General features: G+C 42.0%; 46 protein-coding genes (1 of these 46 running past the window's edge). 29 read left to right on the plus strand and 17 right to left on the minus strand.

The genetic code is table 11. From position 1 onward, the window contains the following. Positions 1 to 145: 145 nt before the first annotated feature. The 6 genes from serS to lrp form a co-directional block, all read right to left on the minus strand. Positions 146 to 1,432, minus strand: coding sequence for a serine--tRNA ligase (gene serS / locus ACHUGF_RS15985; RefSeq protein ID WP_394132702.1), 1,287 nt, complete (start codon positions 1,430 to 1,432; stop codon positions 146 to 148). A gap of 17 nt (positions 1,433 to 1,449) precedes the next feature. Then, positions 1,450 to 1,824 (minus strand): fluoride efflux transporter CrcB, encoded by a 375-nt coding sequence (gene crcB / locus ACHUGF_RS15990; protein WP_394132703.1) that lies wholly within the window; start codon positions 1,822 to 1,824, stop codon positions 1,450 to 1,452. Next, complete coding sequence (locus tag ACHUGF_RS15995) at positions 1,817 to 3,094, minus strand: replication-associated recombination protein A (protein WP_394132794.1); 1,278 nt, start codon at positions 3,092 to 3,094, stop codon at positions 1,817 to 1,819. Before ACHUGF_RS15995 ends, crcB begins: the two co-directional genes overlap by 8 nt. A 64-nt stretch (positions 3,095 to 3,158) precedes the next feature. After that, a complete protein-coding gene (gene lolA / locus ACHUGF_RS16000) occupies positions 3,159 to 3,803 on the minus strand; it encodes an outer membrane lipoprotein periplasmic chaperone LolA (RefSeq protein WP_394132705.1) in 645 nt (214 codons plus the stop codon). Between the two features lie 10 nt (positions 3,804 to 3,813). Beyond that, a complete protein-coding gene (locus ACHUGF_RS16005) occupies positions 3,814 to 6,537 on the minus strand; it encodes a DNA translocase FtsK (RefSeq protein WP_394132707.1) in 2,724 nt (907 codons plus the stop codon). A gap of 396 nt (positions 6,538 to 6,933) precedes the next feature. Beyond that, positions 6,934 to 7,437 (minus strand): leucine-responsive transcriptional regulator Lrp, encoded by a 504-nt coding sequence (gene lrp / locus ACHUGF_RS16010; protein ID WP_394132708.1) that lies wholly within the window; start codon positions 7,435 to 7,437, stop codon positions 6,934 to 6,936. A gap of 189 nt (positions 7,438 to 7,626) precedes the next feature. Between lrp and ald the strand changes: the two genes are divergently transcribed. Next, positions 7,627 to 8,742, plus strand: a complete 1,116-nt coding sequence (gene ald, locus ACHUGF_RS16015; protein ID WP_394132710.1) for an alanine dehydrogenase — start codon at positions 7,627 to 7,629, stop codon at positions 8,740 to 8,742. Between the two features lie 223 nt (positions 8,743 to 8,965). On the opposite strand, the gene ACHUGF_RS16020 is transcribed toward ald, so the two are convergent. From ACHUGF_RS16020 to ACHUGF_RS16035, 4 genes are all read right to left on the minus strand, one after another. After that, positions 8,966 to 11,215 carry a putative bifunctional diguanylate cyclase/phosphodiesterase gene (locus tag ACHUGF_RS16020; RefSeq protein WP_394132711.1) on the minus strand — a complete coding sequence of 750 codons (2,250 nt, stop codon included), beginning with the start codon at positions 11,213 to 11,215 and terminating at the stop codon, positions 8,966 to 8,968. Between the two features lie 176 nt (positions 11,216 to 11,391). Continuing rightward, positions 11,392 to 12,606 (minus strand): RsmB/NOP family class I SAM-dependent RNA methyltransferase, encoded by a 1,215-nt coding sequence (locus ACHUGF_RS16025; RefSeq protein WP_394132712.1) that lies wholly within the window; start codon positions 12,604 to 12,606, stop codon positions 11,392 to 11,394. Positions 12,607 to 12,738: 132 nt separating this feature from the next. Beyond that, complete coding sequence (locus ACHUGF_RS16030) at positions 12,739 to 14,004, minus strand: sugar MFS transporter (RefSeq protein ID WP_394132713.1); 1,266 nt, start codon at positions 14,002 to 14,004, stop codon at positions 12,739 to 12,741. A gap of 59 nt (positions 14,005 to 14,063) precedes the next feature. Then, a complete protein-coding gene (locus ACHUGF_RS16035; RefSeq protein WP_394132714.1) occupies positions 14,064 to 15,692 on the minus strand; it encodes an alpha-glucosidase family protein in 1,629 nt (542 codons plus the stop codon). Between the two features lie 496 nt (positions 15,693 to 16,188). Here ACHUGF_RS16035 and ACHUGF_RS16040 point away from each other — a divergent pair, with 496 nt between their 5' ends. The 8 genes from ACHUGF_RS16040 to ACHUGF_RS16075 all read left to right on the plus strand — a co-directional run bounded on the left by ACHUGF_RS16040 (position 16,189) and on the right by ACHUGF_RS16075 (position 32,082). Next, entirely contained in the window at positions 16,189 to 18,930 is a 2,742-nt protein-coding gene (locus ACHUGF_RS16040) for a TonB-dependent receptor (RefSeq protein WP_394132715.1), read from the plus strand. A gap of 107 nt (positions 18,931 to 19,037) precedes the next feature. Continuing rightward, a complete protein-coding gene (locus ACHUGF_RS16045) occupies positions 19,038 to 20,522 on the plus strand; it encodes a tryptophan halogenase family protein (protein WP_394132717.1) in 1,485 nt (494 codons plus the stop codon). 41 nt (positions 20,523 to 20,563) lie between these two features. Continuing rightward, positions 20,564 to 22,525, plus strand: a complete 1,962-nt coding sequence (locus ACHUGF_RS16050; protein WP_394132719.1) for a glycoside hydrolase family 13 protein — start codon at positions 20,564 to 20,566, stop codon at positions 22,523 to 22,525. Positions 22,526 to 22,585: 60 nt separating this feature from the next. Beyond that, entirely contained in the window at positions 22,586 to 24,625 is a 2,040-nt protein-coding gene (locus ACHUGF_RS16055) for an alpha-amylase family protein (protein ID WP_394132721.1), read from the plus strand. Between the two features lie 220 nt (positions 24,626 to 24,845). After that, the gene (locus ACHUGF_RS16060) at positions 24,846 to 26,906 is read left to right on the plus strand and encodes a glycoside hydrolase family 97 protein (protein ID WP_394132723.1); all 2,061 of its coding nucleotides are present in this window, start codon (positions 24,846 to 24,848) and stop codon (positions 26,904 to 26,906) included. 434 nt (positions 26,907 to 27,340) lie between these two features. Beyond that, complete coding sequence (locus ACHUGF_RS16065; RefSeq protein WP_394132725.1) at positions 27,341 to 28,903, plus strand: MFS transporter; 1,563 nt, start codon at positions 27,341 to 27,343, stop codon at positions 28,901 to 28,903. Between the two features lie 18 nt (positions 28,904 to 28,921). After that, positions 28,922 to 31,384 carry a glucan 1,4-alpha-glucosidase gene (locus tag ACHUGF_RS16070; protein ID WP_394132727.1) on the plus strand — a complete coding sequence of 821 codons (2,463 nt, stop codon included), beginning with the start codon at positions 28,922 to 28,924 and terminating at the stop codon, positions 31,382 to 31,384. A 308-nt stretch (positions 31,385 to 31,692) separates the two neighbouring features. Further along, positions 31,693 to 32,082, plus strand: a complete 390-nt coding sequence (locus tag ACHUGF_RS16075) for a DUF805 domain-containing protein (RefSeq protein WP_394132729.1) — start codon at positions 31,693 to 31,695, stop codon at positions 32,080 to 32,082. Positions 32,083 to 32,148: 66 nt separating this feature from the next. On the opposite strand, the gene ACHUGF_RS16080 is transcribed toward ACHUGF_RS16075, so the two are convergent. Together ACHUGF_RS16080 and ACHUGF_RS16085 are read right to left on the minus strand one after the other, a co-directional pair. Next, positions 32,149 to 33,186 carry a LacI family DNA-binding transcriptional regulator gene (locus ACHUGF_RS16080; RefSeq protein ID WP_394132731.1) on the minus strand — a complete coding sequence of 346 codons (1,038 nt, stop codon included), beginning with the start codon at positions 33,184 to 33,186 and terminating at the stop codon, positions 32,149 to 32,151. A 78-nt stretch (positions 33,187 to 33,264) separates the two neighbouring features. Further along, complete coding sequence (locus ACHUGF_RS16085; protein WP_394132795.1) at positions 33,265 to 33,972, minus strand: DUF3334 family protein; 708 nt, start codon at positions 33,970 to 33,972, stop codon at positions 33,265 to 33,267. A gap of 276 nt (positions 33,973 to 34,248) precedes the next feature. Here ACHUGF_RS16085 and ACHUGF_RS16090 point away from each other — a divergent pair, with 276 nt between their 5' ends. The 13 genes from ACHUGF_RS16090 (at position 34,249) to ACHUGF_RS16150 (ending at position 46,332) form a co-directional block, all read left to right on the plus strand. Then, the gene (locus tag ACHUGF_RS16090) at positions 34,249 to 35,844 is read left to right on the plus strand and encodes a methyl-accepting chemotaxis protein (protein ID WP_394132733.1); all 1,596 of its coding nucleotides are present in this window, start codon (positions 34,249 to 34,251) and stop codon (positions 35,842 to 35,844) included. Positions 35,845 to 35,954: 110 nt separating this feature from the next. After that, positions 35,955 to 36,212, plus strand: a complete 258-nt coding sequence (locus ACHUGF_RS16095) for an HPr family phosphocarrier protein (RefSeq protein ID WP_394132735.1) — start codon at positions 35,955 to 35,957, stop codon at positions 36,210 to 36,212. An 11-nt stretch (positions 36,213 to 36,223) separates the two neighbouring features. Then, positions 36,224 to 37,939 carry a phosphoenolpyruvate--protein phosphotransferase gene (gene ptsP, locus ACHUGF_RS16100; RefSeq protein ID WP_394132737.1) on the plus strand — a complete coding sequence of 572 codons (1,716 nt, stop codon included), beginning with the start codon at positions 36,224 to 36,226 and terminating at the stop codon, positions 37,937 to 37,939. Positions 37,940 to 38,024: 85 nt separating this feature from the next. Then, on the plus strand, positions 38,025 to 38,534 hold the full coding sequence (crr, locus tag ACHUGF_RS16105) for a PTS glucose transporter subunit IIA (RefSeq protein WP_394132739.1): 510 nt from the start codon (positions 38,025 to 38,027) through the stop codon (positions 38,532 to 38,534). A 214-nt stretch (positions 38,535 to 38,748) separates the two neighbouring features. Then, the gene (locus tag ACHUGF_RS16110; protein WP_394132741.1) at positions 38,749 to 39,093 is read left to right on the plus strand and encodes an arsenate reductase; all 345 of its coding nucleotides are present in this window, start codon (positions 38,749 to 38,751) and stop codon (positions 39,091 to 39,093) included. Next, entirely contained in the window at positions 39,090 to 40,229 is a 1,140-nt protein-coding gene (gene dapE, locus ACHUGF_RS16115; protein ID WP_394132743.1) for a succinyl-diaminopimelate desuccinylase, read from the plus strand. Before ACHUGF_RS16110 ends, dapE begins: the two co-directional genes overlap by 4 nt. Continuing rightward, positions 40,220 to 40,924: a M15 family metallopeptidase gene (locus ACHUGF_RS16120; protein WP_394132745.1), complete on the plus strand. Its 705-nt coding sequence runs from the start codon at positions 40,220 to 40,222 to the stop codon at positions 40,922 to 40,924. The genes dapE and ACHUGF_RS16120 overlap by 10 nt, the downstream gene beginning before the upstream one ends. A gap of 175 nt (positions 40,925 to 41,099) precedes the next feature. Continuing rightward, the gene (locus ACHUGF_RS16125; protein ID WP_394132746.1) at positions 41,100 to 41,963 is read left to right on the plus strand and encodes an alpha/beta fold hydrolase; all 864 of its coding nucleotides are present in this window, start codon (positions 41,100 to 41,102) and stop codon (positions 41,961 to 41,963) included. Positions 41,964 to 42,085: 122 nt separating this feature from the next. Continuing rightward, positions 42,086 to 42,700: a carbonate dehydratase gene (gene can, locus ACHUGF_RS16130; RefSeq protein WP_394132748.1), complete on the plus strand. Its 615-nt coding sequence runs from the start codon at positions 42,086 to 42,088 to the stop codon at positions 42,698 to 42,700. 170 nt (positions 42,701 to 42,870) lie between these two features. Then, positions 42,871 to 44,055 carry an 8-amino-3,8-dideoxy-alpha-D-manno-octulosonate transaminase KdnA gene (gene kdnA, locus ACHUGF_RS16135; RefSeq protein ID WP_394132750.1) on the plus strand — a complete coding sequence of 395 codons (1,185 nt, stop codon included), beginning with the start codon at positions 42,871 to 42,873 and terminating at the stop codon, positions 44,053 to 44,055. Between the two features lie 73 nt (positions 44,056 to 44,128). Further along, positions 44,129 to 45,199 (plus strand): 3-deoxy-alpha-D-manno-octulosonate 8-oxidase KdnB, encoded by a 1,071-nt coding sequence (gene kdnB, locus ACHUGF_RS16140; protein ID WP_394132752.1) that lies wholly within the window; start codon positions 44,129 to 44,131, stop codon positions 45,197 to 45,199. A 138-nt stretch (positions 45,200 to 45,337) separates the two neighbouring features. Next, positions 45,338 to 46,075 (plus strand): 8-amino-3,8-dideoxy-manno-octulosonate cytidylyltransferase KdsB, encoded by a 738-nt coding sequence (gene kdsB / locus ACHUGF_RS16145; protein WP_394132754.1) that lies wholly within the window; start codon positions 45,338 to 45,340, stop codon positions 46,073 to 46,075. A gap of 29 nt (positions 46,076 to 46,104) precedes the next feature. Continuing rightward, complete coding sequence (locus ACHUGF_RS16150) at positions 46,105 to 46,332, plus strand: DUF2897 family protein (RefSeq protein ID WP_394132756.1); 228 nt, start codon at positions 46,105 to 46,107, stop codon at positions 46,330 to 46,332. A gap of 101 nt (positions 46,333 to 46,433) precedes the next feature. On the opposite strand, the gene ACHUGF_RS16155 is transcribed toward ACHUGF_RS16150, so the two are convergent. Further along, positions 46,434 to 47,519 carry an AI-2E family transporter gene (locus tag ACHUGF_RS16155; RefSeq protein WP_394132758.1) on the minus strand — a complete coding sequence of 362 codons (1,086 nt, stop codon included), beginning with the start codon at positions 47,517 to 47,519 and terminating at the stop codon, positions 46,434 to 46,436. 18 nt (positions 47,520 to 47,537) lie between these two features. Beyond that, positions 47,538 to 47,756, minus strand: a complete 219-nt coding sequence (locus ACHUGF_RS16160) for a sulfurtransferase TusA family protein (RefSeq protein ID WP_394132760.1) — start codon at positions 47,754 to 47,756, stop codon at positions 47,538 to 47,540. A gap of 136 nt (positions 47,757 to 47,892) precedes the next feature. Here ACHUGF_RS16160 and bepA point away from each other — a divergent pair, with 136 nt between their 5' ends. The 4 genes from bepA (at position 47,893) to ACHUGF_RS16180 (ending at position 52,385) form a co-directional block, all read left to right on the plus strand. After that, entirely contained in the window at positions 47,893 to 49,353 is a 1,461-nt protein-coding gene (gene bepA / locus ACHUGF_RS16165; protein ID WP_463602301.1) for a beta-barrel assembly-enhancing protease, read from the plus strand. 98 nt (positions 49,354 to 49,451) lie between these two features. Next, positions 49,452 to 49,802 (plus strand): arsenate reductase (glutaredoxin), encoded by a 351-nt coding sequence (gene arsC / locus ACHUGF_RS16170; protein ID WP_394132762.1) that lies wholly within the window; start codon positions 49,452 to 49,454, stop codon positions 49,800 to 49,802. 39 nt (positions 49,803 to 49,841) lie between these two features. Beyond that, entirely contained in the window at positions 49,842 to 50,216 is a 375-nt protein-coding gene (locus ACHUGF_RS16175; RefSeq protein WP_394132799.1) for a DUF2069 domain-containing protein, read from the plus strand. 174 nt (positions 50,217 to 50,390) lie between these two features. Beyond that, a complete protein-coding gene (locus ACHUGF_RS16180; RefSeq protein ID WP_394132763.1) occupies positions 50,391 to 52,385 on the plus strand; it encodes a hypothetical protein in 1,995 nt (664 codons plus the stop codon). 152 nt (positions 52,386 to 52,537) lie between these two features. Here the strand turns inward: ACHUGF_RS16180 and hda are convergent, their stop codons facing one another. Next, on the minus strand, positions 52,538 to 53,299 hold the full coding sequence (gene hda / locus ACHUGF_RS16185; RefSeq protein WP_394132765.1) for a DnaA inactivator Hda: 762 nt from the start codon (positions 53,297 to 53,299) through the stop codon (positions 52,538 to 52,540). Between the two features lie 34 nt (positions 53,300 to 53,333). After that, positions 53,334 to 54,434: a DUF2066 domain-containing protein gene (locus tag ACHUGF_RS16190; RefSeq protein WP_394132767.1), complete on the minus strand. Its 1,101-nt coding sequence runs from the start codon at positions 54,432 to 54,434 to the stop codon at positions 53,334 to 53,336. 190 nt (positions 54,435 to 54,624) lie between these two features. Here ACHUGF_RS16190 and ACHUGF_RS16195 point away from each other — a divergent pair, with 190 nt between their 5' ends. Next, positions 54,625 to 55,875 (plus strand): uracil-xanthine permease family protein, encoded by a 1,251-nt coding sequence (locus ACHUGF_RS16195; protein ID WP_394132769.1) that lies wholly within the window; start codon positions 54,625 to 54,627, stop codon positions 55,873 to 55,875. Between the two features lie 116 nt (positions 55,876 to 55,991). On the opposite strand, the gene ACHUGF_RS16200 is transcribed toward ACHUGF_RS16195, so the two are convergent. Then, entirely contained in the window at positions 55,992 to 56,333 is a 342-nt protein-coding gene (locus ACHUGF_RS16200; protein ID WP_394132770.1) for a Grx4 family monothiol glutaredoxin, read from the minus strand. Positions 56,334 to 56,595: 262 nt separating this feature from the next. Between ACHUGF_RS16200 and sodB the strand changes: the two genes are divergently transcribed. Next, a complete protein-coding gene (gene sodB, locus ACHUGF_RS16205; RefSeq protein ID WP_394132772.1) occupies positions 56,596 to 57,180 on the plus strand; it encodes a superoxide dismutase [Fe] in 585 nt (194 codons plus the stop codon). Between the two features lie 295 nt (positions 57,181 to 57,475). Next, positions 57,476 to 57,671, plus strand: partial view of a PrkA family serine protein kinase gene (locus tag ACHUGF_RS16210; protein ID WP_394132773.1) — the 5' portion only. The gene runs 1,739 nt beyond the window's last position; 196 of the gene's 1,935 nt are visible here — the first part of the coding sequence; its start codon is at positions 57,476 to 57,478; its stop codon lies beyond the right edge, outside the window.

Raw genomic sequence — 57,671 nt, forward strand, 5'->3', positions numbered from 1 at the left:
ACAAACAAAGATACAGGCAAACCCTAATTGATGATAACCACCTACTGAAGTAGGTGGTTTAGGGCTGAAAACAAAAAGCCTATGCTGTATGCATAGGCTTTTTAATCAATGTTAGCTTTAGAGTTTTAAAACCAAATTGATATTATTAACCGATCGTTTCCAACCCACCCATGTATGGGCGAAGTGCGGTAGGTACTGTAATAGTGCCATCTGCATTTTGGTAATTTTCTAGCACGGCTACTAATGTACGGCCAACTGCTAGGCCTGAGCCATTTAAGGTATGTACTAGTGCAGGCTTGTTATCCGCTTTATTACGGAAACGGGCTTGCATACGACGAGCTTGGAAATCTTGCATGTTTGAGCAAGAAGAAATCTCGCGGTAAGTATTTTGCGCTGGTAGCCACACTTCGATATCAAATGTTTTGCTCGCACCAAAGCCCATATCACCTGTACATAACACAACAGTACGGTATGGCAGTTCTAGTGCTTGCAGTACTTTCTCGGCATGACCCGTTAACTCTTCAAGTGCTTGCATAGATTGTTCAGGATGAACAATTTGCACTAGCTCTACTTTATCAAACTGATGTTGACGAATAAGGCCACGAGTATCACGACCGTATGAACCAGCTTCACTTCTAAAACACGCAGTTAAGGCGGTCATTTTAATAGGAAGTTGGTCTTCATCAATGATTGTATCGCGCACAAGGTTTGTTAGTGGTACTTCAGCCGTAGGGATCAAAGATAGGCTTTGTGCTTCTTCTGTGGCAGGTTTGGTGTGGAATAAGTCTTCACCAAACTTAGGTAATTGACCCGTGCCCAATAGGCTGTCTTCATTCACCATTAAAGGAACATAAGCTTCAGTGTAACCATGCTCTTGCGTGTGCATATCTAACATGAATTGACCTAATGCACGGTTTAAACGGGCAATTTGTCCTTTCATTACAATAAAGCGAGAACCGGTAATTTTAACGGCATTTTTGAAATCTAAGCCATCAATAGCTTCACCAATATCAAGGTGATCTTTTACTTCAAAATCAAAATCCTTTGGCGTGCCCCATGTACGAACTTCTACGTTATCATCTTCGTCAGCACCCTGAGGAACACCTTCTGCGGGCAGATTAGGCATGCTCATGGCAATGCTATTGATCTCAGTTAATAGCTCAGCAAGTTCTGCTTTTTTTGAATCAAGCTTGGCACCTAAGTCACCGACTTGTGCTTTAATTGGTTCAATATCTTCACCGCGTTGCTTAGCTTGACCGATGGACTTGGAAATGGCATTACGTGAAGCTTGTAGCTCTTCTGTTTCAACTTGTAGTGACTTACGCTTTTCTTCAAGCTTAGTCATATTATCTACATCTAAAATAAAGCCACGAGTCGCTAGGCGCTCTGCTGTCGCTTCAAGCTCATTACGTAAAAATTTTGGATCAAGCATGTTCTCAATTCTTATAGTTAAACGCGCGAAAAAACTAACTGTTGCCCTAAGTACACCATAAATAAACAAAGGCATACATTAAGCAACACATTCATAAAACTTTTCAGCCACTCGCCCTCTTGTATTAAAAGTAGCGTCTCATTCGAGAAAGTTGAAAATGTTGTAAGTGCACCTAACAGGCCAACTCCCACTAACGATTTCATTTCTGGGCTGAGGTGGCTCATTTGACCTAGGGCGTAAACCATCCCCATAAAAAATGAACCGACAATATTGACCAACAGTGTACCAAAAGGAAAACTTGTGCCAAACACTTGGATCATAAAAATTGACATCAAATAGCGCATTACTGCACCAATCGATCCTCCAAGGGCAACAAATAGTACATTAGTCATAGCGTTTGTGCTCACTTTGTTGATTCAGTTGCTCAAGTTGCTGCAATTTATCACTGATACGCTTCTCAAAGCCTCGTTGAGTCGGTTGGTAGAATTGACTGTGCTGAATACTCTCAGGGAAATAATTTTCACCCGCCGCAAATGCCCCTGGCTCGTCATGCGCATAGCGGTACTCATCACCAAACCCTATCTCTTTCATCAGTTGCGTTGGTGCATTACGTAAATGATTTGGCACAGGTTCATGCCCTGTTTCGCGTGCAAGCTGCCTTGCTTGTTTAAATGCGGTATAAACGGCATTACTTTTTGGTGCACTGGCGAGGTAAATAATGGCCTGAGCAATAGCGCGTTCACCTTCTGCAGGGCCAATACGGTGAAAACATTCCCATGCGTTGATGGCAACGGTCATTGCTTGAGGGTCTGCATTACCAATATCTTCTGATGCAATTGCTAACAAACGCCTCGCCACATAAAGTGGATCACCGCCACCTTCTAGAATACGGCAATACCAATATAATGCAGCATCTGGCGCACTGCCTCGTACAGACTTATGTACCGCTGAGATTAAATCATAAAATTGATCGCCGTTTTTATCATAACCTGCTGTTTGATGGCCGGCGACTTGAGTCAACATTTGCGCCGTAAAGCGCTCGCCATCAGCTACCAAGTCACTCATTAGTTCTAACAAATTAAGCGATTTTCGGGCATCACCATCACTTAACTGAGCCAATTGTTCGGCAACGTCATCAGGTAGCTTGAGTTGTCTTTTCCCTAAACCACGCTCGTCATCTGCCATGGCTTGCTGTACCACGAGCTTGATTTCTTCCTGAGAAAGTTTATGGATCAAATATACTCGGGCACGTGAAAGCAATGCATTATTAACTTCAAACGAGGGGTTTTCGGTTGTTGCGCCAATGAAGATGACGGTGCCATCTTCAATAAAGGGCAAAAAGGCATCCTGCTGGCTCTTGTTAAAACGATGTACCTCATCCACAAATAATAAGGTACGTTGCCCGCGGCTTTGGGCGATGGCTTTGGCCTGTTCAATAGCAGCGCGAATTTCTTTAACCCCAGATGTCACCGCAGAGATCCGCTCTACATGTGCATTGGCATAGTGCGCGACGAGTTCTGCTAATGTGGTTTTACCTGTACCAGGTGGTCCCCACAGCAGCATGGAGTGAGCACGATTTGCGAGTAAAGCTTGTCGAAGCGGTTTGCCCTCGCCCAATAAATGTTGCTGACCAATATATTCGTCCACCACACGCGGGCGCATTCTTGCTGCAAGCGGTCTAAAATCCGGGGCGAAATCGAAACCTAAATTAGCCACGTTGAGTCACTTATTGCGGCTGCTTTAAACGTTGATCATCGATATCAACATTGTCTGGTAACGCAAATGAAAAAATGCTGTATTCTTCTTGCGTAACGCTGCGTTGTTGCGTTAATGCAAATTCACTCAAGTTGCCCTGACCATCAAGTAAAGAAAACTGGGTTAATATATCTTGCGCAAAACACACAGATACTTTAACTACATTGGCATCTAGATCTTTTGGGTTGATATCAAAACATTGTAATGCAGGTTCAGGATTAACAGATTGGGTCACATTGTACTGTGACCATGTTTGCTCATCTTTATGAACAAGTAGTGCCATTGGCGATGCGTCAATGGCTTGCGCAATGTCCATCACAGTGACTTCTTCAGCAAATGGGTTATAAATCCATAAGTTGGTTCCATCAGCTACAATTAGCGACTCATCAGGCTCAGTTAAATGCCAATAAAATTGATTAGGCTGCGCTAAGGCAAAGACCCCATTACCTGATTGAATTACACGGTCGTTTATATCAGTCACTTGCTGAGTAAACGTTGCATGCAAACTATCGATATTCGCTAACTTGGTACGTAATGCATCTGAATCTTGTGCGAATGTCGGTGCCGAAAGCAACACGCTTGTCGACAGTAGCAAACTACTTACTAATTTATACATAGGTTTCCTATTAATGCTTTGGTGGCGGTGGCGCCAATACTTCTCGGTTACCATTATGACCTTGTGGGCTGACTATCCCTTGCGCTTCCATAGACTCAATAATTCGCGCCGCACGGTTGTAACCGATTTTAAATTTACGTTGCACACTGGAAATCGAACCTCGACGGGTTTCGGTGACAAAAGCAACCGCTTCATCATAAAGCGCATCCAGTTCATCTTCAGATTCTGATGCCTCCCCCGGTAGCAATACTTGCTCACCTTCGCTGACACCATTTAAAATTTCATCGACATATTGTGGCTTACCTCTGGCATGCCAATCCGCAACGACTTTGTGTACTTCATGGTCATCAATAAACGCACCATGAACACGTATCGGCACGCTGGTCCCTGGAGGTAAGTAAAGCATATCCCCCATACCTAACAAGGTCTCTGCACCTTGTTGGTCAAGGATTGTGCGAGAGTCAATACGTGACGAAACTTGGAATGCAATACGTGTCGGAATGTTAGCTTTAATCAAACCGGTAATCACATCAACAGACGGACGCTGAGTCGCGAGAATCAAATGAATGCCAGCGGCACGTGCTTTTTGTGCAATTCGAGCAATTAGCTCTTCTACTTTCTTGCCCACAATCATGATCATGTCGGCAAATTCATCCACTACTACCACAATTGAAGGCAGCTTCTCTAACGCAGGGGCTTCATCTAACATGCTTTCAGACTGCTTCCATAACGGGTCTGGAATAAACTCGCCATTTGCAGCAGCATCTTTAATCTTCTGGTTATAACCTTTTAAATTACGTACACCAAGCGCAGACATCAGCTTATAGCGACGTTCCATCTCTCCGACACACCAACGCAGTGCATTAGCGGCTTCTTTCATGTCAGTTACGACTTCACATAACAGATGCGGGATTCCTTCATACACTGAAAGCTCTAGCATCTTCGGGTCAATCATAATAAACCGGACATCATCAGGACCTGACTTATACAATAAGCTGGTGATCATCACATTCACACCGACTGACTTACCAGAACCTGTAGTACCTGCCACCAATAAATGCGGCATTTTGCCTAAATCAACGACAACAGGGTCGCCGGAAATATCCGCACCTAACACCATAGATAACTGAGACTTACTGTTATTAAAAGCGTCACAGTCCAGCACATCACGCATGAATACGGTTTCACGGAATTTATTGGGCAGCTCTAAGCCAACATAGGCTTTACCAGGAATAACTTCCACCACACGGACATTCTCAGACAACAGTGAGCGTGCTAAGTCTTTAGATAAATTGGTAATTTTTGATGCTTTTACACCTGGCGCTAATTCTAACTCAAAGCGGGTGACCACAGGACCTGGGAACACGCCCACCACCTTAGCCACAATGTTAAAGTCAGCTAACTTAGTTTCTACCAAGCGAGCAACTTGCTGTAGCTCGTCTTCGCTAATTGGGTTTTCAGTGCGATTTGGCACATCAAGCAGCGAGATACTCGGTAATGGGTCTACTGGGCGAGTTAATTGCTCAGATGTTTTACCAGGAATGACCACAATACCATCAACTACCTTGGCTTCTTGTTCAGGGCGTTTTTGTGCCACAAGTTCACCAGCAGTTTGAATCATGTCAGATGCTTGTTCCAAACTGGAAGCATCGATGTCAGCATTGCTTTCGTGATTCAACGCGTTGGCTGCGGCGCTAGATGAGGTACTGGTGGTGACTTCAGGTGTAGTAGCGCTAGTATTGACGGCATATAGTTCGTCCTCATCCAATGCTGAAATCTTAGGTTCGATTCTATCGTCAAAGTCATCATCAAATGGGGTAAATGCTGGTTCTTCTTGTGTAGGATGCTTATTGTCAGCAAATTGCTCAGCAGCAGAATCCGAGCAGCTATCAGCAATGTTACCTTGTTGTTCAAACTCAGTTTTAGGCTTGCGCTTAAAGAACTTACTAATCGAAAAGCCAGTTTGTTTTTCGGCTAACTTCTCATCATCTGATAGGTTGTGTTCTAATTCACTGTCCGAGTCATCATCAATGGTGTTAATTTCAGTCACAGCTTGCTGTTTTTGTTTAAACTTATCGGCCACATTTAAAAAGCCGCGAGTATCTTCACTTTCCTGTCCTGTTTGACGAAAATGCAAAGGTAATGACCAAATTTGCTGAGCCAGCCAAATGGTTGCAAAACCGATTAATTCGATGATGGTTAACCAAGATATGCCTGTCGCCAAGGTAAAGCCCGCACCAACAAAACATAAAAGTAATAATGTTGTACCCAGCGTATTGAAGTACGGTTGCATTGATTGCCATATCACATCTCCTGCCACGCCACCGGCAGAAAATACATAGATGTTGTTGGCATTCATACTGAAAAGTGCTGCCAGTGCTAGCAGCATCAACATAAAGCCAATAATACGTAACCCAACGGAAAAATAATCAACTTCAAGCAAACGATGCGCTCGATTGAAAATAAACCAGCCAGTAGCAGCAATGATAATGGGGATTAGAAAGGCAATAAAACCAAAGAAATAGAGTAAAACATCAGCTACCCAAGCACCCACGGCGCCGGTCCAATTATATATTTCGCCTCGAGAATGCGATTGACTCCAACCTGGGTCATTTTGGTTAAAGCTGGTCAATGCCAACAACACATAGGTTGCTAGCATGCAACAGATGATCAACCCACCTTCTAATAATCTTTGTACACCGCTGAGTGTTTTGAGGCTTTTTCCCTGAGTCAAACTTATGCGTCCATAGTCAAAAATGAGATCTAAACATATCAGAAAATCACTGAATTTGCAGTGATTATCTACATTGGTAAATAAGACTGCAAGCCTTTATAAAGGTGAATTAATACATTTTTGCATTAGAGGAATAACTGTTGAATATATGGTCATTAAATGCCATTTAAAATGACATAATTGACATGTAAAAACGGGATAAGAAAAACTGGGTAGTATTATGAAACGTACGAGTCAAACCTGTAATACGACACACTGGCTTTCACAGATAAAAAAATAAAGGGCTAAGCCCTTTATTTTTTTAAACCCGTATTTGTCGCTCTGTCATAAGATGAATTGATGTTTAATCAACTCATGTATTAAAGAAGCACACAAACCTTTCGAAACAAGCACAAATTAAATGTCACTGAGATTATGCAGCGCAACCTTATTTGTTTGCTTCACTTCTTCCATAACGACATAAGTGCGCGTATCGGAAACCGAAGGCAACTTTAACAATGTCTCACCGAGCAGTCGTCGATAAGCAGACATGTCAGAAACACGAGTTTTGAGAAGATAATCAAAATCACCAGAAACTAAATGGCATTCTTGAATATCATCGAGTGCTTGAACCGCAGTGTTAAATCGGTCGAAAATATCAGGTGTATCACGATTTAACGTTATTTCAACGAACACCAACAGTGAAGCCCCTAAAAAATGCGGGTTTACTAATGCCGTATAGCCATTAATAAAGCCTTGCTTCTCAAGGCGCTTTACCCTTTCTAAACAAGGAGTTGGACTCAAGCCAACCCGTTTAGAAAGTTCAACATTTGATATCCTTCCGTCTAGTTGAAGTTCATTCAAAATATTACGATCAATGCGGTCTAAATCTTTCACAGAGTTATTCTTATTGTTTGCCATATTTTTAACCACGTTTTATCAAATATACAACATTATTATCTTTTTATTACTCAAGTTCAGCAGCATAAACTGCTTAACTAGCACTATACTAGACTTCCCTGAAATGTGCACGTTCAGGAAACATAATAAAATAACTATTTGCCCGTAAATTCAACAAAAACGGGCTTTTTTAGACAGTTGAGGCTCAAAATGATTATTGGTATTCCTACAGAAATCAAAAACCATGAATATCGTGTTGGTATGGTTCCATCAAGTGTTCGCGAGTTAACAATCAAAGGACATGAGGTTTATGTACAGTCTGATGCAGGTATTGGCATTGGCTTTACTAACCAAGATTTTATTGATGCTGGTGCTAAGATCCTTGAAACTGCTGAAGAAATTTTTGCTACGGCAGAAATGATCGTGAAAGTGAAAGAGCCGCAAGCTGTCGAGCGTGCAATGCTACGTCACGACCAAATCCTATTTACATATCTTCATTTAGCACCTGATTTACCACAAACAGAAGATCTTATTAAGAGCGGCGCAGTATGTATTGCATATGAAACCGTCACTGATGACCGAGGTGGTTTACCGCTGCTTGCACCTATGTCAGAAGTTGCTGGCCGTATGTCTATTCAGGCTGGTGCCCGTGCCCTTGAAAAATCACTACAAGGTCGCGGTATGCTTCTAGGCGGCGTGCCGGGTGTTGAACCCGCTAAAGTTGTCATTATTGGTGGTGGTATGGTTGGCTCAAATGCGGCGCAAATGGCTGTAGGTATGGGCGCAGATGTCACTATCCTTGACCGTAGCATCGATGTATTACGTCGTCTAAATGTACAATTTGGTTCAACGGTTAAAGCAGTTTACTCAACAGCTGATGCGATTGAACGTCACGTGTTAGAAGCTGATCTTGTCATTGGTGGTGTATTAGTCCCAGGTGCTGCTGCACCTAAGCTAGTGACTAAAGAGCATATCAAGCAAATGAAGCCAGGTAGTGCGATTGTGGACGTTGCGATTGACCAAGGTGGTTGTGTAGAAACATCTTACGCTACGACTCACCAAGACCCGACCTACATAGTTGATGATGTTGTGCATTACTGTGTAGCAAACATGCCAGGTGCCGTTGCTCGTACTTCAACATTTGCACTAAACAATGCAACGCTACCTTACATTATTAAGTTAGCAGAGCAAGGTTACCAGCAAGCACTGAACAATGATAAGCATCTAATGAATGGCCTAAACGTTATTCACGGCAAACTGGTTTGCCAAGAGGTTGCTGAAGCATTAAACCTAGAATATACAGCCCCTGCACCTCTACTCAGTTAATCTATCCAAATTAACGACAAAAAATGCCGCGATAATCGCGGCATTTTTATATGTACTTTAGAGAAGAACCTCTGGTTAAATTCACTTACCATTAACAGAATATTGTTCCGTATAATAACCAAGTGAGCAGAGTATATGACTTTCGAGTTAACTGGAAAATCTGCTAACAATTGACGACTAACTGTACAGTTATTTCACAAGAAATGTCTATTTTATAAGCAGGTTATGCTTTGTCGCGTTGAGCCATTAATAGCTTAAAAAACGCTTGTTTTGGCATAGGCTTATAAAAGAAGTAACCTTGGATAGCTGACACATCATGCTGCTTGATAAAGTTAAACTCTTGTTCGGTTTCAACTCCTTCCACTACAACAGATAGATCCAGCGATAAACTCATGTTAATAATTGCTTCAACTAGTGAACGATTCTTTGGGCCATCTGACAGTTTTTCGATAAAACTTTTATCAATTTTAATTTGATCAACAGGAAAATTAACCAAATAAGCTAACGAAGAGTAACCGGTACCAAAATCATCGACAGCAATGCACAAACCGCTCTTACGTAAGCTCTTAAGCAAGTCACTAAAGTTATTCTGCTGCTGCATCAACAATGACTCTGTTATTTCAAGGGTGATAGGTGGCGTACGGCCGTGCAGCAAATGGATTTCAGCAAAATATTGGTCAAAGAAGTCTAAAAACTGTTGTTGTAATGAACTTGACCAAAATTCCAGCGGCGATACATTGACTGATAAAGGCACACTTAAATTGGCTTGCATCAGTTCAACTGCACATTTTAGTGCTTGTTTTCGCACCCACTCGCCAATTGGAACGATCAAATTAGACTCTTCTGCAATGGGAATAAATTCATCTGGAGAAATGAATTGGCCATCATGTTGCCAGCGAAGTAGCACTTCAGCCTTGGTAATATTCCCTGTTTGAGGCGATACCATCGGTTGAAAATACAATTCAAACTCTTCATTTTTAATGGCACACTTTAAATCTTGTGTCAGTTCAGCTGTTCGTTGCGCCTTATTTTGCAATGATTTATCAAAAAATCGAAAGTTATTACGACCGCGTTTTTTAGCTTCAAACATGGCCTGATTAGCAAACTGCATCAAAAAACTAATATTATCAGAATCCTGAGGGTAGCTAGAAATGCCGATACTCATCGAGAGCTGTAAGTTTTGCTCAGCCACATTAATGGGATTAGTCATCACATTATTCAATTTGGCTGCAATCTCTGATAGTGAATCATTATCTGACACATTGGGTAATAAAATACCAAATTCATCAGCACCAATTCTAGCGACTAACGTATCTTCAGGAATATGGCGACAGATCCTATATGCCACTTTTTGCAATAGCTTATCACCATTGGCATGGCCTAAAGTGTCATTGACTTGTTTGAAATGGTCAATATCCATCACTAATACACTGAATTGTTTAATATCAGTGTTGTGCTGCAAGATATCTTTGAGGTAATTGACAAAATAAAGTCGATTTGCGAGACCTGTTAATTGATCATTATGTTTTTGAAAGTTAATTAACTTATCTGCATGTTTCTTAGCGGTAATATCACTTATCAGCCAAGCGAAACAGTTTTGCTGAGTAAATGAGTCGCGAATAACAGTAATAGTCACATCAATATCTATGGTTTGATTTTGACGTTGAATTCCGACAAGCTCGCCCTGCCATGAATGGCCGCGAGAAATAGATTCATTTATTTCAGCGATCAGTCGAGGATCCACCTGACTTAAAAAGCGACTCTTATCAAAGGTGTTATTGACCTCGTTATAACAGGAGGTTAGATGCTTAAAACAGGGATTTGAATTGAGTACTGTGCCTTCTTCATTCAATACAACTAAAGCCACAGGCAAGTTTCTGAAGATTTTACTACTTAAACGCTCAATATGCATTGCGCGACTTCGTTCAATAGCCAAACTGGCTAATTTTGATGCTTCAAGCAGTAACGAAATATCTAAATCTGTAGGGGATTTAATGGTGTCATAGTACATGGCAAATGTTCCTATGACCTCACGGTTACTATCAAAAATAGGCTCAGACCAACACGCCTTTAGCCCTGCTTGCAGAGGTAGGTGTTTAAATGCCTGCCAATTTGGGTGAGTCTCAATATCTTCGACAATGACACGTTGACCGGTGAAAGCACTCGCACCACAAGAGCCAATATGCTCACCAATCTCAATACCGTGTATGGCTTGATTGTATTCCTCAGGTAAATTTGGAGCAGCACCTGAAAGTAACCGTTGCTTATCATCACTTAACAATAATACGGAAGCACGCGTCCCTATTTTTAACGCTTCAATGCTTAGTACCAAAGAATTAAGAATCTCGCCTAAAGGAAGCCCTTCAAGTACTTTGTCAAAAACTGTACTGTATCTCTCAAGAGAAGATTCACGGAAGTCCATTTTCTTTGCACCCAGCAAATATTGTTGCAGTGAATGACTCGATTCCATCATGTATTAATCTGACCTTTACTAATCAATAGCATGTTATGCAATTATGATTAACAACAGTATGCTGATTAAGGTCTTTTTTCAACATCCCATCCTATTAAAACAGAGGGAAAGCTGTAAAAAATTGCATCACTTCAGGTTAATTAGCTGACTAATATAGTATTTACATAAGTAGCGACTTACTCCGCTGTGCGGCGCATTCTGGCTAGATAAAAACCATCAAACCCATGTTCAGCAACCAAGATGGTTTCATCATCCATAAATTCAAAATGAGAGTTCTCTGCAAGGAATTCATCAACTTGCTGACGATTTTCTTGCGGCATAATTGAGCACGTGGCGTAAATAAGTATGCCATCAACTTTAACCATACGACTGTAGCTTTGCAGAATATGCTTTTGTAATTCGACTAATACAGGGAGGCGTTCAGCGGTATCTCGCCACTTTGCATCTGGGTTTCGCTTTAGTACCCCTAATCCTGAACACGGTACGTCTAGCAGCACTCGGTCTGCCGTTAATTTTAAGCGCTTAATGGTTTTGGAACTTTTAATAATGCGAGTTTCTACATTATGAGCTGCAGCGCGTTTAGCACGCGTTTTTAAATTATCTAACTTCCACTGCTCAACATCCATAGCGAGCAAACGCCCTTTCCCTTGCATTTGCGCCGCTATGTGGAGAGTTTTGCCACCTGCTCCTGCACAAGCATCCACAACACGCATACCGGGTTTCGCCCCAACGGCTTCTGCCACTTTTTGTGAACCCGCATCTTGTTGCTCAAACCAACCTTGCTTAAATGCTTCTGTTCTAAATAAAGCTGAATTAGATGTCACTTCAACCGCACTATCAACCCCAGCTACAGCAATAGCCGTAACGCTTTCTTTAGCTAATTGAGCTATCAATTGCTCACGGTCGCCTTTAAGCTCATTAACGCGTAAAAAGCGTTTAGGCGCCATAGCTAATGCAGCTCGTTCAGCTGACCATTTTTCACCTAGTTGTTTGCTGCCAATTTCATCTAACCATTCAGGGCAGCCATCCCACAAAGGTAAATTAGCTTTTGCTTGCTCTATGCGTTGGTCAACTTCGGATTCATTAATCTGCAATGAATATTGCATTTTAGGTCGTTCAAGACCATGAAAATGGTGCCATGCGTTTAACAGTTTTGAACCTTCACGCTCAAATTTCTCTGGCTCGATATCAGAGATAAAGCAATACAAATTAAGTCGACGTAAAATATCACCTACAACAGTGGTCACTCTAGCTTGTTCTTCAGGCGCAAGCTTTAAACCAGAAAAGTTAAGTGAATAAGCACGATCTAGAGGCTTACCGTCATTGAGAACTAACGTTAATACGTTAAGGGTTAAATCACAGGCATGGCCAGAGAGAGGGTAAGTCAGCATAGCGGTCTCGTAAATCGTCAATCAAGGTGAATGGTTAGCATAAGCTAAAGCGGGCAGATCATAGGTATTTATAGTATCGATAGCAATAAAAAAGCGACTCAATGAGTCGCTTTATTTAAATTAGCAGCTATTTTACATTTTCGCGCCTTTAGCACCGTAAAATAGAATATATGCATAACAAATCACCGGTAGGATAAATGCTGGCTGTAATCCCATGCTATCAGCCATCACACCTTGCACTAATGGGATAATGGCACCGCCAACAATCGCTAAACACAAAATACCGCTGCCTTGTGAAGTATGTGGGCCTAAATCTCGCAAGGCCAAACTGAAGATAGTTGGGAACATAATGGAGTTAAACAGCCCCACAGCAAGAATTGACCACATGGCCAATGCGCCGCTACTGTTCATCGCCACCAACACTAACACAGCCGCGATTGTGGCATTAAATGCCAGCACCTTACCCGCAGCAATTTTTTGCATCACAGCTGAGCCGATGAAACGACCGACCATTGCACCGCCCCAGTAATAGGCTATATAGTTAGCGGCTTGGGCTTCTTCCATGCCACCAATATGAGACTCACCGAGGAAATTCACTAAAAAACTGCCAATAGCGACTTCTGCGCCGACATAGACAAAGATCCCCAATGCACCTAATACTAAGTGGGCACTTTGCCATGCACTGGTTTTACCATTATGGGTAACTTGCTCATTTGACTGGGTTTGTGTGTGCTCAACAATGGTTGGTAACTTCAACATAGAGAAAATCACTGCTAATACAGCTAGCGTACCCGCCAGCAATAAGTATGGCAGCTTAACGACGTCAGCTTCATATTGTGCGCTTCCCACTTCACCTACCGCACCTGTCGCGACTGATAAAATGAGCACTGAACCAAAGAAAGGTGCAACAGTGGTACCTAATGCATTAAATGCTTGAGTAAGATTTAAGCGGCTTGAGGCTGTTTCTTCGCTACCTAACGCGTTTACATATGGATTAGCTGCAACCTGTAAGATAGTGATCCCCGATGCTAAGACAAACAAGGCACCTAAAAATAAGTTGTAAGTAGCAAAAGCTGCTGCTGGGTAAAACAATGCACACCCTAAACTGGCAATCACTAACCCTGTTACTATGCCCTTTTGATAGCCCAGTTTCTTAACCAACTTGCCTGCGGGTAATGACACTAAAAAATAGGCACCGAAGAAACAAAATTGAATGAGCATTGCTTCTGTATAACTCAGTGAAAATACAGCTTTAAGGTGCGGAATTAAAATATCATTCAAACATGTGATGAATCCCCACATAAAGAACAGTGAAGTCAGTGATACGAGTGCAAATCTGTAGTTACCACCCGTTTGGTTAACAGCACTGTGTTGTCCTGTTTGTATTGTTGAGGCCATAATCTAATCTCTTATTATTGTCGATGCATTAAATGAGCAATCACTGCTCACACGTCAAATTATTTAATAGCCGCAAAAAAACTGTCATAAGCAGCAAGTTGAATACTATGAGTACTTAACTGATAGTCACCACAGTTAACGCCCTGAGCACATAGTTGCTCTACTAATGTTATGTCACCAAGCTCAAATTCAACAGCTTCATCTGACAAGTTAAACAACACCAATAAGACTTGCCCGTTATGCCTTCTTTCAAAGGCAAGAATTGATTCGTGGGCATCGATAAACTTGATGTCTCCTTGCACTAATGCAGGAAACTCGCGTCGCCATTGTAGAAATTGACGGTAACCGTTCAGCACTGAATCGGTGTCAACTTCCTGTTGATTAACCGATAGCAAATTGTGCTCACCATGCACAGGCAACCAAGGTTGACCAACAGAAAAGCCAGCATTAGCTTTATTTGAATCCCAAGGCATAGGCGTTCGACACCCATCACGGCCTTTGAATTGAGGCCAGAAAGCAATTCCAAATGGGTCCTGTAGTTGATGATACTCAATAGGCGCTTCGGTTAAGCCTAGCTCTTCACCTTGGTAACTACATACACTACCTCTAAGTGAAAACAGCATGGCATTGAGCATCTTCAAAAAGGCAGGATTGTTACTGTTATTCGCCCAACGGGTCGCGACACGTTGCACATCATGATTACCAATCGCCCAACACGGCCAGCCATCACCAATACTCGCTTCTAGCTCTTCTACTGTTTGACGAATATAGGCTGCGCTAAAATCGTCAGTGAGTAATTCAAAGCTGTAGGCCATATGCAATCTATCATTGCCTTGAGTGTATTCAGCCATGGTGGCTAAGGAATCTTCAGATGACACCTCTCCGAGCGTGACGGCTCCTGGGTAGCGATTAATAAGTTGTCTTAACTCTTCAATAAAGCTGACTGTTTGTGGTCGGGTATTATTGTAATAGTGGTATTGATAGGCGTAAGGGTTGTCTTCACTAAAGCCGCGACCTTGGCGTTTATCTTCTGGCTTTGCAGGGTTATCTCGTAACTGTTCATCGTGATAACAAAAAGTAATGGCATCTAAACGAAAGCCATCTACGCCTTTTTTCAGCCAAAATTCAACATTATCGAGTACGGCTTGGCGCACATCAGGGTTATGGAAGTTTAAATCAGGCTGACTTTTTAAGAAGTTATGTAAGTAGTATTGCTTCCGACGAGGCTCCCACTCCCAAGCGCAGCCGCCAAAAATAGCTAACCAGTTATTAGGGGCTGTACCATCGGCTTGGGGATCTGCCCACACATACCAATCAGATTTTTCGTTTTGCGTACTTTGTCTACTTTGTTCAAACCACATATGTTGATCTGATGTATGACTTAGCACCTGATCAATTACCACTTTAATATTACGCTCATGCGCCTTAGCAATGAGCTCATCGAAATCAGCCATCGAACCAAACATAGGGTCAACAGCACGATAATCACTAATGTCGTAGCCAAAGTCCTTCATTGGAGATTTGAAAAACGGCGATATCCATATCGCGTCAACATTCAAGCTAGCAATATAGTCAAGTTTAGCGATTATACCTTGTAGGTCGCCTACGCCATCGCCATTGGAATCCATTAGGCTTCGGGGATACACCTGATATATCACTCCACCTTTCCACCAATTAACCTGCTCCATTGCTTCCCCTTTTATCCGCTACTAACTCGCCTTGAAAACACACGCAAGTTAAAATCTTGTTGTGACTTAGTAACGTGTCACTTTATTTTTCAATTGCATCGAGGATACGTGAATTAGGAAATCAGGTTCAATATCTCTGCATACGTATGCATAGATACAAAACAATAAACCAATATTTTCAATCCAAATAAAAGCAATAATAACCAACAACTTATATAGAAATTATGTTATATTTCACCTGTTGCAGTTTGGTTAAAAAGAACGCTTGGATTGCCCAATAAACTTTTGAATACGTATGCATAGCATTGTCGGCAATTCAAACCTAGGAGTAGTATCGCAACTGTTCCACAACAATTTGGTCATAACCTCAACACTTATGCAGTCAATTAAGCTAGTTGAGGCAAAAACAATATAAAGACTGTAACCAAAATCTAAACGGATGCTAGCAACTTGACCTGGACAGCAAGGTGCTAACATCTACAAAGGGGAAAGATGAATGTCGCTTTTTAAACCAAGCCTACTGACATTAGCTTTAGCCGCTGCAAGTGCGAGCATGGTCGCTCAAGCCGCAGAAGCTGATGCAAATGAAACCACAGCACAAGACGAAAATATCGAAGTTATTCAAGTAACGGGTATTCGTCGCAGCCTACAAGAATCTCAAGCAGTAAAAATGTCTTCTTCATCTGTTGTTGAAGCAATTTCTGCAGAAGACATCGGTAAACTACCTGATGTATCGATTGCTGAGTCACTCGCTCGCCTACCTGGTATTGCAGCCCAGCGTCTAGATGGACGTGCTAACGTAGTGTCTATTCGTGGTCTTGGCCCAGATTTCTCACTTGCGACATTAAATGGTCGTGAACAAGCGTCAATCAACGACAACCGTGGCGTTGAATTTGACCAGTACCCTTCTGAATTATTAAATTCTGTCGTTGTATACAAAACACCTGACGCCTCGTTAATGACACAGGCAATTGCAGGTACAGTTGATATGCAAACGATCAGCCCACTTCGTCATGGCGAGCGTACATTCGCAGTTAGTTTACGTGGTGAGTACAACGATTTAGGCGCATTAAATGCTGGTTCTACTGATAAAGGTTATCGCGGTAGCATTTCTTATATTGACCAATTTGCTGACGATACAATTGGTATTGCGCTTGGTTACTCTCGTATGCAATCACCAAACCAAGAAGAACGTTGGCAAGCTTGGGGTTACCCAGAAGATGCAAACGGCGATGCTATTTTAGGTGGCGCAAAGCCTTACGTACGTTCTTCTGAGCTAGAACGTGATGGTTTTATGGGCGTGATTGAATTTGAACCAAACGAGCAATTCCGAAGCGTAGTTGACGTTTTCTACACCAAATTCTTTGATGAACAAATCCTACGTGGTATCGAAATCCCAGGTCAATGGGGTGGCGGATGGGCCAACAGCGGAAGTACATCGACTACAGTTGAAGACGGCCTTGTGACCGAAGGTTCATTCCAAGACGCAATGGTACTAGTACGTAACGATACTAACACTCGTGATGCTGACTCAATCTCAGTTGGTTGGAACACAGAATACATTCTTAATGACAACTGGACAGTAGAAGCTGATCTAGCGATGTCAAAAGTTGAACGTACTGACATTGGTATAGAAACCTATGCAGGTACTGGTCGCGGTAATGGTGTCGGTGCGGTTGAACCAAACCTAGGCTTTAAGTTTACTGGTGACGGTCGTTACTTATTCGATCCATCACTTGACTACTCTGATCCTGAATTAATCAAATTGGGCGGCGCTTTCAGCTGGGGCCCTTCAATTGACGGCAACATGCAAGATGGCTTCATCAACAAACCAGAAGTCGAAGATGAACTATCATCACTGCGTCTAGGTACAACCTATACCTTTGACGAAGGTTTCATGCGTAGCGTTGAGTTTGGTATTAACTATACCAACCGTGAAAAGTCTAAAGTTGATAACGGTGAATACTTAACACTAAAAGGCTACGAAATCGGTAGCGGCGATAACTACATGTTAACCGTGCCAGATGAGTATTTATTAAGCCCAACGTCTCTTGCTTTCTTCGGTATGGGTAACATGCTGTCTTATGATGCATTAGCCTTATATAACGCTGGATTTTATAACTCTTTAGATGCCGCAGAAGTACAGCCAGAACGTTCAACCAATACATGGCAAGTTGAAGAGAAAGTCACCACTTTCTATGTAAAAGCTGATTTCGAAACTGATATTGGCGACATGCCATTAACGGGTAACTTTGGTGTCCAAGCGGTACAAACAGAACAAAGCTCTAATGGTAAAGCAGTTCAAACTGTTGACGACCAATTAGAAGTTGTCGACAGCTATGGTGAAGATGATTATATCGAGTGGTTACCTAGCATGAACCTATCGCTTGGTTTAACTGATAACCAACGTTTAGTTTTCGCTGCAGCACGTACCATGAGCCGCGCCCGTATGGATAAGATGCACGCATCTGCAAGCTTTAACTATGATCCAAATGGTGCTGAAGGTATCTACTACTCTGGTAATTCAGGCAACCCTGAGCTTCGCCCATGGATGTCAAACCAAGTTGATTTAAGTTATGAAAACTACTTCAGTGACCAAGGTTACTTTGCCATTGCTGCTTACTATAAGAAGCTTGAAAACACAGTTTATACCGACACCATCTTTATGGATTTTGAAGGTGTGATTCCAGGTGTTGAACCAGGAAAAGGCCAAGGTCGATTTGATGTACCTGTCAATGGTGAGGGTGGTCATATTTCAGGTATTGAAGCATCAGTATCGCTAGATTTTGGTTACTTTGCTGATGCACTAGAAGGATTCGGTACTATTCTGAACGGTTCTTACAATGATTCAGAAGTAAAAGAAACGCCAGATAGCGATCCAATAGCATTAGCCGGTTTATCTGAAAAAACCTTCAATGCAACGGTTTACTATGAAAACTCTGGTTTTGAAGCGCGTATTAGCTCTCGTTACCGTTCTGACTTCCTAGGTGAAGTGACAGCAATTAGTTTAAGCCGCGTAAATGTTAACGTGAAAGGTGAAACGGTTGTTGATGCACAAGTAGGTTATGACTTTGGTCAAGGTGGATTTACATCACTTGATGGTTTATCAGTTATGTTCCAGGTGAACAACTTAACAGATGAGCCATTTACAACTTACACAGGTGATGATGCTCGTCATGTACGTGACTACCAAAGTTACGGTCGTAACTTCATGTTAGGTGCTAACTACAAGTTCTAATGTGATATCAATGATAAAGCCTCTGTTTCACAGAGGCTTTTTTATATCAACAATCTTAAACTGTTTCGTAAGTGATATTAGTTTAACGATACAAGTAAGGGATCATGATGAACAACAAGATTAAAAAAATCGTTATTCTTGGCGGTGGTTCTTCAGGTTGGATGACTGCAGCCCTACTTTGCCGTTTGTATAAGCAACAGCTCGACATTTGCTTAATTGAATCACCCAACATTGGCACAATTGGTGTCGGTGAAGCCACCATTCCACCGCTTAAAATTTTCAATGATGTTTTAGGGCTAAATGAAAAAGACTTCATTGCAAAGACACAAGCCAGTATCAAGCTGGGGATCCAGTTTGAACATTGGGGCAAACAAGGTGATGCTTACATGCACGCTTTTGGTGAGCTCGGAAAAAATATAGGTTATTGCGCATTCCACCATTACTGGCTTGCAAACCAACCCAAGAGTTCAACAAGCTTGTGGGATTACTCGTTTAATTATCAAGCAGCAATCAAGAATAAATTTGATGCCGTACCGCGTATTCACAATAACCAACTTGCTGGCATCACCCATGCCTATCACTTTGATGCAGGTTTATACGCGCAATTATTAACTGAATATGCCACTCAACGCGGCGTAAAACACATACAAGCCACGGTAATACGTACTAATCTCACCGAAGATGATGCTATTGCATCGCTGACATTAGATGATGGCCAAACAATTGAGGGCGACTTGTTTATCGATTGCTCTGGTCTACGCGCACACCTTATCGAGCAAGCGTTAAATGTTGGCTATGAAAGCTATCAAGATTGGCTTGTATGCGACAGTGCATGGGCAGTGCCTTGTGAAAAGGTTGAACCGATTATTCCTTATACGCGCTCTATCGCCCATTCATTTGGATGGCAATGGCGTATTCCACTGCAGCACCGCACCGGAAATGGCATTGTATTCTCAAGCCGTTATGCCAGCGATGAACAAGCTAAACAGGTATTAATGGAAAACCTTGATGCGCCTGCATTAGCTGAGCCTAAGTTAATTCGTTTTACACCTGGCCGCCGAGAAAAACAGTGGCATAAAAACTGTGTCGCCATAGGTTTATCTTCTGGTTTTTTAGAGCCATTAGAATCCACTAGCTTACATTTAGTGCAAACAGCGGTGATCCGTTTAACCAAATTAATGCCTAATTTAACCATCAAGCCAAGTTTAGTTGAAGAATATAATCGCCAATCTAAGCTGGAATTCGAGCAAATTCGCGACTTTATTATCCTGCACTATCACCTAAACCAGCGACAAGGCAATAACGATAATTTGTGGCAATATTGCCGTGATATGGCTATCCCAGCAAGCTTACAACGCAAAATCGCCCTATTCGCTGAAACAGGCAATCTACAACGTTTTCAAGATGAATTATTTACCAATGAAGCATGGCTACAGGTCATGGTTGGCCAAGGTGTTTTGCCGCAAGAATATAATCCATTGGCAGATACATTATCACGACAGGATAACCAAGATTTTTTAGATAACCTCAAAGCAGTTTATCAACACTATCTAGCGCAGTTACCAAGCCATCAAGCGTTTTTAAACAAATAGACGAAACGTTACTGCTAAATAGCATATACAAAGGGAATTTTATGACTCAGTTTACTTTCAATCTAAAGATGTTAAAGACGAGCAAGTTAACTTATCTCAGTATTAATAGACTTAGGCACTGGCTAGTCACGTTATTAGGCGTTATTGCTATTTGCTCACCAGCCATTAGCTTTGCAAATAATCAGTCGAGTGAACTTCGCATCGAGCCTGAATTTTGGTGGGCCGATATGCATAATTCAGAGTTACAACTGCTTATATATAGCCCTGATATTGTCAATAACACTATTGAGTTAACTCGAGCAGAGCAAGTCAAAATCAAACGCATTGTCAAAACAGACAGTCAAAACCATGTATTTGTTTATTTGGATTTACAAAACGCTCAGCCACAAACCTTAACCTTTAGCATCAAGCAAGGGGATAAGCAGGTTAACCGCGTGAATTACAGTATTAAGTCACGCCAAGCAGGCTCTGCCAATAGACAAGGTTTTAGTAATAAAGATGTCATTTATCTCATCACCCCAGATAGATTCGTTAATGGCGATCCTGCCAACGACACTCATCCACAGATGCTAGAAGGCATTAACCGTGAAGATAAAGATGGCAGACATGGCGGTGATATTCGTGGGATCCGTAAGGCATTGCCTTACCTTGCAAACCTTGGTGTCACTCAACTGTGGATCAATCCATTGCTAGAAAATAACCAAGCTAAATATTCCTATCATGGCTATTCAACCACTGACTTCTATCAAATAGACCCACGTTTTGGTTCAAACGAAGAATATGCCGCATTAGTAGCCGAAGCACAGCAGTTTGGTATCGGCATCATCAAAGACATTATTGTTAACCATATCGGCTCTGCACATTACTGGATGAAGGATTTTCCTGATAAAAATTGGGTACATGGGCAAGCGCGCTGGCAAGAGAATCAACAAGATATTACCTATACCAGCCACAGACGAACCACAGTGCAAGACCCATACGCTGCTGACAGTGACAGAGTGGAATTCGAGCAAGGCTGGTTCACAGACACTATGCCTGATTTGAACCAAAACAATCCTCACCTCGCCACTTATTTAATTCAAAATAGTATTTGGTGGGTGGAGTTTGCAGGCTTAAGTGGTATTAGAGAAGATACATACTCCTATGCAGACAAAACGTTCTTAACTCAGTGGTCAACCGCCATCATGAATGAGTACCCACAGTTTAATATTGTTGGTGAAGAGTGGACGAATAACCCAATCACTGTCAGCTATTGGCAAGCGGGCAAACACAATAAAGATGGTTATGTGTCTGCGACTAGAAGCATGATGGATTTCCCGCTTTATGAGACGTTAATTTCATCTCTCACTGAAGATGAAGGCTGGGGAAGCGGCTTAATTAACCTATATGAAGCCCTTGCTAATGATGTGATATATGCCGACCCTACCCAACTAGTGTTATTTGAAGGCAACCACGATACCAACCGCATATATAGTTTAATGGGCCAAGATATTGCCCTGTATAAAATGGCCATGGCCTATGTACTCACCAGTAACCGCATCCCACAAATTTTTTATGGCAGTGAAATATTAATGACCAGTCCGACTGAAGGACGCCATGACGGTGCAGTCAGATCTGATTTTCCAGGCGGCTGGTTAGATGATGATACAAATGTTTTCAATAAACGTAATATCACACCATTACAAGAAGATGCGCTCAATTTCATAACGAAACTAATGCAATTTAGAAAAAATTCATCTTCAATTCAGCATGGGAGTCTAAAACATTACGCGCCTAAAGAGGGGGTATACGTCCAATTTAGACATGCCAGCAATGAATCCTTGATGGTGATATATAACAAAAATAAACAACACGTTGAGCTAGATATGACCCGTTTCAGTGATGATATTCAGCAATTTACGCAAGCTAAAAATATCATTACAGCGCAATGGTCTGAATTTGGCGACAAGCTCATGCTAGAAGGTGCAGGAGTTTACATCATGAAATTAGCCAATGATAAATAGCCAGAGTAAACACTTAAATACTCATCAACAGTCATCAATTCAAAGTACATAGAGATTAAAATGCAAGTTACATGCCCATTAAATTACGCAAATCAATCATACATGCGCAAAGCGTCGATGGTGATTAGTTTAAGTTTAACAGGTCTACTAATAGGCTGTACGCCAACAGATCCTCACCAACTGAACAGTGTCAAAACGCGAGCTGAGTTTGAAACACTTGACACACTTGACACACTTGACACACTTGACACACTTGACACACTTGACACACTCATCGATTCTCATGAGAAAGCCGTAGTTTATCAAGTTTTTACCCGTTTATACGGCAATACCAATACGACTAATCAACCTTGGGGCACATTAGAGCAAAATGGCGTGGGGAAGTTTGCTGACTTCAACGATACCGCCCTTCAAGATATAAAATCATTGGGTGTAACACACGTGTGGTATACCGGTGTGCCACATCATGCTGTCATTAGAGACTACACAGAATATGGCATTAACAATGATGACCCAGACGTAGTTAAAGGCCGCGCAGGATCGCCCTATGCTGTGAAAGACTATTACAATGTCAATCCAGATTTGGCCAGTGATCCAAACCAGCGCCTTGAAGAGTTTGAAGCATTAATAGCAAGAACACATGCAAATGGTATGAAAGTCATTATTGATATCGTGCCCAACCATGTTGCCCGCAATTATCAATCACTGTCAAAGCCCGAAGGTATTGAAGACTTTGGTCAAAGTGACGATACTTCTGTTGAATATGCCAAAAATAACAACTTCTATTACCTCCCAAATCAAGATTTCAAGGTGCCAGAAACCATCGAAGGCTTCGAACCTTTAGGCGGACAAGCTCACCCATTATCAGACGGGCTGTTTATTGAAAAACCCGCGAAATGGACGGGGAATGGTTCGCGTTTAGCACAACCTGATAGCAATGATTGGTATGAAACCGTCAAAGTAAACTATGGTGTCACACCCGATGGGAAGTATGATTTCCCTCGCCTGCCAGCCAGTTATGCCAATAAAAGCGCCGCTCAACACTTTATGTTCTGGAAACGACAAAGCACTGATGCGATACCAGACTCTTGGAAGAAATTTCAACACATTACCCAATATTGGCTGGGTAAAGGCGTCGATGGTTTCAGATATGATATGGCTGAAATGGTACCGGTGGAGTTTTGGAGCTATTTAAATAGTCATGTAAAACACTATGACCCAGATTCATTTTTACTGGCTGAAGTCTATAACCCTTCGCTTTATCGAGACTATATTCACCTCGGAAAAATGGATTTCTTGTATGACAAAGTAGGCTTATACGACACACTAAAAGATATCATTCAAGGTAAATCATCAACTGCTGAAATAGCTAAAGTGCAAGCTAAAGTGTTAGACATTGAATCGCATATGCTGCACTTTTTAGAAAATCATGATGAACAGCGGATCGCCAGCCCTGAATTTGCCGGTGATGCATTCAAAGCTTTACCCGCTATGGTGGTATCGACAACACTCAGCCGCTCACCTACTTTAATTTATTTCGGTCAAGATGTCGGCGAGCCTGGTGCTGAAGATGCTGGGTTTGGTCAACCATCTAGAACCAGCATTTTCGATTATATCGGGGTGCCAGCACATCAGCGTTGGATGAATCATGGTAAGTTCGATGGAGGAAATTCAACAGAGCAGGAAGTCGCGCTACGCGGTTACTATCAGAGGTTATTACAACTCAGTCACACCGCACCAGCACTAAAAGGTCAATACCAAGAACTGGACACGTTACAACGTCAGCTAAGTCAACCTGGCTATGATGAAAGTGTATTTGCTTTCACACGGTTCTCAGATGAGCAGCAGTTAATTATCGTCAGTAATTTTGATGAAACAAACAGTAAGTCATTTGAGCTTCACATCTCCAATGACCTGCTTGAGCAGTGGCAATTACAACATATCTCAAGTGTGCCATTAACCGACCTTTTGACAGATGAACCCTTCAATGCTTCATTAGCACTCGCTCATGACAATAACCAGCCAAGGGGGACTATCTCTATTCAACTGGCCCCACTTCAAAGCCGAGTACTAGCATTAGCACCGCATCAGGAAAATTAACGGTAAAAAATCACTCATAACTTAAGCCCTCTGCAAACATACTTGCAGAGGGCTTTCTCTGGTTTGACAAGTGCTTAAACCCTGCTGAATACGTATGCATCCGATTGCTGGCTTTGATATTCAACCAGTATATTGAGGTGTGCATATCTAAGCGTCTATTGCTTTAGCAAAACATTTACCACTCAAGCAAAACACTTACCACTCAGTTTAAGGACAAGCCATGGGTCAGCCTTTGTTACATCACCTTCAAAAAGTCAGCGCGTTGGGCATCATTATTGCTGCATTGCTTCCTAGCATGGCATCCGCTAAGGCCGTGCAATTGCACTCACCTGATCGACAAATTCATATTCAACTGACAGATGACAACAATCAGGCACATTATCAAGTCAATTTTGACGGTAAAACTGTCATTAACCCCAGTAAACTGGGCATGGTTTTCAAACAATTAGGCAGGATAGATCAGCAACTGCAAATTGTTGATGTGACAACGCACTCCAATGACAGTACCTGGGAGCAACCTTGGGGTGAACGTCAATTTGTACGAGACCATTACAATGCGATGACAGTCAAACTGAAACATAATGAATTAGTGTTTAATGTTGAATTTAAAGCTTTTAATGACGGTATTGGCTTTCGCTATCACTTTCCTAAACAAGCTGCATTAGCGCAATACACAACATTAGACATTATTGAAGAGCTCACAGAATTTAGCTTGCCCGATGCCCATCAAAGTCAAGCGTGGTGGATCCCTGGTCGCGGTTGGAATCGCTATGAATACCTGTATCAACACACCCCCGTCAGCAAGGTTGACCGAGCTCATACCCCTTTTACAGCCAAGTTATCCTCGGGGGTTCACATTAGCATCCACGAGGCTGCACTGACAGATTATGCCGCCATGGTATTAGACCAACGCCGTGACGGAACGTTTAGAGCTGATTTAACGCCTTGGTCTGATGGTATTCGAGTCAAAACCAAACCAGGGTTCACAACACCATGGCGCACTATTCAGATAGCTGATGCAGCCACAGGTTTACTAAACTCAGACTTGATCCTTAACCTGAACGAGCCCAATCAGCTAGGCGATGTATCTTGGGTACAACCGGGTAAATACATTGGTATTTGGTGGGGGATGCACATTAATGAGAACACCTGGGGTTCAGGCCCTAAACATGGTGCAACGACGAGTGAAACCAAACGCTACATGGACTTTGCTGCACAGTACGACTTTGATGGGGTGTTAGTCGAAGGCTGGAACATTGGCTGGGATGGCAGTTGGTTCCATAATGGTGATGTATTTAGTTTTACTCAATCTTATGATGATTTTGATTTACTCAAGGTCACTGAGTATGGCTTGAAACAAGGGGTTAGATTAGTAGGTCATCACGAAACCTCAGGTTCAGTGACTAATTATCGTAATCAGATGCAGGATGCGTATGACTTATATCAACAGCATGGCGTCACTCAAATTAAAACGGGTTATGTTGCCGATGGTGGCGATATAAAACGTGTGGATGAAAACGGTGTTGTCCATCATGAGTGGCATGACGGTCAATTCATGGTGAATGAATATCTGTACAGTATTCAACAAGCGGCAAAACGAGGCATTAGTATTAATACCCATGAGCCAATTAAAGATACGGGCTTAAGGCGCACCTACCCTAACTGGATTGCACGAGAAGGCGCACGAGGCCAAGAGTTCAATGCGTGGGGAACACCGCCAAACAACCCATCGCACACGGCTATTTTACCTTATACACGTATGTTATCAGGACCAATGGATTTTACGCCGGGTATTTTCAATCTCGCTCCAGAAGGCCTCGATGCGGTTAACCGAGTACAAACCACCCTCACTAAGCAGTTAGCCTTGTATGTTGTGTTGTATAGCCCCATCCAAATGGCTGCAGACTTACCACGTAACTATGTTGAGCGATTAGATGCTTTTCAGTTTATTCAAGATGTGCCAACTGACTGGCAACAAAGTATCGCGATATCAGGTGAAATTGGCGAACATGTGGTGTTTGTTAGGCAAAATCGTGCCAATAATGACTGGTACCTTGGTGCACTCACCAATGAAACACCCCGCAGTGTTGACGTGAAATTGGATTTTCTAGACTCTGCGAAAAAGTATCAAGCCCAAATATACCGTGATGGTGATAAAGCGCATTGGTTAACAGAGCCTTATGATTATGTGATTGAAACAAAAGCTGTCACAGCAATCGATACTATTACGCTAAAAATGGCTGCTAGTGGTGGTACTGCAATACGCTTTAAAGCGCTTTAACGCCCCTTCTCCCTAAAGCCTGATGTGCAATCAATTGATTGCCTTCAGGTTTTTCTTTGTTTACATTGCACTGTGTCGAATATCTAAATCTGGATTACCAAGTCAATATGTTACAAAAACGATCGCCTTTAGTTACTGATACTTGATGAATACGTATGTATTCGGTTGTGTCAATTGGACCCACAAGGCTAGTATAAACCTGCTAATTTCACTCTGCTTGTGGAGATGAAAAGGGCTAGGTCGTTACTGGCATCCTTGTGCCAGGTTTGGAGTACCTCCATTAGTTTTGTTATCTGCTTATGGTATACGAAGCTTATTAGGTCTTGGCGAATACCCGTCTTAGGGAGATGAGTATTCGCCATTTTTTTATCACCTGTTTTATCGACCCATTTAGCAAATTTTGCTGTTTACAGCACATGAACATAAGGAACGTCATGTCAGCCAATCGAAATACAACGACTCAACCAGCCGCTGCCATTCAGCCAAAACTGAATTTCTGGCAAATTTTCAATATGTGTTTTGGTTTTCTGGGGATCCAGTTTGGTTTTGCCTTACAAAATGCCAACGTCAGTCGCATATTCCAAACATTAGGTGCTGAAATTGACGCGATTCCAATTTTATGGATTGCTGCACCACTAACCGGATTAATCGTCCAACCGATTATTGGTTACTTAAGTGACAATACATGGAATAGCCTTGGACGTCGTCGCCCTTATTTCTTAATCGGTGCAGTATGTACCACTCTTTCACTATTCATCATGCCGCATTCACCAACATTGTGGATTGCAGCTGGCATGTTGTGGATCATGGATGCATCCATCAATATTGCCATGGAGCCCTTTAGAGCATTCGTGGGTGATAATTTACCGAAAAGCCAACGTACCCAAGGGTACGCAATGCAAAGCTTCTTTATTGGTATTGGTGCAGTCGTTGCCTCAGCTATGCCGTATATGCTTACCAATTATTTAGATGTCGCCAATACCGCACCAGCAGGTCAAATTGCAGATTCAGTTAAATACTCATTCTACTTTGGTGCAGTTGTACTGTTTTTGGCAGTTGGCTGGACCATCATTTCAACCAAAGAATACAGCCCTGAGCAATTAGCCGCTTTTCATGCTGCATCATCAGATAATATTCATGATGATTTCATCGGACGAAAAGCTACTCAATATCAACAAAGCGGCTTTATTTGGATGTTCATTGGCGCGGTGTTTACCAGTGCAATTTTATTGCAAGATTTAGACAAGCAACTGTACATTTTGAGTATCGGAATTTTTGTATTTGGCCCACTACAGCTTTATTGTGCGTTTAAACTCAATTCTGCCAATCAAGTCGCACTTGAACAGCCAAAACAGCTTGGGCTTGTGTTTAATGTGGTCAATGACTTATTCCAAATGCCCAAAGCCATGAAGCAATTAGCAGTGGTGCAATTCTTCGCTTGGTTTGCGCTGTTCGCCATGTGGATTTACAGCACTTCTGCGGTTACCTCATTCCATTACGGCAGCAGTGATGTTCTTAGCCAAGCGTACAATGATGGCGCGGATTGGGTAGGCATATTATTTGCTTCTTACAATGGTTTTGCCGCCATTGCCGCGATGATTATTCCACTATTAGCCAATAAAGTCGGTGTGAAGTTTACCCATACCATCAATATGTCTTTGGGCGGTCTTGGTTTAATCAGCTTCTATTTCATTCAAGACCCAAGCCTATTATGGATCCCTATGATTGGTGTCGGCTTTGCTTGGGCTTCAATTCTTTCTGTGCCTTACGCCATGTTATCAGGCGTGCTACCGCCACACAAAATGGGCGTTTACATGGGAATATTTAACTTTTTCATTGTTATCCCACAATTGATGGCAGCCAGCGTATTAGGGCTACTGTTACGTGTATTTTTCAACAGCGAGCCTATCTACGCCTTAGTTTTAGGCGGTGTATTCATGTTGATTTCAGGGATTGCAGTGCATTTTGTAGAACAAAATCAAACAAATAATAAATAACGCTTTTTGGGGAAGAACATGTTGCAAAAACCATTAAAAATGTCACTTAGCACCGTGGCTAAAACCATCTCAGTTGCAATACTTGGCTTGGGGTTAAGTGCTTGCTCTCAACAATCCACCACGGCCAACACCGAGGCACAAGCACAGACACAATTAAACGTGGCACCAGGCGCGCCAGGTATCGACCCTACTTGGGCATTTTCAGGAAAAACCGGCATAGGCACATCCTATGAACCCTATGTAAATGGTCAATATGCAGGGCTAGAAAATAACCCAGTGAGTAAAGTGTGGTTTTCAGTCGCGCAAGGGATTCTAACCGAAACCATGTTTGGCATGATCCACAATGCGCAACTTAAAGAAATGCAGTTTATTGTGGCCGGTAATGGCTTTGTGGATACTGAAAAAGTCGATACAACAAGCACCATTGAATATTTGCACACTGACGAGCAAGGTCGACCGTTGTCGCTTGCCTATAAAATTACCAATAAAGCAAAAAATGGTAAGTACCAAATCGAAAAGCACATCTTTACCGATCCAAACCGTGATAGCTTGATGATGAAAGTCGAATTTACCGCCTTTGAAGATGGCATCACACCATATTTATATGCTAACCCACACATCGACAATAGTGGTGCTAATGACATTGCATTTGTTGAAGGTAATTCGCTTTTTGCACATACCTCAGAGCAAAACTCATCGTATATGAGTATTACATCAGATGTTGATTTTGTGGCGGCATCTGCTGGCTTTGTAGGCACATCCGATGGCTTAAAAGATATCAAAGCCAATGGCAAGTTAACTCAGCAATATCAAACTACCAGCGCAGATAATAGCACTGCAGGTAATGTCGCGTTGACCGCACAATTACCTACTCTTAAGGCCGATAAAGCCCAAGTGATGAATATCACCATCGGCTTTGCAGACAGCAAACAAGCGAGTTTAGCGAATGCCGAGGCAACACAGCAAGATGGTTATGATTTTGTGCTGAGTGCCTACTTGGGCGATGACAAACACCTAGGCTGGAAAGATTACCTCGCCTCTCTATCGCCAATGCAAGCCATGGCTGCAAATACCACAGACGGCGGTAAACTACTTAATGCCAGTGCATTAGTATTAAAAGCGCAAGAAGATAAAACCCATGCAGGGGCATTAATTGCTTCACTGTCCAACCCTTGGGGTGACACAGTGTCGGCTAAAGTTGGCAGTACAGGTTATAAAGCAGTATGGCCACGTGATTTTTATCAGTGCGCAATGGCATTTTTAGCCATGGGTGACACCGAAACACCTAAAGTCGCATTTGAGTACTTAAAGAAGGTACAAGTTAGTCAACAAACGCCAGGCTTTGTTGGCACGCCAGGCTGGTTTTTACAAAAGACCCACGTTGATGGTCAAATAGAATGGGTTGGCGTGCAGTTAGATCAAACCGCTATGCCTATCATGTTAGGCTGGCAACTGTGGCAAGCAGGTGTATTGACTGATGCAGAGATAAGTCAGTGGTATCAAGAGATGTTAAAACCTGCGGCAGACTTTCTGGTTACGGGTGGTAAAGTGAAGTTAGATTGGAACGACACTGAAATCACCCCACCTAACACGCAGCAAGAACGTTGGGAAGAGCAAGCTGGCTTCTCCCCTTCCACTACCGCCGCGGTAATTTCAGGCCTAATAGCTGCAGCCGACATGGCAAAGCTAATAGGTGAAGAAGACAAAGCCGAGCTCTATAATAGCACTGCTGATGCGCTCACTGCGCAACTGGAAAAAACCACAGTGACCACCAATGGCCAATTAAACAGTAAAATTGATGGCAAACCCTATTATGTTCGCATTAGTCCAAATGGTCAGCCAAACACTGAACAACGCCTGCTGGACAACAATGGCAAGCCTGGGCTGGATCAACGCACCATTTTAGATGGCGGCTTTCTCGAGCTAGTGCGCTATGGTGTTAAGTCTGCAGACGATAGCATCGTACGAAATAGTTTGGCGCTAATTGATGACACCAGCCTTGAGCATAACTTACGTGTTAAGTATGAGTTTAACGCTAAAGATGGCAGTACTGTGCCAGGTTACAGACGCTATGGTAATGATGGTTACGGTGAAGATGTCGACACTGGCAACAGTTATGCTGAGAATGGTAATACCGAAGGCCAGCGTGGTCGTGTATGGCCTTTCTTTACCGGTGAGCGTGGTCATTATGAACTTGCCTATGCGAAAGCCACTAACAGCTTAAATGAACAAACCAAAGCTGAGCTGATTAATACCTATGTACAAGGCATGGAAACCTTTGCTAATGAAGGCTTAATGCTACCCGAGCAAGCGTGGGATGGCGTAGGTAATCCTACCCGCTATAACTATCAATTGGGTGATGGCACTAACTCAGCAACACCGCTGGCTTGGACTCACGCTGAATACGTCAAACTGGTGCGCTCGATGACTGATGAAAAAGTTTGGGACTTTTACCCAATCGTTGCTGACCGCCAAAAATAGGCAGTTTCTGTCTCAACAGTCATAAGTTCTAGTGACAAAAAATGGATTGGTATTAGGCATCATGCCTTACCAATCCATTTTGCTTTTTGTTAGCGTCATAACTCGACGAATACTTAAATCCCCCATGACTTTATCAACCAGGCTTACAGCACCTCATCGATAATTTTGCTGATTTAATGGTCATAGCTGAAGCCATGGAAACAATATAATTTATTCATATAAATCATATTGTTGAATTTATCAAAAGCTGTTATTAATAGTGCAGCAACAAACTCAAAGCATAATTAGTAACATGTAGGAATGACACAATGGATTGGTATTTAAAAGTTTTAAAACAATATTTTGATTTTGGCGGTCGAGCACGCCGTAAAGAATATTGGATGTTCTATTTAATTAACACAATTATCAGTATTGCCATTACGCTAGTCGAAATGGGGATTGGCACATATGATGAAGTATCAGGCTACGGTATTTTCAGCAGCATATATTCTTTGCTGGTTCTTATCCCGAGCATCGCTGTAAGCGTACGCCGTTTACATGATACAGATCATTCAGGTTGGTGGTTATTACTCCTGTTCATTCCAATTCTAGGCTGGTTATTCCTACTTGTCGTTTTTTGCTTTAACAGTAAGGAAGACAATGAATACGGTCCAAACCCAAAATCTGAGCCACAGCTTGAACCTAGCGTGAGCGCATAAAATAAAATCCCCAATGCGATAGTTCATCTCGCATTGGGGATTTTAAAATTTATTCTAAAATCTATTTTAACCCTGCTGACCTTCAGCCCCGCAAGATTGTCTGATGACTAAACTCGTTGGAATTAACTGTGGACTGACTTCCTGACCTCGTATAAGCATCAATAAACTCTCGACAATTTTTTCACCTGCAAGTTTGGTGTTTTGTTTGATAGTCGTTAATGCTGGGTTGGCAAAGCTAGCCACTGGAATATCATCATAACCCACGACACCAATATCCTCAGGGACACTTACACCACGCAGTTTCAGTGCGCGAATAGCCCCAATAGCAATCAGGTCACTGGCGGCAAAAATCGAATCAAATTCAAGTTTACTGTCAAGCAATGCATTCGCCGCCTCAAAGCCTGACTCTTCAGTACTGATAGCATCAAATTGCAACTTGGTGTGAGTAGCAACACCCGCATTATTCATTGCTTCGCAATGGCCTAAATAGCGCGCCATAAACTCTGGGCTATGACTGGAGCTGTCCCCTAAAAAAGCCACGTTGCGAAAGCCACAATCAAGCATATGCTCAGTGGCGATTCTGCCTCCTTGGTGATTATCGCAGCCAATGGTGAGCACAGATTTATTGGTGTCTTCTGCGCCCCAAATTACAAAGTGGGTATTTTGTTCAAGCAGCTTCTCAAGCTTATGGGCGTAATCAACGTAATCACCATAACCTAATAAAATGATTCCATCGGCTTTATTACTATCTTCATAATCGGCATGCCAGTCACTGGATAACTGCTGGAAAGAAACCAGTAAGTCGTATCCTTGCTGTGCAGTCGCACGAGTAATTGAACCCAGCATAGATAAAAAGAAAGGATTGATCATTGAATCATCATTGGTCGGATCTTCACAAATCAATAAGGCTAAAGTATGGCTATTTTGCGTGCGTAAATTACTGGCATTTTTATCTACCTTATAATTTAATTCCTTGGCAATCGCTTGAATCTTTTGTCGAGTTTCAAGATTGACCAGTGGACTGTTTCGCAACGCACGCGATACCGTAGATTGCGAGACACCAGCACGATAAGCAATATCAATTGAAGTCGCTTTTGCAGGCATGAGGCTTCACCCTTATTATTATTGATTGTAGAAAGTGTTCAATTGCTGATACTGAAGATACAAGTTAACTATACGGGTTTACAAGCCTAATTCACTCAATAAGTCATCAGCATCATCAGCTTTGTTACCTGCATCATTTTTCGGGCTTGCCACTTTGGACTCTGCCTTAGCCTTTGCTGGTAAACTACCATGAGTTTCAATCAAAGAGTCTGGATCAAACTCTTCATCCATTTCAAACTCAGCTAATCGAACAAATTCAGTTTTATCCATAGCAAATTCGAGATAAAAAATTTGATTACTCTCTGTTTTAAATGAAACGCGCCTAACAACAGCATTATCCAAATTAGCATCAACAGAAATTGTTAAATCTTTGTTTATAGTTAACATTTTAGGTTGGCTTTGACTAATCGTTGTTTGCAGTTTTTTGGAAACTTGGCTGATAAAATCACCTAAAATCTGATTCATTAACTCGCCCATCACGTTACCAACTTCATCTGAAGTGTGTGAGAAAGCTAACTCTGTTTCAGGCATGCCCATATTGGTCATATATTTGCGATAAATCTCTACAGCAGCGGCGGCTGAAAAATTGATAACTACCAGCCCCGAAAAACCACCATCGAAAATAGAAAAACAACTTAAATCAGGTTTTAACCGTGTTTTAGCAATCGTTTGCACCATTCCTGCGTGGGTCACTTGGCTACCACTGGTACTACTCAGCACGTGGCTTACCGAATGGCACAGCTTTAATAATATGTCATCATTATTTACAATTTGTGAAGGATTCATCATGATTTACTACCTTTTATTATCATTTGACCATAGTGCGTGTTAACGCAATAAAAATCAAAACAAAACAGCTTTCTATCTCGATTTGTCGCCTGATTGGTTAATTCCAAGCCAATGAAAAATTCCAACATTTAAAACTAATGTTTTCATCTGCGTAAAATAACAATTTGTCAGCTTTTGTATTCGTGCTCACAATCTGGCAACACAAACATGAATATTCCCTTTGATTCATTATAATGATTTGCATACATTTTCATGACAAATGCAGGGATATTCATGATACATTTTTTAAGGCAGTTCACCATATTGCAAAGGCTGATTATGATGCTTGCGCTTGCTGCCATCGGAACAGTCGTATTTGCTACTTTCTCAATAAAAGAACAATATAATGCGCTTGCTGTTCAACAATACCACCAGATGGAAGCTGAACTACAAACATTAGACATCGCATGGCAAAGCCAACATGCTCAAGGTGATAAACAAGCGTACATTGAATATATCAGAGCCACTGCAAGGCAGATGGATAAACGCATTTTGTTAGCCGATCAGCGCACGATTGTGGTTGATTCACAGCAGTCGAACTCATCAACATTCCCTGCAAGTCAGTTAGATTCTTCAATTAGCGGTAACCCCTACTCAACCGTTATGAGTCAGGCTACCAACCAAGAGAATAAGGTTAAGTTTACCGATAACAGTCAAAAGCATAGTACTCAGTACGCGGTTGCTGTTGCCAGTCATATTCCAGGCATGGTGATCATCAGCCAAACGAGCTCAGCTTATATAGATGATCAGCTATTGCCCATTATTGGTAAGTTTTTAGTGATCATGCTAATGATTTCAGTGCCAATTTTCCTGTTTTTTGTATTGTTAAATATCTCCATCACGACACCACTTAACACCGCAACGCATGCCATGCGAGATATAGCAAAAGGTGAAGGTGACTTAACCCAGCGCCTAGATGCTCAAGGTAAAGATGAAGTCGCTAAATTTGCTGATGAGTTTAATGCATTTGCGCAAAAGATTGGTCAAGTGGTCGCTCAATTGCAACCGCTTGGACAGCATCTTAAGCAAGATGCTGCTGAGTTAATCAGCCGAGTGGAAGAATCAAACCAAGGTGTAGATTGTATTCACCGCGAAACCCAAAGCGTTGCTGCTGCCATTAATGAGATGGTATGTACCTCTCAAGACATGGCTGTGAACACACAAAAAGCTGCCGACGCAGCCAATGATGTAAGAGATAAAACCGAGCAAAGTCACGGTCATTTAATTGATACCGTTAAGCAAAGTGAATTACTGGTGAGTGATCTGCAACAATCTGCTGAAATTACTCAGAACTTAAGCCGTTCATCTAGCGAAATTGGCAGTATTTTGGATGTGATTAAAGGCATTGCTGAACAAACTAATCTACTGGCGCTTAATGCCGCAATTGAAGCAGCCCGTGCCGGTGAACATGGCCGTGGTTTCGCCGTGGTAGCAGATGAGGTTCGTGCACTGGCAAACCGTACTCAGGATTCCACTAACGAAATAAACAAAATAATTAGTGACATTCAGGTAGGTATTGAGCAGGTAATGGACAGCAACAACCAGAATCAGTCTCAGTCGATAGAATTGCAAAGCCGTGCCAATGATTCAGCACAAGCCATGCAAGCGATTCTAGCCTTGATTGCCCATATCAGTGACATGAATATTCAACTAGCCGGCGCAACTGAACAACAAAGTAGCGTATCAGAAGAAATCAACAAAAACGTGAGTAATATTACTGAACTCACAGAGGTATCTGTCGCTGTAAATGAAAGCAATCAGGATGCGGCTCAGACATTGGATGAAATCAGTCAAAATATGAATCAGTGCCTTGCCCAATTTAAAGTTTAATTACCATTAAACTAGATACAGTTTGATAAAACTTTAGTATGACCGCAAGTTTTGCGGTCATACTCATTTAAGGTTACAATCTTGGCCATCTTTTCAAAGAGTATTAATCGATGTTTCGTCAATCTGTCACCATTACCGCCCCTCATGGAATGCATACCCGCCCAGCCGCACTGTTAGTCAAAGAAGCAAAAAGTTTCGACTGTGACATAATTGTAGAGTGCAACGGTAAGCAGGCGAGCGCCAAAAGTTTATTCAAATTACAAACTCTTGGCTTATATCATGGTGTGACAGTGACAGTCATCGCCTCAGGCAATCAAGCACAAGAGGCTGTTGAGCGAATTGCATCGCTTCTAATCACCTTAAGTTAACAGGAAGTTATATGACGACGGTTGATGGTATTATCGTTTCTGCAGGGATAGCGTTTGGACAAGCCTTAACCATTCGCTCCAATATTCACCCACTCGATCTCTCAGTTATCCCCGCTAATAAGGTTGAGCTTGAAAAAGACAAGCTACTCAGGGCGGTCAATAACCTCATTTCATATTTATTGCGCTGTCAGGGTTGTTTAACTGGCCAATGTGATAATTTTCAGCTTATCGAAGCGGATATTGCATTACTTGAAGATAGCGAAATGCATCAAGAGTTATATCAGCACATTGGTGAGTATCGTGTTTCAGCCAGTGTTGCTGTTGACCGTATCTTTAAAAAGCAAGCCCGTGAAATGGCACAATTAGAAGACCCGTACCTTGCCAACCGAAGTAATGACATACTTGGATTAGCCAAACGCCTCAACAGCGCTCTACATGGTCACTTGCAGTGGGATTTATCTTCACTAGAACATGACACGATACTTTTAGCTGATGATTTGACGCCTGCCGAATTTGCCATTCTGCCATTTGAACATATAAAAGGTATCGTTCTTGAATCTGGTGGTTTAACGAGCCATACCGCCATTTTGGCCCGTACAGCCGGGATCCCTGCACTGTTAAATTGCAGTTTCACAGAGCATGAGCAGGTTAAAGATGGCACTGAAGTCATTCTGGATGCGATTGATGGACGGCTTATCATTGCGCCTACTCCGCACATGCACCAAGCATTAACGAGCAAGCGTGATGAAGAAATTGCTCGTCACCTTGCATTAGAAAAGTTTAAGCCGTTAGCAGCCAAAACCCAAGATGGTCATTGCGTGAAACTCATGGCAAATATTGGCAGCCTCAATGACATCAGTAAAATTAACGATGTCGGTGCACAAGGTGTGGGACTGTTTAGAACCGAGTTCATTTTAATGTATTCCTCATCGATGCCAGATGAAAAGCAGCAATATCAAATCTACTGTGATGCATTGCATGGCATTGATAACCAAGTGCTTACCATCCGTACTTTTGATATTGGTGCTGACAAAGACATTCCATGGCTAGGTTTACAAAATGAAGATAATCCAGCTCTTGGGTTGCGAGGCATACGCTACAGTTTAAGCCAACCAGAATCATTTTTGATTCAAGTGAAAGCGATTTTGCGCGCGGCTAATCACGGCAGTATCAGATTGATGTTCCCTATGGTTTGTCAGGTAGAAGAGCTTGAACAAGTTAATCAACTGATTGAACAAGCGAAAGTACAATTACAACAGCAAGGTAAACCCTTTGGTCAGCTGCAAATTGGTATTGTCGTTGAAACGCCAGCGTCAGTACTCAACCTGCCAAGCATGTTACCTTTAATCGATTTTGTCAGTATTGGTACTAACGATTTAACCCAGTACACACTTGCGGCGGATAGAACAAATCCGCAACTGGCTAAAAACTACCCACCGTTATCGCCAGCAGTCATTCAGCTCATCAGATTAACTATTGAACAATGTAAGTCAGCGGGTATTAGTGTGAGCCTGTGTGGCGAAATTGGCAGTAACCCTGCGATGTTGCCGTTATTGGTTGGCCTTGGGGTAGATGAAATAAGTATAAACCCGACTAATTTGCTGGAAGTTAAAGCAACCTTAGTGCAAGGTAATTATCAAGCGTTTGTTAAACACGCAAAATACGTGTCACAATTATCAAAAATCAATGACGTATCGCGAGCAATTGCATCATACAATAAATATTAACCAAGAGTTATTCTAAGATGTGGGGGCACGTTTGGAATATCACACTGATTTGACCTAATAAAAATAATGAATAGAGGCTTGGTATATGGGATTTTTAAGCCGTATCAGACGACTTATTTCTGGGCAACAACCAATCACAGGTGGCATTGATATCCTTGCGCCAGTATCCGGTGAGATTGTGCCAATTGAAAAAGTACCTGACGTAGTATTTGCAGAAAAAATTGTCGGTGATGGCATTGCTATCGAACCTAAAGGTAAACAAATCCTAGCGCCAATAGATGGCAAGATAGGTAAAATATTTGAAACAAACCATGCTTTTAGCATTGAGTCAGAACAAGGCTTAGAATTATTTGTTCATTTTGGCGTGGGAACAGTTGAATTACGAGGCAATGGCTTCTCTCGTTTAGCTGAAGAAGGCCAACAAGTTAAAGCCGGCGAACCTATATTAGAATTTGATTTAGCATTTTTACAAGATCAAGTTGACAGCCTGCTTACCCCTGTTGTTTTAGCGAATATGGAAGATGTCAGTCATCTAGACAAACTACAAGGTAGTGTCACCGCAGGTAAAGACATCATTTTCACCGTCCAAGTGTAAACGCATTCTAACCTTGTGGCACCACTGACATCATCATGTGGTGCCATTTATGTTTTAGACACAGTTTTTTTCATCCACTACTGCTTTTCACTTGTCCATCGATTTTCCAAGTGCCACAATGTATCCAAAACACCGCTTGCGCTAGACCGTCAGTCAAAATCAACGACTCACGCACAGCCGCAATGCACACATCACCCTATAAATGGAGTTTGCTTTGATTTTATTTGGCATCAAAAATTGCGATACCGTCCGAAAAGCTCACCGTTGGTTAGAAGCCCAAGGCCATCAAATTACCTTTCATGACTTTCGTGTTGATGGGCTTGATAAAGAGCAGGTTCAACAATGGGTCAACGTTCTTGGTTGGGTAAAAGTGTTTAACAAGCGCAGTACCAGTTTCCGAGCATTAGCTGATGAGGTGAAAGCAGGATTAAATGAACAAACCGCAATTGAGCTAATGGTAAAACAACCAACTTTAGTTAAACGTCCTGTGCTGGTTAAGGGTGACGCTGTTATCAATGGATTTAAAGCAGAAGATTATCAAGCGTGGTTAAGCCAATGAGTCAAGATTCAGCCGTACTTGCACTAGCAAAAGACCTCATTTCGCGCCCATCTGTTACCCCATTAGATGAAGGCTGCCAGCCATTAATGGCTGAACGTCTAAACGCTATCGGGTTTGATATCGAGTCACTGGTATTTGAAGATACCACTAACATGTGGGCAAGACGTGGCAGCGACGGGCCAGTATTTTGTTTTGCAGGTCATACTGATGTCGTCCCAACAGGTGATCTCAACCGTTGGCATACTCCGCCATTTACGCCGACAGTCATTGATGACTATCTTCATGGCCGCGGCGCGGCGGATATGAAAGGCTCACTCGCGGCAATGGTTGTCGCCACTGAGCGATTCATAGAAAAACATCCTGATCACCATGGTTCTATTGCTTTTTTGATCACCAGTGATGAAGAAGGGCCATTTATCAATGGCACCACGCGTGTTATTGACACATTAGAGGCCCGTAATGAGAAAATCACTTGGTCTTTAGTGGGTGAGCCATCATCAACTCATAAACTCGGTGATATCGTTAAAAACGGTCGCCGTGGTAGTTTAACGGGTAACCTTGTGGTTAAAGGTATTCAAGGCCATGTTGCCTACCCTCACCTAGCCGACAACCCTGTCCATAAAGCCGCTCCTGCATTAGCTGAGTTGTCACAAATGCATTGGGATCATGGCAACGAGTTCTTCCCTCCAACCAGTTTCCAAATTGCCAATATCAATGGTGGCACAGGTGCATCAAATGTGATCCCTGGCGACCTTAAAGTCATGTTTAACTTCCGCTACTCAACAGAAGTGACCGCTGAAGAATTGATAAAGCGTGTTTTAAACATTCTGGATGCCCACGGTTTGGATTACGACATCGACTGGATTTTCAATGGACTGCCATTTTTAACTGGCGATGGACCGCTGTTAGAAGCCACTAAATCAGCAATTTTTGATGTCACCGGTTATGAGACCGATCCGCAAACATCCGGTGGCACTTCAGATGGCCGATTTATCGCACCAACAGGCGCACAAGTCATTGAGTTAGGCCCTGTTAATGCCACAATCCATAAGGTAAATGAATCAGTTAAAGTGTCTGATTTAGAATTACTCGCGTTATGTTACGAGCGCATTTTGGAAAAGTTGTTGTGCAAATAGATACCACTACGGCACAAGTAAACTCAGGTCATCTTTATGGCCTGAGTCAACAACACTTAGTGCAGTATCAAAGTGTGCTTTTAGAAAAACACACTGCAAAAGCGTTTGAAAAAATGCAACAACAAGCCTCACTTGCTGGTTTTGACATGCAAATTTGCTCGGGCTTTCGCAATTTCGACCGTCAATGTGCCATTTGGAACGCCAAAGCACAAGGCAACAGGCCGTTACTTAACCGTCAAAATCAGCAGCTTGATTTTCAGTCCCTATCTGATACACAGTTAGTTGACACGATTTTAATCTGGTCTGCGCTACCAGGTGCATCTAGACATCATTGGGGCACCGACATCGATATATTTGATGCCAATAACATTGCCAAGGCTGATTTACAATTAATCACTACTGAATACCAACACGATGGGCCTTGTGCAGGCTTGCATCAATGGTTAGCGCAACATGCTGCCAGTTTTGGATTTTACTTCCCGTTCCAAGCTGGTTTAAGTGGTGTCAGCCCTGAGCCTTGGCATTTAAGTTATTTTCCAGTTGCAAAACAGTATTTAACACAGTTCAATACCCAAGATTTACAGCTAGTGTTATTCAATTCCCCAGTGCGACTTAAAGCGGTATTGCTAGCACGTTTGACCGAACTCGTTGAGCAATATGTGCACTTTGTTGCACCACTGCCAAAAACCGATTAAGCGAATTGGCATAGCACTATGTAGCTCAATACACGCTCATTACTGAAGCAAACCTGACCAATAAACCATCATTTAACATTAGATATCACTGAAATGGATTCTACTGGCTTTGCTCAACAGCAAATTGCGGTATCCTTAGCCGTATATCACCACTTGCCAAGTTTCAGACTTAACCATGAGCAGCCAAACTATGACCTGTCAAAGTATGACCAGCCAACACCATAAAATTGCAAAGATTAATCATCAGCCACTGCCTTATATCGATAAAGGCACTGGCCCTGTTTTATTGTTCTGCCATGGCTTATTAATGGATAAAAGCATGTGGCAGCAACAAATTGAGCTGTTATCTCGCGATTACCGTTGTATAGCGATTGATTTGTGGGGCCATGGAGACAGTCACTCAATTCCCGATAGCACGACACAACTGCCCGATATTGCCAAACAATATTTACAATTACTTGAGCTGCTAAGTATTGAGCAATGCACTGTCATTGGTCTAGGTACCGGTGGCGCTATCGCCACAGAGATGGTGTTACAAGCCCCAAAAATGATCGCTGGTTTAGTATTAATCAATGCTTTTGTTGGCTTTGAGCCAGAAGTCAATTGCGCTAAGTACCAAATCTGGATGGACAGTGCCAAAAAGAGCGAGAACTTATCAGCTTTAATTAATGATATTGCGCCACTATTTGCCCCTAAAAATCAGCAAACGACGGAAACTATTGCAACAGCCAAGCTACACTTTGAACAATACAGTTCAATATCACAAACACATAAAAATGCCCTACTCGCGATGTGCCGAATGGGAATTTACAAACGAGACAGTCTAGAAAATGTTGAACAGCTGACACTGCCTTGCTTAGTGATGATTGGCGTACAAAGTCAGTTACGTACCGTATTAGAAAGCTATTTAATGCACGATGCCATTGACGGCAGCGAGTTGGTTCATTTAGTAAATGCAGGCCAGCTTGCACCGCTTGAACAGCCTGTTGATGTCAACCAACACTTACAGTTATTTTTAACAAAAATGCATAAGTCATAACATAGTTGGATTAATGGCTAGACCACATTGAACAGGAATGCTGATATAATCGCCGATTTGTAAGCTGTGAATGTCGTTATTGTAACGACTGGTGTTTAAATAAATAGAATCAACGAGATAAAATGAAACTACTAAAACCTCTGTTTGATAACAATCGCCGCTGGGCAGACCGCATTAATCAAGAAGACCCAACTTTTTTTGAACAACTTGCAAAGCAACAAACGCCTGAATATCTATGGATTGGTTGTGCAGATAGCCGTGTACCATCGAATCAAATTATCGATTTGATGCCGGGCGAAGTCTTCGTACACCGTAATATTGCCAATATGGTTATTCACACTGACTTAAACTGTCTATCGGTATTACAATACGCCGTGGATGTATTAAAAGTTAAGCACATCATGGTTGTTGGCCATTATGGTTGTGGTGGCGTAAAAGCCTCAATGACCAATGAGCGTTTTGGATTAATTGACAACTGGCTAGGTCACTTAAAAGACATTTATCGCTTGCATCAAGCTGATCTTGAAAAACTAGATGATGATGCCCGCTTTAATCGTATGTGCGAACTCAATGTAATTGAGCAAGTCGCTAATGTGACTTCCACCAGCATCATTCAAGAAGCATGGGCTCGTGGGCAAGACATTGCAGTACATGGTTGGATTTACGGCATTGAAAATGGTTTGCTCAACGACTTAGATGTGACAGTTGAAAAAGAACAAGGCTTCATCCAATCTTAATTTGATTATTAAACAATCACTCATATAAAAAAGGCCTGCTTTATACGCAGGTCTTTTTGTTTTTGGGCAATTATTTAATAATAAAATTCGCAGTCCCCCCTATAAGCTAGTTATAATCAATGAGTTTATTAAACGCTAACTGCGTAACTATTTTTTAGGAGATAATTTCCATGCCAGGTTTTGAACTGTTTGGTCCAGAAGAAAAGCAAGAAGTTGCTGACGTGATGGAGAATGGCTTTACTTTTCGTTATAACTTCGACCACATGCGCAATGATCGCTGGAAAACTCGCGAAATGGAGCAACTCCTTTGCGAGAAAATGAATGCTAAGCATGCTCACCTAGTATCAAGTGGTACCGCGGCGCTGCAAACTGCAATGGCAGCGGCAGGCATTGGTGCCGGTGATGAAGTTATCGTGCCACCTTTCACCTTTGTAGCTTCAGTTGAAGCTGTATTTATGGCTGGAGCAGTACCAATTTTTGCAGAAATTGACGAAACCTTATGTTTATCTCCAGAAGGTATCGAAGCCGCCATTACCCCTAAGACCAAAGCGATTAATCTGGTTCACATGTGTGGTTCAATGGCTAAAATGGATGAAATCCTAGCCGTTTGTAAAAAGCACAATCTGATTATTCTTGAAGACGCTTGCCAAGCAATCGGTGGCAGCTACAAAGGTCAAGCACTGGGTACCATTGGTGATGTGGGTTGTTATTCTTTTGACTCAGTAAAAACCATCACTTGTGGTGAAGGTGGCGCTGTCATGACAAACAACAGCGAAATCTATGAGCATGCACATATGTTCTCAGATCACGGCCATGATCATGTTGGTAATGATCGCGGCGCTGAAGGCCACCCTAACATGGGTCTGAACTTCCGAATTTCAGAGATGAACTCGGCAATGGGTTTAGCGCAATTACGTAAGCTTGACAAAATTATTGATATTCAGCGCACCAATAAAAAGCTAATCAAAGATGCAATGGCTGACATCGAAGAAATCACTTTCCGTGAAATCCCTGATGCAGACGGAGATTCAGCTGGTTTCTTAACCTTTATGATGCCAACCGAAGCGCGCACGGTTGAAATTAACAAAAAATTGGCTGAAAACGGCGTTGATGGTTGCTTCTACTGGTATGTAAACAACTGGCATTACCTTAAAAATTGGAAACACATCCAAGAGCTTAAGTCGCCAGCTGCGCTGCCAATCACATTAATTGAAGACCGTCCTGATTATACTAAAGTACAAACGCCTAAATCAGACGCTATCATGAGTCGTACCATTTCAATGCTGATTAAGCTTTCTTGGACTGAAGAAGAAATTGCTCAGCGCATTGAGAATATCAAAAAGGCGTTTGCATAATTAACTAAACCATTGAGCAGTATCCCTGCTCATTGGCGCTTAAAATGTACGAGTTTCAACGGAGAATGTTGTAATGAGTTTTAAAAATTTTAAATGTGTACCTAAGATGATCTTCGGTCGCGGTTCTTTCGCTCAACTTGATGATGTTTTGGCACAAGAGCGCAAAAATAACGATGATTTTGTGGTATTTCTAGTTGACGATGTGCACCAAGACAAACCGCTTGGTGGTCGCGTACCAGCAAAAGCACACGACTTACTTATTTATGTCAACGTAGATGATGAACCAACGACAAAACAAGTTGATGATTTAACTGCGCAAGTGCAAGCATTCAATAGCAATGCCCCAGTGAGTGTTGTGGGTTTAGGTGGTGGTTCTACTCTGGATTTAGCGAAAGCTGTGTCACTGATGCTGACCAATGAAGGTGGCAGTGCTGAGTACCAAGGTTGGGATTTAATTAAAAACCCAGCGATTCACCACATTGGTATTCCTACTGTATCTGGTACAGGTGCAGAAGCATCACGCACCGCAGTATTATGCGGCCCAGTGCGTAAGTTAGGCCTAAATTCTGATTACACGGTATTTGACCAAATCATCATGGATTCAGAATTGATTGCAGGTGTCCCTACAGATCAGTGGTTCTACACAGGAATGGATTGCTACATCCACTGTGTTGAATCATTAGAAGGCACTTACTTAAACGAGTTTGCAAAAGCATTTGCTGAAAAGTCGATGGATTTATGTCGTGAAGTATATCTTGACGATCATGAAGAAAAAGATGACAAACTGATGATGGCATCTTACATGGGCGGTATGAGTATTGCTTACAGCCAAGTAGGTGCATGTCACGCTGTATCATACGGTTTAGGTTATGTTCTCGGTTACCACCACGGTATCGGTAACTGTCTCGCATTTGACGTATTAGAAGAATTCTATCCAGAAGGCGTAGCTGAATTCCGTCAAATGATGAAAAAGCATAACATCACTTTGCCGAAAAACATCTGTAAAGATTTACCTGATGAGACTATCGCTAAGATGGTTGCTGTCACTAAGAGCATGGGACCATTATGGGACAATGTGTACGGTGAAGGTTGGGAAGAAAAAGTCACAGATGAGATGCTAACCAAGTTATTCCGTCGCATCTAATCAATATCGCATTTTATAGACTGTCGTATATAATAGCGACAACAGCTAAAACGCTGCGTCAGCCGATAAAAGCGTGAAAAGCAAGTTAAGGGCTCAATTATGAGCCCTTTTAGTTTGAAATTTGTGTAAAGGTCAATAATGAAAGTTACTTTGTTAATTCCTGCGCGTTATGGTTCTAGCCGCTTTCCTGGAAAGCCACTGGCCCCCATCAACGGTAAGCCGATGATCCAACACGTTTATGAGCGTGCATCACTCGCTAAAGGCCTAGATAATATCTATGTGGCCACCGATGATGAACGCATCCAACAAGCCGTTGAGTCCTTTGGTGGACAGGTAGTGATGACAGATCCACAAGCGGCTTCAGGTACTGACCGGATCAATGATGCCATTGACCAACTTGGTCTCGCCGATGATGACTTAGTGATTAACCTTCAGGGCGATCAACCTTTAATTGACCCAATATCAATTGAGCAGATCATCACCCTATTCAAGCGCCACCCTGGTGAATTTGAAATGGCAACGCTTGGCTTTGAAATTATCGATAAACAAGAACGAGATGATCCACTACACGTCAAAATGGTTTTCGATAACGATTTTTATGCGCTTTATTTTTCTCGCTCTTGTATTCCATTTGGCCGTGATACTGACGACTACCCTGTATATAAGCATTTAGGTGTTTACGCTTACACCAGACGTTTTGTGAACACATTTGCCAAATTACCCCTAGGTAAGCTTGAAGACCTAGAGAAGCTTGAACAGCTGCGTGCGCTAGAACATGGGCACAAGATAAAAGTGGCAATCAGTGCCTTCGACTCACCTGAAGTCGATACGCCTGAAGATATTCGTAAATGTGAGTTACGCTTAGCCGTCGACTAATTTCCCCTATTTAACCGATTGAGGTTTATATGCAACTTGAAGGCTTAGAGGTTTGGCTCATCATCATTCTCGTAGTAGGTGTTATTGCCAGTAATTTAGCCGTATTAAAGTACAGTGCTAAATTTAAAATGCCGCAATTTGGCGACCCTAAAAAACCGGAAGCGAAGCAAGAAGACAGCAGTACTTCCGACACTGAAACATCTGCACAAGATAAGAGCCAACAGACTAAACAGCCAGAAGATTCAGGAAAACCTTAATCAATTAGATTTGATGTAAGTCTGTTTATCAAGCATCTAAATAGGTATAAAAAAAGCGAATGACAATGTCATTCGCTTTTTTGTTTATCATGCCTGAAACATTAACTTTCCTCGGCCACTTCTGCCTTTTCTTCAGGCTCAATGGAAGGCCAAGCATTAATGACCGCTTTAACAAGTGAGGCCAATGGTATAGCAAAAAATACGCCCCAAACACCCCATAAGCCACCAAATACCAGAACCGCGGCAATGATGATAACCGGGTGTAAATCCACCGCATCAGAGAAAAGAATCGGCACTAAAAGGTTACCGTCCAACGCCTGAATAATACCGTAGCCCAGCATTAAATAACCAAATTCAGGACTAATCCCCCACTGGAAAAATGCCACTAATGCAATCGGTAAAGTGACTAACGTTGCCCCAACATATGGGATCAGTACAGATAGGCCCGTTAATACCCCTAATAAAGCAGAATACCGCAGTCCCATAAAGGCAAAGAAGATATAACTGACGACACCAATAATCACGATTTCAATCACTTTACCGCGAATATAGTTGAAAATTTGTTGGTCCATTTCAAACCACACGCTACGAGCCAGTTCACGATTAGATGGGAAAAAACGCTTACTGCCTTTGATTAATTCATCTTTATCTTTTAAAAAGAAGAATACTAATAATGGAACCAAAATCGCGTAGACCATGAGTACTAATAAAGATGCTGAATAACCCAATAATTGTTTACCAAAGTCCAACATATGCTGGGTATCTAGCATCTTTTTCAAACTCACCAACATTTCATCGAGTAAATCGGCACTGACAAACTGCGGATACTTTAACGAAAACTCCTGTAACGCCAACACACCTTTATCTAGCATTGAAGGTAAGTCAGCAATTAAGCTTATCATTTGATTCCATAAACTGGGGATCAATACCACAACAATTAATAGCATCACAGCTAAGAACATCACTAACACAATGGATGCCGCCGCGGTTCTATTTACTCCTAACCGCGCCATTTGTTGTACTGGCCATTCAAGCAAAAAAGCCAAAACCAAAGCCACGATGAGTGGTGCTAATAATGAACCGGCAAAATACAGTGTTAGGCCTAAACCCAAAAGAATAAACACCAAAGTGATAGCTTGAGGATCACTAAATCGAGTTTTGTACCAATTACTTAAATACGCTAGCATCAACGCCCCTATCTATTATTATGATTTACTGATCAGCAAGGCCAACAGCTGGTCATTTTGTTGAGTAATCGCTACCTCATAGCCCATTTTTTTTACGAAAGCGGGAACATCTTGACGGGAACCGGGGTCAGATAAATGTACAAGTATGTTTTCACCTTGTCGCATTTGCTTTAATCTCAGTTTGACCGTCACGAGTGGGTATGGGCACCGATGAGCTGTTAAATCAATAAAATCCATATACAACTTGCTTTATACAATCTAGGCCTATTATCCTAGCTTGCAATTCAAACCACAAGCGAAACAAAATACAGTAAGCTCGTGATTTGATTAATATTCGACATTATAGAATAAATATAGGTTTCAATTGCCAAACATATCATTACGCAACTTTGTAAAATCAGCTTGTTTCAGTGCTTTGACCATGTGCAGCCTTGCCAGTGTCAGCCACAGCTTTGCCAGTAATAACTTACCAGATTTAGGTACTGCTGCGGTGAACACCTTCAGCCTAGAAAAAGAAAGAATTTATGGTGATGCCTATATGCGCGTCATTCGTTCATCTGCACCTATGCTCAATGACCCCGTTCTTAACCAATATCTCACTGAGCTTGGAAATAAGTTGGTCGCACACGCCACTGGTGTAAAAACGCCATTTTACTTCTTTTTATTACAAAATGATGAAATTAACGCATTTGCTTTCTTCGGCGGCCATGTTGGTGTGCATACTGGACTATTTCTCAATGCGAATTCAGAAAGTGAACTGGCTTCCGTACTTGCGCACGAAATCTCTCACGTAACACAACGCCACTTAGCACGATCTTTAGAAGTACAAGAGCGGTATTCGGCCGCAACGATTGCTGGGATGTTAGGTGCAATTTTATTAACCATCGCTGCACCTCAAGCGGGTATGGCAGCACTGGCTACAACACAGGCCTTGGCGACGCAAACCAGTATTAACTATACTCGATTACACGAAAAAGAAGCAGACCGTATAGGTATGCAAATTCTGGCTGATGCTGGCTTTGACCCCAATGGTGCAGCAGACTTTTTCTCTGAGCTGGCTGTACGCTACCGCTTTACCAGCAAGCCACCACAAATGCTGTTAACTCACCCCTTACCAGAATCACGGATCTCGGAAGCTAGACACAGAGCGGCACAATATCCACACAGATATATTCCAGATAACCTCAATTATCATCTTGCCCGTTCACGGGTACAAGTTCGCTTTTCTAGCATGAGTGACGCCGCCGCACTGTATATATTTGAGGATGAATTGAAACGTAATAATTATGTTTTCAAAGACGCCGCACTATATGGTAAAGCGCTTGCTTTATTTAGACTGAAGCGCTTTGAAGAGTCAGAACAAATAATTGACGAGCTTCTGAAAAAAGATCGCAATAACTTATTCTATGTTGATACTAAATCAGATTTACTCGCAGAGAAAAAAGACTATCAACAAGCGATTGAAATGCTTGAAGCACAGCGCGGATTGATGCCAACCTCATCGGTAGTCAACATCAATTTAGCACATATTTATATTGAGGCTAATCAGGCTGAGAAAGCAATACCGCTACTGCAAGATATGCTGTTTCTTGATAAACAGAGCATGCTGCCGTATCAGCTAATGACCAGTGCATACCGTAAAATGGGCAATAAAGCACTTGAACACTATGCTAATGCAGAAATGATGGCATTAGCAGCTAACTACAAAGGCGCAATTGATCAGCTCAATTATGCGTTCCGTTATTCTGAGGATGATAAGTTACAAATGGCGCGTATTGACGCCCGCATTCGCCAGTTCAGGCAAGCAGATAGAGAATTAGAATCACTCAAATAATCAGATAAGTTATTGCGCTGTTCCACTATCAGATGCTTAACAATCTTTGCTACAATCTCGGGCAAGTATTTTACTTGCCCTTTTACATGGAAATTATAATGACAAAAGCCACTATTTTTCATAATCCTCGTTGCTCTAAAAGCCGTGAAACACTGGCACTACTTGAAACAAACCAAGCAGAAATCACGATTGTTGAGTACTTAAAAACACCACCAAGTGCGGCACAAATTAATGAACTTCTGTCGTTATTGAACATAAGCCCACGCCAAATGATGCGCACTAAAGAAACTGAATACAAAGCGCAAAACTTGGCCGACAATAGCTTGACTGACCAACAACTGGTTGCGGCTATGATTAATACACCTAAGTTAATTGAACGCCCTATTGTTTTAGCCAATGGCCAAGCCGCTATTGGTCGCCCGCCTGAAAACATACTCGCTATTTTATAAGAGGCAAACATGGCTACAGCCCCATCAAGCTCAGATAAAATGCCCTCTAGAATGCTATTTCAGCTATGTCGCATTGGCTACATCTCCCTACTCGCACTATTAGCAGGTTGGTTTATTAGGCAAGGGGTGAATGGCACCTACTCTATGGCGTTTAGCGTACTGTGGGTTCTCCCGTTGTTATTACCGCTAAAAGGTATCATTCAAGGCAACCCGTATACCTATGCATGGGCAAGCTTTATTTTATGTTTATACCTATTACATGGATTGACATTACTCTGGGTGAGTAACGCTCATTTTGCTTTTGCAGCAATTGAAACCACACTTTTATGTTTACTATTAATTGGCTTTCCATTTTATGCCCGTAAACGTGGTCGAGAATTAGGTTTAAGCATTAAAAAGAAAAAAGCTGACTAAGACTGCTATTTCAACAAACAATAAAGCGCGTTCAGCGCTTTTTTTGTGTTGAAATATAAAACTGTGAGCAAGCACTCAACCTCATTGATACATAAGGATACAGACTGTCACTTGGTGCAGATTTGACCACATGATATATTCGATAAATAACAATATATTTACTGGAGATTTACCGTGTACAAACCTAGTAATCTAGTCGTAACAAGCTTGGTACTCCTCAGTACAATTACCGCCGGCTGTGGCGGAAGTTCAGGTGGTTCTGATGGCTCAGGTGTAGGCAATAGCCCAATTGCTCATTCAATCCCTTATTGTGAAACAGATGTTCAGTTGATCACACAAACCACTCAATCTGATGTCATTTTTAGCCTTGAATCGAATTATCAAGTCAATCAAACCAGTAGCATCATTGCTCAACTTCCAGATACTGATAGTCACGATTATTCATTCAACTGGACTCAAACTGCAGGCACGTCTCTGAATCTGGCCACCCATAACAGCCCAGTATTAAGTTTTTCACCCACTGAGGTTGGCAATTACCAATTTGAAGTCACCATTAGCAACCCTAGTCAAACTTGGCGCGAAACTGTCGAGATTACTGCCACTGACCATGGCACTACCATCACATCAATCAACCTTGACCATCAGGTAGTGAGTGAAGGTAATGTCAGTTTACGTGTGGCAAGAGTTAATAATACAGCACCTGATAGCATCAGTTGGTGCATCAATCAAAATGAGCTGCCACGTGCGTTAGATATTGATTTGACCAATCCTGAACGCCCACTATTTACCGTCCCATCAGTTAGTCAGGATACATTAGTCTCTTTACGAGCAACGGTAAACTTAGCTGGTGAGCAATATACAGATGATGTGCACTTACTGGTCAGCAACACACCAAAAATTACATCTAAATATTTCGATACTCCAATAGCAAAAGTCCATGCATTTCGCCGCGACTCACCTTATGCTGATTGGCTTAACCGCTGTGTATATAACAATCAATTGACTCAAAGCTGCCCTTCTAACAATGGGTTACCTTTAATTGGTCAACAAACAGATACACCAAGCATTGATGACATCATGGACAGAGTCGTAGTATCCCATGATTGGATGGCAGAAAGTTTCGAACACTTTCTTACCACTCAAGATCAACACGGCGACTTTAAGCGTCTATTGCAATCTGTCACAGCAGTAGTGATCAGTTATGATATTAGACCGTCATTTTACTGGGTGGTTACAGGTGCTATTTACCTTGACCCTAATAACTTATGGATGACGCAATTACAGCGAGACACCATCAATGAAGCGCCAGATTACCGCAGTAGCTTTGGTAACGACCTACAATTTTTAATGCCTTGGCGTTACACCAAAGACAATGCTTACGCCTACCCTTTGTATGAATCCTATGAGCGAACTGATCGCACAATTGATGATTTTGCTCCTAGATTAGCCTCTTTGCTTTATCATGAACTTGCTCATGCAAATGATTTCTTCCCAAGAAGTATTCATGCACAGTTACAAGGTCCAACGCTATTAGATGACTATTACGAACGTAGTGGCGCTAATGCGTTAATCTCTGATCAACTTACCACACGCTACCCACTGCAAAGTGATGAAATGTACGACTTAGCTCAGGTCAGTTTCCAAGGTAAAGCTGCGAGTGCAACTCAAAAAGCTTACATGCCAAGTGATATCGTGCCGTTCTTTTCAACTGATACGGCCATTGACTATTACGCTTATTCAACCAGCCGTGAAGATGCTGCAATGATGTTTGAGGCGGCATTTATGGGGTATCGCTATAACCTTGAGCGGGATATGGCAATTACTGATAACCCTGAGAATGCCACGAGTAGTAGCATTACTGTGGAATGGGGAATGCGTAACCGTATATCAGATCCTAGCCTTCATGAGAGAGCAACATATGTGGTCGAACAAATGATGCCAGAAATAGATAGCGACTTGCTATTTAACCAACTGCCTAAGGTGGTCATGATGACGCCGGGACTAAGCTGGCTAGATAACTTAGCTATTTCTCCAGTTTCAGCAGCACAATTGATGGGACTTCAGTCTGTTGAACACCATGAAAATTCGAGTCACAGCCATCAACCTATGATTGATTATCCACTGCAGTTAAGTGGTGATGAACATAAAACGATATTGATAAAACAATAAAGTAATACCAATTAGCACCAATAAGAATGATCGCTTATTGACCCCAATTGATATAAAACAAATATTAAATAACAAAAAACCACCCGATAAAGGTGGTTTTTTGTTATGAATTTTCACGGGTTTTGATTTCGTTATTAAGTGTAGATAACCGTCTAAAGGCGCAGCATTTCTTTAATAAAAGGAATCGTTAGTTTGCGCTGATGCACCATTGATGCTTTATCTAACTTATCAAGCACATCAAACAAGGTACGAAGATCTCGCGCCATACGGGTTAACAAAAAACGGCCGACATCATCAGGCAGTTGTAGACCTCGCATCGCCGCACGCCGCTGCAACGCAGCTAGTTTTTCATGATCTTCCATCGGCTGTAATTGATATATTAAGCCCCATTGCATGCGGCTCACTAAATCAGGTAATACAAAATCAGCTTCTTGAGGCGAAGCACTTGCACTAACGATTAACTGGCAATCATCTTGCTCAGCAATGCGGTTATATAAATGAAATAACGCTTCTTCCCACACGGGATGACCGGCAATAGCATCAACATCATCAATACAGATTAATTGCATCGATTCTAAATCATCGAATAAAGCAGTCGAAATACTGGCATGAATACCAAGGGGAATGTATAAAGCACGCCTATCACTGTCATTAGCTTGAGCACAAGCTGCGTGCAATAAGTGAGTACGGCCTGACTTTTCAGGACCAAACAAATATAAGCTGTTATCTATACTTTGCTGCGCACTATTTTGAAGTGTTTTAATGAGTTCATCATTACCTGAAGCCGGATAATAACTGTCAAAAGTTTCATCATCAGGCAAATATACCGGCAGTGATAATTGTTTAGGAGAATGTTGGGTCACTAAAGTGCGTCTCAAATTTATTGTCAAGCAAGGCCATGATACCACAGCCATGCTATTGATGCAGTATGGTGTATTGAGCTAACGATTAGTTACGCCACTGATAAATCAGTTCAAAATTTTGTTCGACGCCATCAAGCGGAGCACCTGTTGATGGCGGAATATCTGATAAGGTTTGCACAGGTGTTAACTGATTACTTATATTCAAGAAACGTTCAAAATCTTCTATCTGACTAAACAATTCGACCTGATATGAAACAATATCATGCTGCAGCCTATGAATTGAAAAAGATTTCACCGCGGTAGATTGTGTTAAATAGGCTTCAATCTCCACAACATCTTTCATATTTTCAACCTGAGTAAAACTGACGAGAGTTTTAATATCTTCACCTGAAGAAGCTATCGCATAACGACCGACAAAATATTCAGTTAAGCGATCAACCACCTGCTGACTGGCGTTCTCATAATCTGAAGACATGGCCTGATATGTGACTAAAGGTTGGATGATATTTTGCTGTCCACCCTTTTCGAAAAGGCTAACTTGATAGCGGATTTGCCCCGCTACTTCATCTAAGTTACCTATTGCAAAGTATTCAACATCGTAACGTTCACTCGCCTGCGCAATTGAATTGGCAAATTGACCACGGATATCAGTGACACTTACCTGCATCAGATCATCGAGGTCCATCAAAGGAAACAGTAGCGGAATACCTTTATTTTCAGCATCTTCTGCAACGACTTTCCTGATAGGCTCTGCTGTCATATCTGATAACACTTGGTAACCTGACTCATCAGGCATAGACATCCAAATCAATGTCAGTGGTCGCTGCGCGCCCCATACAGGTAAATCAGCTTGACGCAGTAATTGAATTAACTGCTGATGATCAAACACGGCTTGCAGTACTAGTTCATTTTCCACTTCACGATAAGTGTATTGCGTCAGTAATGCTTCTGGGCGATTAATCTGTTCACTTATCAAAGGGTGCATGACCACTTCTTGATGACCTGAATTCTTAATAAACAAATCTGCCAAAGCTTGTTTCAAAGCATTACTACGCTCGGCCCGCGAGCGGGATTCAACGGTAATATCAGCTTGATCAAGTTTTTCTACTTCAACTGCCAACGCCAAAGGCGCCATAAAGCTAAAGAAAGAGGTTAAAACTATGACATTAAGTAAATTTTTAAACATTAGATCAGATAAACACAACAAATTAAATTAACGAAAGTGTACCATAAGAATATTACAGGGAGTAATGAAGTCTGCTTCATATATGACTGACTTTACTATCGATATAGATAGCATGCTCCTGTGACAAACATTCTAAATAAAAAAACTGTAATAACCTACGATTGATCTGGAAGATCAGATGGAGAAAGACATGAATCGTCTCAGCATACCTCTTCAAGGCGCGCAAATGCTATTTGTCGCCTTTGGAGCATTGGTTCTCATGCCACTCATAACAGGGCTCGATACCAGTGTCGCTCTGTTTACCGCTGGTGTGGGTACTCTACTATTTCAACTGATTACTAAACGCCAAGTTCCCATTTTCCTCGCTTCGTCATTCGCATTCATCGCGCCGATTTTATATGGCGTTCAAACCTGGGGGATCCCTGCCACCATGGGGGGCTTAATGGCCGCTGGCTTTGTGTACGTATTGATGGGGCTAACAGTAAAGCTAAAAGGTACTCAGTTTATCCATAAGCTGCTACCGCCCGTTGTTGTAGGGCCAGTCATTATGATAATTGGTCTGGGTTTAGCGCCACTGGCAGTTAATATGGCTATAGGCAAAACAGGTGATGGCAGCGCCGTATTGGTTAGTTATGACATCGCCATTACGGTGTCATTATGTGCCCTGCTCACTACTATCATCGTGGCTGTATTTGCCAAAGGGCTATTAAAATTAATGCCAATACTTTCAGGTATTCTCGTGGGTTACGGTGCAAGCTTGTACTTTGGCATTGTTGATTTTAACCCCGTCATAGCAGCACCTTGGTTAGCGATGCCAAACTTTGTTGCACCAGAGTTTCATTGGCAAGCCATCTTATTCATGATCCCAGTCGCTATTGCGCCTGCTGTTGAGCACATCGGTGATATTTTGGCGATATCAAATGTTACTGGTAAAGATTACCTCAAGAAACCCGGGCTCCACCGCACGTTAACCGGTGATGGTGTTGCCACAATAGCGGCTTCTGCATTTGGTGGGCCACCAAATACCACATATTCAGAAGTCACTGGCGCCGTGACACTGACGAAAAGTTTTAACCCGAAAATTATGACTTGGACGGCTATCACCGCTATCACTTTAGCCTTTGTCGGCAAGTTAGGTGCATTAATGCAAACCATTCCAGTGCCAGTCATGGGCGGGATCATGTGTCTATTATTCGGTTCTATCGCCGCAGTAGGCTTAAATACCTTAATTCGAAATCAGGTTGACCTCGCAGAGCCGCGAAATCTCAGTATTGTGGCCGTCACACTAGTATTTGGTATTGGTGGCATGGCATTTGGTATAGGCGAGTTCAGCCTAACAGGGATCAGCTTGTGTGGTATTGTAGCTATATTGCTTAACCTTATCCTGCCTCAATCAGAAACTAAGTCAGCACTCAAGCCAGATAACATTGAGCAAGATTAACTTCGTCTGTTAAGCATATGTCGGTTAATCTTGAATTTTGACCACAAAAAAGCCGGTTTAAACCGGCTTTTACTTTTATGACTGTATACACAATCTAATTCACTAGCACCTGTTGCTTATTCAGCGTCTTCTTCTGTGCGGAATTTATCTGCAGTCGCTTTAATAATTGGTTGCAACTCACCTTTTTGGAACATTTCAGTGACGATATCACAACCACCAATCAGTTCACCTTCAACCCACAGCTGTGGAAATGTTGGCCAGTTAGCATATTTAGGTAGTTCTGCACGAATGTCTGGGTGTTGAAGAATATCAACAAAAGCAAACTGCTCACCGCAGTTAATCATGACTTGTGCAACTTGCGATGAAAAACCACAGCTAGGTAACTTTGGTGAACCTTTCATATAAACGATAATCGGGTTTTCGCTGATCTGCTGTTTGATTTTATCTACAGTTTCCATTTTATTTCCTAATACGACTCGATGTAATTTAAACTATTGTACGATACCTTGTTTAAGAACAAAAATCCCAAATTTTGTAGGGTTTTAGCAAGTTGTTCTAAAACACAGTAGCTTTAATTGTAATAATGCATTTTACCGATGAGGCCCATCAAAATTATTCATCAAACAATGATTCACATCACAAAAATAATCAGTACAATAGCCACAGAGTAATGATACCAACAATGGTATATAACGATAACCTGAATCCATGGAGAGACCAATGGCTTTCGAATTACCAGCACTACCATATGCTAAGAACGCACTAGAACCACATATTTCTCAAGAAACTATTGAATTCCATTACGGCAAGCATCACAACACTTACGTTGTTAAACTAAATGGTTTAGTTGAAGGAACTGAGTTTGCTGGCAAAAGCCTAGAAGAAGTGGTTAAAACTTCTACTGGTGGCGTTTTCAATAATGCAGCTCAAATCTGGAACCACACTTTCTACTGGAACTGTCTTGCACCAAATGCGGGTGGCGAGCCGACTGGTGCCATTGCTGATGCTATCAATGCAGCATTTGGTTCTTTCGCAGAATTCAAAGCAAAATTTACTGATTCAGCAGTAAACAACTTTGGTAGCGCTTGGACTTGGTTAGTGAAAAATGCTGATGGTTCTGTATCTATCGTTAACACTAGCAACGCTGCAACCCCGTTAACTGATGATTCAGTAACACCATTAATGACTGTAGACGTATGGGAACATGCTTACTACATCGATTACCGCAATGTACGTCCTGATTACATGGCTGCATTCTGGAATCTTGTTAACTGGGATTTTGTTAACGCTAACTTTCAAGGTTAATCGTTAATTTTGAATCATTAAAGGGGCCTATTGGCTCCTTTTTTTACCTCTGTATTTTCTATCCCACACTTCACTATAACCATCGCCAGCGCTGCTCTTACAAATGCAACTGTTGCAATTGCTATCGTTTGTTATTGTTTTTATTGATTAAATTTTCTTAACTGTGCCTCAAAACCGATTTTTATGATCTAAGCTTAAAGTGTATTGGCTCATTAAAAGGTTCCAAGTAACGATGTAGTAGAACCAAGACATAGCCAACATGTATTGAGTCGGTTTGCTGTTTTAGGGGGTTACTATGGGTATTTTCGAGCATTATCAACAACGCTATGAACAGAAATTAGAAGAAGAATATTCACTTGAGCAATTTTTACAAATTTGCCAGCAAGACAAAAGCGCCTACGTATCAGCTGCCGAACGACTATTAATTGCCATTGGCGAGCCAAAAGTCGTGGACACATCAAAAGATCCTATTTTAAGTCGGATTTTCTCAA

It is taken from the genome of Shewanella maritima (assembly GCF_043643735.1).
Taxonomy (GTDB): Bacteria; Pseudomonadota; Gammaproteobacteria; order Enterobacterales; family Shewanellaceae; genus Shewanella; species Shewanella maritima_A.

Coding starts and splice junctions, on each gene's coding strand:
- serS (WP_394132702.1), bottom strand. CDS start 1,432: ATGCTTGATCCAAAATTTTTACGTAATGAGCTTGAAGCGACAGCAGAG.
- crcB (WP_394132703.1), bottom strand. CDS start 1,824: ATGACTAATGTACTATTTGTTGCCCTTGGAGGATCGATTGGTGCAGTA.
- ACHUGF_RS15995 (WP_394132794.1), bottom strand. CDS start 3,094: ATGCGCCCGCGTGTGGTGGACGAATATATTGGTCAGCAACATTTATTG.
- lolA (WP_394132705.1), bottom strand. CDS start 3,803: ATGTATAAATTAGTAAGTAGTTTGCTACTGTCGACAAGCGTGTTGCTT.
- lrp (WP_394132708.1), bottom strand. CDS start 7,437: ATGGCAAACAATAAGAATAACTCTGTGAAAGATTTAGACCGCATTGAT.
- ald (WP_394132710.1), top strand. CDS start 7,627: ATGATTATTGGTATTCCTACAGAAATCAAAAACCATGAATATCGTGTT.
- ACHUGF_RS16020 (WP_394132711.1), bottom strand. CDS start 11,215: ATGATGGAATCGAGTCATTCACTGCAACAATATTTGCTGGGTGCAAAG.
- ACHUGF_RS16025 (WP_394132712.1), bottom strand. CDS start 12,606: ATGCTGACTTACCCTCTCTCTGGCCATGCCTGTGATTTAACCCTTAAC.
- ACHUGF_RS16030 (WP_394132713.1), bottom strand. CDS start 14,004: ATGGCCTCAACAATACAAACAGGACAACACAGTGCTGTTAACCAAACG.
- ACHUGF_RS16035 (WP_394132714.1), bottom strand. CDS start 15,692: ATGGAGCAGGTTAATTGGTGGAAAGGTGGAGTGATATATCAGGTGTAT.
- ACHUGF_RS16040 (WP_394132715.1), top strand. CDS start 16,189: ATGTCGCTTTTTAAACCAAGCCTACTGACATTAGCTTTAGCCGCTGCA.
- ACHUGF_RS16045 (WP_394132717.1), top strand. CDS start 19,038: ATGAACAACAAGATTAAAAAAATCGTTATTCTTGGCGGTGGTTCTTCA.
- ACHUGF_RS16050 (WP_394132719.1), top strand. CDS start 20,564: ATGACTCAGTTTACTTTCAATCTAAAGATGTTAAAGACGAGCAAGTTA.
- ACHUGF_RS16055 (WP_394132721.1), top strand. CDS start 22,586: ATGCAAGTTACATGCCCATTAAATTACGCAAATCAATCATACATGCGC.
- ACHUGF_RS16060 (WP_394132723.1), top strand. CDS start 24,846: ATGGGTCAGCCTTTGTTACATCACCTTCAAAAAGTCAGCGCGTTGGGC.
- ACHUGF_RS16065 (WP_394132725.1), top strand. CDS start 27,341: ATGTCAGCCAATCGAAATACAACGACTCAACCAGCCGCTGCCATTCAG.
- ACHUGF_RS16070 (WP_394132727.1), top strand. CDS start 28,922: ATGTTGCAAAAACCATTAAAAATGTCACTTAGCACCGTGGCTAAAACC.
- ACHUGF_RS16075 (WP_394132729.1), top strand. CDS start 31,693: ATGGATTGGTATTTAAAAGTTTTAAAACAATATTTTGATTTTGGCGGT.
- ACHUGF_RS16080 (WP_394132731.1), bottom strand. CDS start 33,186: ATGCCTGCAAAAGCGACTTCAATTGATATTGCTTATCGTGCTGGTGTC.
- ACHUGF_RS16085 (WP_394132795.1), bottom strand. CDS start 33,972: ATGAATCCTTCACAAATTGTAAATAATGATGACATATTATTAAAGCTG.
- ACHUGF_RS16090 (WP_394132733.1), top strand. CDS start 34,249: ATGATACATTTTTTAAGGCAGTTCACCATATTGCAAAGGCTGATTATG.
- ACHUGF_RS16095 (WP_394132735.1), top strand. CDS start 35,955: ATGTTTCGTCAATCTGTCACCATTACCGCCCCTCATGGAATGCATACC.
- ptsP (WP_394132737.1), top strand. CDS start 36,224: ATGACGACGGTTGATGGTATTATCGTTTCTGCAGGGATAGCGTTTGGA.
- crr (WP_394132739.1), top strand. CDS start 38,025: ATGGGATTTTTAAGCCGTATCAGACGACTTATTTCTGGGCAACAACCA.
- dapE (WP_394132743.1), top strand. CDS start 39,090: ATGAGTCAAGATTCAGCCGTACTTGCACTAGCAAAAGACCTCATTTCG.
- ACHUGF_RS16125 (WP_394132746.1), top strand. CDS start 41,100: ATGAGCAGCCAAACTATGACCTGTCAAAGTATGACCAGCCAACACCAT.
- can (WP_394132748.1), top strand. CDS start 42,086: ATGAAACTACTAAAACCTCTGTTTGATAACAATCGCCGCTGGGCAGAC.
- kdnA (WP_394132750.1), top strand. CDS start 42,871: ATGCCAGGTTTTGAACTGTTTGGTCCAGAAGAAAAGCAAGAAGTTGCT.
- kdnB (WP_394132752.1), top strand. CDS start 44,129: ATGAGTTTTAAAAATTTTAAATGTGTACCTAAGATGATCTTCGGTCGC.
- kdsB (WP_394132754.1), top strand. CDS start 45,338: ATGAAAGTTACTTTGTTAATTCCTGCGCGTTATGGTTCTAGCCGCTTT.
- ACHUGF_RS16150 (WP_394132756.1), top strand. CDS start 46,105: ATGCAACTTGAAGGCTTAGAGGTTTGGCTCATCATCATTCTCGTAGTA.
- ACHUGF_RS16155 (WP_394132758.1), bottom strand. CDS start 47,519: ATGCTAGCGTATTTAAGTAATTGGTACAAAACTCGATTTAGTGATCCT.
- ACHUGF_RS16160 (WP_394132760.1), bottom strand. CDS start 47,756: ATGGATTTTATTGATTTAACAGCTCATCGGTGCCCATACCCACTCGTG.
- arsC (WP_394132762.1), top strand. CDS start 49,452: ATGACAAAAGCCACTATTTTTCATAATCCTCGTTGCTCTAAAAGCCGT.
- ACHUGF_RS16175 (WP_394132799.1), top strand. CDS start 49,842: ATGCCCTCTAGAATGCTATTTCAGCTATGTCGCATTGGCTACATCTCC.
- hda (WP_394132765.1), bottom strand. CDS start 53,299: ATGGCTGTGGTATCATGGCCTTGCTTGACAATAAATTTGAGACGCACT.
- ACHUGF_RS16190 (WP_394132767.1), bottom strand. CDS start 54,434: ATGTTTAAAAATTTACTTAATGTCATAGTTTTAACCTCTTTCTTTAGC.
- ACHUGF_RS16195 (WP_394132769.1), top strand. CDS start 54,625: ATGAATCGTCTCAGCATACCTCTTCAAGGCGCGCAAATGCTATTTGTC.
- ACHUGF_RS16200 (WP_394132770.1), bottom strand. CDS start 56,333: ATGGAAACTGTAGATAAAATCAAACAGCAGATCAGCGAAAACCCGATT.
- sodB (WP_394132772.1), top strand. CDS start 56,596: ATGGCTTTCGAATTACCAGCACTACCATATGCTAAGAACGCACTAGAA.